Source organism: Streptomyces sp. NPDC033216 (genome assembly GCF_055577115.1).
In genome coordinates, this window is sequence record NZ_JBVIQK010000001.1 from 498,210 (window position 1) to 555,880 (window position 57,671).

Annotated in this window: 46 protein-coding genes, 2 tRNA genes and 1 pseudogene (1 of these 49 only partly in view); 18 read left to right on the top strand and 31 right to left on the bottom strand. The window is 71.0% G+C overall.

The window, feature by feature from the left end; all coding sequences use genetic code 11:
* The 14 genes and pseudogenes from ACZ5Y0_RS02120 to ACZ5Y0_RS02185 all read right to left on the bottom strand — a co-directional run.
* Positions 1–576, bottom strand: a pseudogene (locus ACZ5Y0_RS02120) (Rne/Rng family ribonuclease); the annotation flags it as partial.
* A gap of 276 nt (positions 577–852) precedes the next feature.
* A complete protein-coding gene (locus tag ACZ5Y0_RS02125) occupies positions 853–1,617 on the bottom strand; it encodes a TIGR03936 family radical SAM-associated protein (protein ID WP_469126719.1) in 765 nt (254 codons plus the stop codon).
* 48 nt (positions 1,618–1,665) lie between these two features.
* Positions 1,666–2,700: a hypothetical protein gene (locus ACZ5Y0_RS02130; RefSeq protein ID WP_469126720.1), complete on the bottom strand. Its 1,035-nt coding sequence runs from the start codon at positions 2,698–2,700 to the stop codon at positions 1,666–1,668.
* 320 nt (positions 2,701–3,020) lie between these two features.
* The gene (locus ACZ5Y0_RS02135) at positions 3,021–4,946 is read right to left on the bottom strand and encodes a TIGR03960 family B12-binding radical SAM protein (protein WP_469126721.1); all 1,926 of its coding nucleotides are present in this window, start codon (positions 4,944–4,946) and stop codon (positions 3,021–3,023) included.
* Positions 4,947–5,261: 315 nt separating this feature from the next.
* A complete protein-coding gene (locus tag ACZ5Y0_RS02140; RefSeq protein WP_469126722.1) occupies positions 5,262–5,516 on the bottom strand; it encodes a hypothetical protein in 255 nt (84 codons plus the stop codon).
* Between the two features lie 102 nt (positions 5,517–5,618).
* Positions 5,619–6,818: a rod shape-determining protein RodA gene (gene rodA / locus ACZ5Y0_RS02145; protein WP_469126723.1), complete on the bottom strand. Its 1,200-nt coding sequence runs from the start codon at positions 6,816–6,818 to the stop codon at positions 5,619–5,621.
* Positions 6,815–9,073, bottom strand: coding sequence for a penicillin-binding protein 2 (gene mrdA / locus ACZ5Y0_RS02150; RefSeq protein ID WP_469126724.1), 2,259 nt, complete (start codon positions 9,071–9,073; stop codon positions 6,815–6,817). Before mrdA ends, rodA begins: the two co-directional genes overlap by 4 nt.
* Positions 9,074–9,306: 233 nt before the next feature.
* Complete coding sequence (gene mreD, locus ACZ5Y0_RS02155; RefSeq protein WP_469126725.1) at positions 9,307–9,978, bottom strand: rod shape-determining protein MreD; 672 nt, start codon at positions 9,976–9,978, stop codon at positions 9,307–9,309.
* A 14-nt stretch (positions 9,979–9,992) separates the two neighbouring features.
* A complete protein-coding gene (gene mreC, locus ACZ5Y0_RS02160; RefSeq protein ID WP_469126726.1) occupies positions 9,993–10,934 on the bottom strand; it encodes a rod shape-determining protein MreC in 942 nt (313 codons plus the stop codon).
* A 173-nt stretch (positions 10,935–11,107) separates the two neighbouring features.
* The gene (locus ACZ5Y0_RS02165; protein ID WP_030779466.1) at positions 11,108–12,127 is read right to left on the bottom strand and encodes a rod shape-determining protein; all 1,020 of its coding nucleotides are present in this window, start codon (positions 12,125–12,127) and stop codon (positions 11,108–11,110) included.
* A gap of 390 nt (positions 12,128–12,517) precedes the next feature.
* The gene (gene ndk, locus ACZ5Y0_RS02170; RefSeq protein WP_469126727.1) at positions 12,518–12,931 is read right to left on the bottom strand and encodes a nucleoside-diphosphate kinase; all 414 of its coding nucleotides are present in this window, start codon (positions 12,929–12,931) and stop codon (positions 12,518–12,520) included.
* Between the two features lie 64 nt (positions 12,932–12,995).
* The gene (locus ACZ5Y0_RS02175) at positions 12,996–13,361 is read right to left on the bottom strand and encodes a DUF4233 domain-containing protein (RefSeq protein WP_469126728.1); all 366 of its coding nucleotides are present in this window, start codon (positions 13,359–13,361) and stop codon (positions 12,996–12,998) included.
* 9 nt (positions 13,362–13,370) lie between these two features.
* Complete coding sequence (gene folC / locus ACZ5Y0_RS02180) at positions 13,371–14,894, bottom strand: bifunctional tetrahydrofolate synthase/dihydrofolate synthase (protein ID WP_469126729.1); 1,524 nt, start codon at positions 14,892–14,894, stop codon at positions 13,371–13,373.
* Between the two features lie 101 nt (positions 14,895–14,995).
* Positions 14,996–17,647: a valine--tRNA ligase gene (locus tag ACZ5Y0_RS02185; protein WP_469126730.1), complete on the bottom strand. Its 2,652-nt coding sequence runs from the start codon at positions 17,645–17,647 to the stop codon at positions 14,996–14,998.
* Between the two features lie 136 nt (positions 17,648–17,783).
* Here ACZ5Y0_RS02185 and ACZ5Y0_RS02190 point away from each other — a divergent pair, with 136 nt between their 5' ends.
* Positions 17,784–18,728, top strand: a complete 945-nt coding sequence (locus ACZ5Y0_RS02190) for a hypothetical protein (protein ID WP_469126731.1) — start codon at positions 17,784–17,786, stop codon at positions 18,726–18,728.
* Positions 18,729–18,788: 60 nt separating this feature from the next.
* Here the strand turns inward: ACZ5Y0_RS02190 and clpX are convergent, their stop codons facing one another.
* The 5 genes from clpX to ACZ5Y0_RS02215 all read right to left on the bottom strand — a co-directional run bounded on the left by clpX (position 18,789) and on the right by ACZ5Y0_RS02215 (position 23,930).
* Positions 18,789–20,078 (bottom strand): ATP-dependent Clp protease ATP-binding subunit ClpX, encoded by a 1,290-nt coding sequence (gene clpX, locus ACZ5Y0_RS02195; protein ID WP_469126732.1) that lies wholly within the window; start codon positions 20,076–20,078, stop codon positions 18,789–18,791.
* A gap of 183 nt (positions 20,079–20,261) precedes the next feature.
* On the bottom strand, positions 20,262–20,942 hold the full coding sequence (locus ACZ5Y0_RS02200; RefSeq protein WP_469126733.1) for an ATP-dependent Clp protease proteolytic subunit: 681 nt from the start codon (positions 20,940–20,942) through the stop codon (positions 20,262–20,264).
* Positions 20,943–21,056: 114 nt separating this feature from the next.
* Positions 21,057–21,665 (bottom strand): ATP-dependent Clp protease proteolytic subunit, encoded by a 609-nt coding sequence (locus ACZ5Y0_RS02205; RefSeq protein WP_073491584.1) that lies wholly within the window; start codon positions 21,663–21,665, stop codon positions 21,057–21,059.
* A 595-nt stretch (positions 21,666–22,260) separates the two neighbouring features.
* Entirely contained in the window at positions 22,261–23,649 is a 1,389-nt protein-coding gene (gene tig / locus ACZ5Y0_RS02210) for a trigger factor (RefSeq protein WP_469126734.1), read from the bottom strand.
* A gap of 204 nt (positions 23,650–23,853) precedes the next feature.
* A tRNA-Pro gene (locus ACZ5Y0_RS02215) sits at positions 23,854–23,930 on the bottom strand.
* 165 nt (positions 23,931–24,095) lie between these two features.
* Between ACZ5Y0_RS02215 and ACZ5Y0_RS02220 the strand changes: the two genes are divergently transcribed.
* Both ACZ5Y0_RS02220 and ACZ5Y0_RS02225 read left to right on the top strand, forming a co-directional pair.
* A tRNA-Gly gene (locus tag ACZ5Y0_RS02220) sits at positions 24,096–24,166 on the top strand.
* Positions 24,167–24,618: 452 nt separating this feature from the next.
* On the top strand, positions 24,619–25,053 hold the full coding sequence (locus ACZ5Y0_RS02225; protein WP_469126735.1) for an ester cyclase: 435 nt from the start codon (positions 24,619–24,621) through the stop codon (positions 25,051–25,053).
* Positions 25,054–25,437: 384 nt separating this feature from the next.
* Here the strand turns inward: ACZ5Y0_RS02225 and ACZ5Y0_RS02230 are convergent, their stop codons facing one another.
* Entirely contained in the window at positions 25,438–25,632 is a 195-nt protein-coding gene (locus tag ACZ5Y0_RS02230; RefSeq protein ID WP_073491582.1) for a hypothetical protein, read from the bottom strand.
* A gap of 408 nt (positions 25,633–26,040) precedes the next feature.
* On the opposite strand from ACZ5Y0_RS02230, the gene ACZ5Y0_RS02235 reads away from it, so the two are divergent.
* Positions 26,041–27,216, top strand: a complete 1,176-nt coding sequence (locus ACZ5Y0_RS02235; protein WP_469126736.1) for an acyltransferase family protein — start codon at positions 26,041–26,043, stop codon at positions 27,214–27,216.
* On the opposite strand, the gene ACZ5Y0_RS02240 is transcribed toward ACZ5Y0_RS02235, so the two are convergent.
* Entirely contained in the window at positions 27,213–27,656 is a 444-nt protein-coding gene (locus tag ACZ5Y0_RS02240; protein WP_469126737.1) for an HD domain-containing protein, read from the bottom strand. The genes ACZ5Y0_RS02235 and ACZ5Y0_RS02240 overlap by 4 nt on opposite strands.
* A gap of 21 nt (positions 27,657–27,677) precedes the next feature.
* Positions 27,678–28,862 (bottom strand): SpoIIE family protein phosphatase, encoded by a 1,185-nt coding sequence (locus ACZ5Y0_RS02245; protein WP_469126738.1) that lies wholly within the window; start codon positions 28,860–28,862, stop codon positions 27,678–27,680.
* A 163-nt stretch (positions 28,863–29,025) separates the two neighbouring features.
* Between ACZ5Y0_RS02245 and ACZ5Y0_RS02250 the strand changes: the two genes are divergently transcribed.
* On the top strand, positions 29,026–30,291 hold the full coding sequence (locus ACZ5Y0_RS02250) for a GNAT family N-acetyltransferase (protein ID WP_469126739.1): 1,266 nt from the start codon (positions 29,026–29,028) through the stop codon (positions 30,289–30,291).
* 28 nt (positions 30,292–30,319) lie between these two features.
* On the opposite strand, the gene ACZ5Y0_RS02255 is transcribed toward ACZ5Y0_RS02250, so the two are convergent.
* Positions 30,320–31,138: an Fpg/Nei family DNA glycosylase gene (locus ACZ5Y0_RS02255; RefSeq protein ID WP_469126740.1), complete on the bottom strand. Its 819-nt coding sequence runs from the start codon at positions 31,136–31,138 to the stop codon at positions 30,320–30,322.
* 569 nt (positions 31,139–31,707) lie between these two features.
* Positions 31,708–32,193 (bottom strand): ribose-5-phosphate isomerase, encoded by a 486-nt coding sequence (locus tag ACZ5Y0_RS02260; protein ID WP_469126741.1) that lies wholly within the window; start codon positions 32,191–32,193, stop codon positions 31,708–31,710.
* A gap of 228 nt (positions 32,194–32,421) precedes the next feature.
* Between ACZ5Y0_RS02260 and ACZ5Y0_RS02265 the strand changes: the two genes are divergently transcribed.
* A complete protein-coding gene (locus tag ACZ5Y0_RS02265; protein ID WP_469126742.1) occupies positions 32,422–33,864 on the top strand; it encodes an amino acid permease in 1,443 nt (480 codons plus the stop codon).
* Between the two features lie 803 nt (positions 33,865–34,667).
* Here ACZ5Y0_RS02265 and ACZ5Y0_RS02270 read toward each other — a convergent pair.
* Positions 34,668–35,249, bottom strand: a complete 582-nt coding sequence (locus tag ACZ5Y0_RS02270) for a biotin transporter BioY (RefSeq protein ID WP_469126743.1) — start codon at positions 35,247–35,249, stop codon at positions 34,668–34,670.
* Between the two features lie 550 nt (positions 35,250–35,799).
* On the opposite strand from ACZ5Y0_RS02270, the gene ACZ5Y0_RS02275 reads away from it, so the two are divergent.
* The 8 genes from ACZ5Y0_RS02275 (at position 35,800) to ACZ5Y0_RS02310 (ending at position 44,407) form a co-directional block, all read left to right on the top strand.
* Positions 35,800–37,014, top strand: a complete 1,215-nt coding sequence (locus tag ACZ5Y0_RS02275) for an ROK family protein (protein ID WP_469126744.1) — start codon at positions 35,800–35,802, stop codon at positions 37,012–37,014.
* A gap of 246 nt (positions 37,015–37,260) precedes the next feature.
* Positions 37,261–38,325, top strand: a complete 1,065-nt coding sequence (locus tag ACZ5Y0_RS02280; RefSeq protein ID WP_469126745.1) for an ABC transporter substrate-binding protein — start codon at positions 37,261–37,263, stop codon at positions 38,323–38,325.
* Positions 38,326–38,330: 5 nt separating this feature from the next.
* A complete protein-coding gene (locus tag ACZ5Y0_RS02285; RefSeq protein WP_469126746.1) occupies positions 38,331–39,188 on the top strand; it encodes an ABC transporter permease in 858 nt (285 codons plus the stop codon).
* The gene (locus ACZ5Y0_RS02290) at positions 39,164–39,898 is read left to right on the top strand and encodes an ABC transporter ATP-binding protein (protein WP_469126747.1); all 735 of its coding nucleotides are present in this window, start codon (positions 39,164–39,166) and stop codon (positions 39,896–39,898) included. Before ACZ5Y0_RS02285 ends, ACZ5Y0_RS02290 begins: the two co-directional genes overlap by 25 nt.
* On the top strand, positions 39,895–41,241 hold the full coding sequence (locus ACZ5Y0_RS02295; protein ID WP_469126748.1) for an LLM class flavin-dependent oxidoreductase: 1,347 nt from the start codon (positions 39,895–39,897) through the stop codon (positions 41,239–41,241). Before ACZ5Y0_RS02290 ends, ACZ5Y0_RS02295 begins: the two co-directional genes overlap by 4 nt.
* Positions 41,242–41,258: 17 nt before the next feature.
* The gene (locus ACZ5Y0_RS02300; protein ID WP_469126749.1) at positions 41,259–42,149 is read left to right on the top strand and encodes a TauD/TfdA dioxygenase family protein; all 891 of its coding nucleotides are present in this window, start codon (positions 41,259–41,261) and stop codon (positions 42,147–42,149) included.
* A gap of 112 nt (positions 42,150–42,261) precedes the next feature.
* A complete protein-coding gene (locus ACZ5Y0_RS02305) occupies positions 42,262–43,641 on the top strand; it encodes an amino acid permease (protein WP_469126750.1) in 1,380 nt (459 codons plus the stop codon).
* Positions 43,642–43,765: 124 nt separating this feature from the next.
* Positions 43,766–44,407, top strand: coding sequence for a superoxide dismutase (locus ACZ5Y0_RS02310; RefSeq protein WP_469126751.1), 642 nt, complete (start codon positions 43,766–43,768; stop codon positions 44,405–44,407).
* A 453-nt stretch (positions 44,408–44,860) separates the two neighbouring features.
* Here the strand turns inward: ACZ5Y0_RS02310 and ACZ5Y0_RS02315 are convergent, their stop codons facing one another.
* Both ACZ5Y0_RS02315 and ACZ5Y0_RS02320 read right to left on the bottom strand, forming a co-directional pair.
* Positions 44,861–45,178 carry a hypothetical protein gene (locus ACZ5Y0_RS02315; protein WP_469126752.1) on the bottom strand — a complete coding sequence of 106 codons (318 nt, stop codon included), beginning with the start codon at positions 45,176–45,178 and terminating at the stop codon, positions 44,861–44,863.
* Positions 45,179–45,194: 16 nt separating this feature from the next.
* Positions 45,195–45,839 carry a mycothiol-dependent nitroreductase Rv2466c family protein gene (locus ACZ5Y0_RS02320; RefSeq protein WP_401471158.1) on the bottom strand — a complete coding sequence of 215 codons (645 nt, stop codon included), beginning with the start codon at positions 45,837–45,839 and terminating at the stop codon, positions 45,195–45,197.
* Positions 45,840–45,979: 140 nt separating this feature from the next.
* On the opposite strand from ACZ5Y0_RS02320, the gene pepN reads away from it, so the two are divergent.
* On the top strand, positions 45,980–48,598 hold the full coding sequence (gene pepN / locus ACZ5Y0_RS02325) for an aminopeptidase N (RefSeq protein WP_469126753.1): 2,619 nt from the start codon (positions 45,980–45,982) through the stop codon (positions 48,596–48,598).
* Between the two features lie 217 nt (positions 48,599–48,815).
* Positions 48,816–49,865 carry a hypothetical protein gene (locus tag ACZ5Y0_RS02330; RefSeq protein ID WP_469126754.1) on the top strand — a complete coding sequence of 350 codons (1,050 nt, stop codon included), beginning with the start codon at positions 48,816–48,818 and terminating at the stop codon, positions 49,863–49,865.
* Between the two features lie 103 nt (positions 49,866–49,968).
* On the opposite strand, the gene ACZ5Y0_RS02335 is transcribed toward ACZ5Y0_RS02330, so the two are convergent.
* The gene (locus ACZ5Y0_RS02335; RefSeq protein WP_469126755.1) at positions 49,969–50,433 is read right to left on the bottom strand and encodes an NUDIX hydrolase; all 465 of its coding nucleotides are present in this window, start codon (positions 50,431–50,433) and stop codon (positions 49,969–49,971) included.
* Between the two features lie 656 nt (positions 50,434–51,089).
* Here ACZ5Y0_RS02335 and ACZ5Y0_RS02340 point away from each other — a divergent pair.
* Positions 51,090–54,398: a S8 family serine peptidase gene (locus ACZ5Y0_RS02340; RefSeq protein WP_469126756.1), complete on the top strand. Its 3,309-nt coding sequence runs from the start codon at positions 51,090–51,092 to the stop codon at positions 54,396–54,398.
* Positions 54,399–54,466: 68 nt separating this feature from the next.
* Here ACZ5Y0_RS02340 and ACZ5Y0_RS02345 read toward each other — a convergent pair whose 3' ends face one another.
* Together ACZ5Y0_RS02345 and ACZ5Y0_RS02350 are read right to left on the bottom strand one after the other, a co-directional pair.
* A complete protein-coding gene (locus tag ACZ5Y0_RS02345) occupies positions 54,467–55,450 on the bottom strand; it encodes a hypothetical protein (protein ID WP_469126757.1) in 984 nt (327 codons plus the stop codon).
* Position 55,451: 1 nt separating this feature from the next.
* On the bottom strand, positions 55,452–55,985 hold the full coding sequence (locus tag ACZ5Y0_RS02350; RefSeq protein WP_469126758.1) for a sigma-70 family RNA polymerase sigma factor: 534 nt from the start codon (positions 55,983–55,985) through the stop codon (positions 55,452–55,454).
* Positions 55,986–56,309: 324 nt separating this feature from the next.
* On the opposite strand from ACZ5Y0_RS02350, the gene ACZ5Y0_RS02355 reads away from it, so the two are divergent.
* The gene (locus ACZ5Y0_RS02355; RefSeq protein ID WP_469126759.1) at positions 56,310–57,326 is read left to right on the top strand and encodes an aspartate-semialdehyde dehydrogenase; all 1,017 of its coding nucleotides are present in this window, start codon (positions 56,310–56,312) and stop codon (positions 57,324–57,326) included.
* A 66-nt stretch (positions 57,327–57,392) separates the two neighbouring features.
* Here the strand turns inward: ACZ5Y0_RS02355 and ACZ5Y0_RS02360 are convergent, their stop codons facing one another.
* Positions 57,393–57,671 carry the 3' portion of a DUF1203 domain-containing protein gene (locus tag ACZ5Y0_RS02360; RefSeq protein WP_469126760.1) on the bottom strand. The gene runs 225 nt beyond the window's last position, so 279 of the gene's 504 nt are visible here — the last part of the coding sequence; its start codon lies beyond the right edge, outside the window; the stop codon is at positions 57,393–57,395.

Below are 57,671 nucleotides of genomic sequence, written 5' to 3' on the forward strand. Positions count from 1 at the left end.
CGGGGCGGCGCCGGTGGGCTCCGCCGTCGCGGCGACCTCGCCTGCCGCGGGGGCCGCGCTCTCGGCGGTCACCGTGGTCTCGGCCCGCTCCGGTGCGGCGGGTGCCGTCACGGTGCGGGTGGCGCGGCGGCGGGTGCGGCGCGGCGCGGGTTCCTCGGCGGCGACGGCCGCGACGGGCTCCGCCGGCTCGGCGGCGGCGGGCAGCACGGTCTCGGCCGCCTCGTCCGAGGCGGGGGCACCGGCCGGAGCACCGGCGGGCGCGGACGCCCGGCGGGTGGCACGGCGGCGCGGACGCGCGGCGGGCGCGGCCTCGTCGGGCTCCGCGGGGACCCCGGCGGCCTCGACGGCGATGTTCTCCGCCGTCTCTTCCTCGATGTCCTCCGCGGCCAGGTCGGCGACGGACTCGGCGGCCGGTGTGGCCGGCGCGACGGTCTCGGCCGACACCTCGGCGGCGCCGACCGGCGGACCCGCCGGTCGGGAAGCGGCACGGCGCCGACGACGCGGCGGCAGGTTGTCGCTCGGGGTGTTCGATGCGGAGTCCGGCACGGACTCGGTCGATTCGGTCGGTTCGAGCATGCGGGCGTATCTCCCGTCAGGCTCCCGGGCGCCGCGCTGGTCCGGTGCCGATCACGTGGATCGGTCGCCGTTGACGTCCGCGGCTCGCGCTGTGCGCGGTGCCGCCGTCCGGGGCGCGGGCGCCGCACGGGAGCTCTCTAGTGTCCTGTCTCGCCGGTTCCGTACGCCGAATGCGCACGGCCTGGCGAAAGTCTTGTGGTCGGTGCGCTGCCCGACCCAGGTGGCTCCCGAGTGCGAGGGCTGCGCTACGACGTGCGTCCCTGTGCGGAACCTTCCTTACGCCGACGCCTTCGCGGTGGCAGTCACATCGGCCGTTGTCACGGCCTCGGCTGCCTCGCGGTCGGGCGCGAGCGGGTCGGTCACCACACCGGTCTCTTCATCGAGCAGCCCCTGCGCCAGCCTGGTCACCCCTGCGGGGACCGGCGGCGCCAGGTCGGCCACGGCGCGAAGACCGGACAGGACGTCGTCGGGTCGAACGGCAGGCGTCACGTGCCGAACAACCAGCCGCAGTATCGCACAGGGCTGGTCCATCGGCCTATCAGCCTGTGGATTCAGTGTTTCGAGGTGTACGACGGCGGAGCGGGCGTCGAAGGTACGGACGCCGTTCTTCATCAGGCGCTGGACCTCGACGGTGTCGGCCGCGTTGAAGGCGGCCACCGCGCGGTCGGCTTCCGCGGGGTCCACGCCGGTCAGGCGCATCTCCCACACGGAGGCCGTGAGCCGGTCGGCGAGCCCGGACGTACGGGCCTCGACCGCGTCGACGATGTCGAGCCCGGCGGGCAGCGACTCGTCGAGCAGCTCACGCAGCTGCTGCGGGTCCCGCGCCTCGGTGAGCGCGATCTCCAGGTACTCCGCCTCGCTGCCCGTGCCGGTGGGTGCGGCATTGGCGTACGACACCTTCGGGTGCGGCGTGAACCCCGCCGAGTACGCCATCGGCACCTCGGCACGGCGCAACGCGCGCTCGAAGGCACGCTGGAAGTCACGGTGGCTGGTGAACCGGAGGCGGCCGCGCTTGGTGTAACGCAGTCGGATGCGCTGCACCGCGGGTGCGGGCGGCGGGCCTTCGGGCTGTCGCTTGCCCAGTGTCGTTCAGTCCTTCGTGAGAGCGGTCGTACTGCTATCAAGAGTACGTGTCCCGCGCGCGGAAGGTTCCCTCCGGGCCACGGACTCCGGCTGCCGGGGCTCACCGAACAGCAGCCGTCGCACGTCGGCACGCGCCCGCCGCACGGACGTCCGGGCTGCGGCCAGGGCCTGCCGGCCGGTGCGGCCCACGGCGCGCGCGGCCTCGGCGGCGGGCCGCAGCACGACGTCGCGGAGGAGGTGCCCGACGGGTGTCAGCACGCCGCGGTAGAGCATGCGCGCCGGTTCCACGACGCTCCACCGCAGGAGGGTCCAGAGGAGACGTCCGACGACGAGCGAGAGATGCCCGGCGATCCGCCAGGCGTGCCGCAGGGCGTCCCACACCTCCCGTGCGACGACCGCGAGGACCCGGCCGACCGGTGCGAGGACCCGGCGCCACAGCGTCTGGGCGGGCAGCACCACGAGGACGCGGGTGACCCAGTACAGAGCCCGGCCGATCCCGGTGACGAGCAGGGCGAGCAGCCGCCCCACGCCCAGCACGCACCAGGCGATCACCCGCCCGAGGGGGGCGAGGAACCAGTCGTACAGCCAGCGGGCGGGGACGACGACCAGGTACCGCGCCAGCCCGGCGAGGGCGACGCCCAGCCCGCGTACGACAGGCGTCAGCACGCGCGCGTACACCCAGGCAAGGGCATGGCCGACGGGCGTCAGGAGGTGGCGGTGGCACCACACCAGCGGGACGACGACCAGCACCTTCCCGAGCCAGGCCAGGGCCTTGCCTACGGGGACGACGACGTACCGCCACAGGCCCACCAGGGGCAGGACGACGAGGACCCGGCCCAGCCACAGCAGGGCTCTGCCGAGCGGGCGCAGCAGGACGTCGTTCAGGAAGCGGCAGGTGACGACGAGGGCGTCCCACGCCATCCGTACCGGCAGGACCAGCACGAGCGCCACGATCCGCACGGGCAGGCGGATCGCGGCGACGAGACACCCTTCGGGCTGCTGGTGCGGGGGCTGCCGGACGGGCGGCTTGTCGAGGTCCATACCGGCGAAGACGCCGCAGCGGCCCGTCCGGATCCCGCCACCCCCGCGGTTCTCCGGTCCGCCGTCCCGGCTTCGCCCCGGCCCGCGTCGGGGGCCGGGGGCGGACGGCGTGGGCCTGGCTCCCCCGGGACTCCGCACCGGTGGCGCCTCGCCACGGACGCCCGACGCCCCTGATCCGCCCGGCCCCTGTGGGTCCGGTCGGCCTCACCGGCGCAGCGAGACGACACCCGCCGGCCGCCGGGGGCGCGCGACGCGGGAGGGCCCGGCCGTCGGCCGGGCCCTCCCGCGCGAGCTCCGCTGCTCCACGGCTACTGCACGAGCTACTTCACGACGGTCAGCGGCAGCAACTTCTTGCCGGTGGGGCCGATCTGGATGTGGGTGTCCATCGCCGGGCACACACCACAGTCGAAGCACGGCGTCCAGCGGCAGTCCTCGACCTCCGTCTCGTCGAGGGCGTCCTGCCAGTCCTCCCAGAGCCAGTCCTTGTCGAGGCCGGAGTCCAGGTGGTCCCAGGGCAGGACCTCCTCGTAGCCGCGCTCGCGGGTGGTGTACCAGTCGACATCCACGCCGAAGGGTGCCAGCGCCTTGTCGGCGCAGCTCATCCAGCGGTCGTAGGAGAAGTGCTCACGCCAGCCGTCGAAGCGGCCGCCGTCCTCGTAGACCGCTCGGATGACGGCGCCGATGCGGCGGTCGCCCCGGGACAGCAGGCCTTCGACGATGCCGGGCTTGCCGTCGTGGTAGCGGAAGCCGATCGAGCGGCCGTACTTCTTGTCGCCACGGATCTTGTCGCGGAGCTTCTCCAGGCGGGCGTCCGTCTCCTCGGCGGAGAGCTGCGGCGCCCACTGGAACGGGGTGTGGGGCTTCGGCACGAAGCCGCCGATGGAGACGGTGCAACGGATGTCGTTGGCGCCGGAGACCTCACGGCCCTTCTGGATCACGCGGGTCGCCATGTCGGCGATCTGGAGGACGTCCTCGTCGGTCTCCGTCGGCAGACCGCACATGAAGTACAGCTTCACCTGGCGCCAGCCGTTGCCGTACGCGGTGGCGACGGTCCTGATCAGGTCCTCTTCGGAGACCATCTTGTTGATGACCTTGCGCATGCGCTCGGAGCCGCCCTCGGGGGCGAAGGTGAGGCCGGACCGGCGGCCGTTGCGCGTCAGTTCGTTGGCCAGGTCGACGTTGAAGGCGTCCACGCGGGTCGAGGGCAGGGAGAGGCCGATCTTGTCTTCCTCGTAGCGGTCCGCGAGACCCTTGGCCACCTCGCCGATCTCGCTGTGGTCCGCGGAGGACAGCGACAGCAGGCCGACCTCCTCGAAACCGGTCGCCTTCAGGCCCTTCTCCACCATGTCACCGATGCCGGTGATGGAGCGCTCGCGCACCGGGCGGGTGATCATGCCGGCCTGGCAGAAGCGGCAGCCGCGGGTGCAGCCGCGGAAGATCTCCACCGACATCCGCTCGTGCACCGTCTCGGCCAGCGGGACGAGGGGCTGCTTCGGGTAGGGCCACTCGTCGAGGTCCATGACCGTGTGCTTCGACACGCGCCACGGGACGCCCGACCTGTTCGGCACCACGCGGGCGATCCGGCCGTCCGGCAGGTACTCGACGTCGTAGAAGCGCGGGATGTACACGCCGCCGGTCTTCGCCAGGCGGAGGAGGACCTCCTCGCGGCCGCCCGGCCGTCCCTCGGCCTTCCACTCCCGGATGATCTTCGTCATGTCGAGGACGGCCTGCTCGCCGTCGCCGATGACCGCCGCGTCGATGAAGTCGGCGATCGGCTCGGGGTTGAAGGCCGCGTGACCGCCCGCCAGCACGATCGGGTCGTCCAGTCCGCGGTCCCTGGACTCCAGCGGGATGCCCGCCAGGTCCAGCGCGGTCAGCATGTTCGTGTAGCCCAGCTCGGTGGAGAAGGACAGGCCGAACACGTCGAAGGCCTTCACCGGGCGGTGGCTGTCCACGGTGAACTGCGGGACGCGGTGCTCACGCATCAGGGCCTCCAGGTCCGGCCACACGCTGTACGTGCGCTCGGCGAGGACGCCCTCCTGCTCGTTGAGGACCTCGTAGAGAATCATGACGCCCTGGTTGGGCAGCCCGACCTCGTACGCGTCCGGGTACATCAGCGCCCAGCGGACGTCGCAGGACTCCCAGGGCTTGACCGTGGAGTTGAGCTCGCCGCCGACGTACTGGATCGGCTTCTGCACGTGCGGGAGCAGAGCTTCGAGCTGCGGGAAGACCGACTCGACAGACATCGCGGGGTTACCTTCGTGAGCTGACTGGGGCACCCCCGGCCGAAGGCTGGGGGAGGGTGACCATCTAGCCTAACCCGCTCCTGAGGCGTCCCCGAACGCCGAACGAGCCCGGCGGCTCGGGTCCGGACCGCCGTGGCCGCGTCGGTTCTCCCCCACTCCCCGGGCAGCGACGCCGTGGCGGCGTACTTCCGCGTCCACTACGGCGGCGCCCCCTCGGGCAGCTCCGAGCGCCGCTGCTCCCTGCCGTACCGCAGGCCTCAGGTGAAGGCGCTCATCCCCGCGGTGTGCGCCTGGGCGGTGAGGACGGGCAGGTCCTCACGGGCACCACCCTGTCCTGGCGGTCGCCGAACAGAGCCTGAGGGACCTCATGAGCGGGACCAGGTCCGCGGCGGGCTCGCCGAGCGCGAACGCGGCCGTCTCGGCGGAGCGGCGGCTCCGCTCGGCCTTCCTGCGGGCATCGTGCGGGGCCGGGTCCTGATCGGCCCCTCGCGACTGCCCGAGCGTCTCCCCCACCAGCGGGGCGACCTGTCCGAAGTCCTTTCGCTCGATACCGCGCTTCGTCTCCGCCACGAGAGCAATGTGCGGGCAGTCGGCCCGGACGGCAGGGCAGTCCGGTGACCGGCCCCGCCCGCCGCGCACGCGGAACACCCGGTGTCGTGGCGCTCGGGCCGGTCAGGCCGACATGGGCCGCTGCACCCGGATCGACTGCAACAGCCCGACCGCCACCCATACCGCGAACATCGACGTACCTCCGTAGGACACGAACGGCAGGGGCAGGCCGGTGACCGGCATGATGCCGAGGGTCATGCCGATGTTCTCGAAGGACTGGAAGGCGAACCAGGCGACGATGCCGGCGGCGACGATCGTGCCGTACAGCTCGGTCGTCTCGCGGGCGATGCGGCAGGCCCGCCACAGGACGATGCCGAGCAGCACGATTATGAGGCCGCCGCCGACGAAGCCCAGCTCCTCGCCGGCCACCGTGAACACGAAGTCCGTCTGCTGCTCGGGAACGAACTGGCCGGTCGTCTGCGAGCCCTCGAACAGCCCGGACCCGGTCAGCCCGCCCGAACCGATCGCGATGCGCGCCTGGTTGGTGTTGTAGCCGACGCCCGCCGGATCGAGGCTGGGGTTGGCGAAGGCGGCGAAGCGGGCGATCTGGTAGTCGTCCAGGATGTGCAGCTGCCAGACGGCGAGCGCCCCGGCCGCGCCCGCGCCGAGCAGCCCGAAGACCCACCGGTTGGAGGCGCCGGAGGCCAGCAGCACCCCCAGCACGATGATGACCATGACCATGACCGACCCTAGGTCGGGCATCAGCATGACGATCAGCATCGGTACGGCGGCCAGGCCGAGTGCCTGGAGCACCGTGCGCTGGTCGGGGTAGAGCTTGTCACCCGCGTCGACCCGGGCCGCCAGCAGCATCGCCATGCCCAGGATGATCGTGATCTTGACGAACTCCGAGGGCTGGAGCGAGAATCCGCCGCCGAGCTGGATCCAGGAGTGCGCGCCGTTGACCGTGGAGCCCAACGGGGTGAGCACCAGCAGGATCAGCAGCACCGACAGGCCGTACAGGATCGGGACGGCGTTGCGCAGGGTGCGGTGGCCGAGCCAGACCGTGCCGATCATCAGGGCGAGCCCGATGCCGGTGTTCAGGAGGTGGCGCAACAGGAAGAAGTACGGGTCGCCCTGGTTGATCTCGGTGCGGTTGCGGGTCGCCGAGTACACCAGCAGGGAGCCGATCAGCGACAGCGCGATCGCCGCCAGCAGTATCGGCCAGTCCAGGCGCCGGGTCAGCGAGTCGCGGGCGAGGAGCCGCGTCCAGCCGGCCCGCTCGGGCCCGTACCCGGAGACGGAGAAGCCGTTCGCGCCGGTCATGTGCACTTCCTCCGGCTTCCTCGCCGGCGCCCTCGCCGCCGCGTGTCACGGTTGTTGGCCTCCGGTGAGGCGGTGGTCGCCGCCTGCTGCGTCCCCTCGGGGGCGGGGGAGCCCGTCTCGGTGGCCTTCTGGTAGGTCTGCTGCTCCTTCGCCGGGTCCTTGGAGATCTTCGGGGACGCGATCGTGCCGTCCGTCTTGATCTTCGGCAGGGTCTTCTGCGGGGTGGGCAGCAGCGCGTTCTTCTTGTTGATCACGCCGTCGTCGGAGACGCCGTACAGAGCGTCGTATATGTTCCGCACGGCCGGTCCGGAGGCACCGGAACCCGTACCGCCCTGGGAGATCGTCATCACGATCGAGTAGTCCTTGGTGTACGTGGCGAACCAGGACGTCGTCTGCTTGCCGTAGACCTCGGCGGTGCCGGTCTTGGCGTGCATCTCGATCTTGTCCTGCGGCCAGCCGCCGAAGCGCCAGGCCGCAGTGCCGCGGGTGGCCACACCGGCGAGGGCGTCGTCCATCTGGGCCAGCGTCTGCTTGGTGACGGGCAGCTTGCCGTGGGCCTTCGGCGCGATCTCCTCGACCCTCTTGCCGTCGGGGCTGATGATGGCCTTGCCGACCGTCGGGTCGTACAGCGTGCCGCCGTTGGCGATGGCGGCGTAGATGGTGGCCATCTGGATGGGCGTCACGAGGGTGTCGCCCTGGCCGATGGAGTAGTTGATCTCGTCACCGGCGCGCATCTTGTTGCCCTCGAGGCAGTTCTCGTACGCGATCTTCTCGACGTAACTGCCGTCCTTCTTGCCGGTCTTGCACCAGCCCGCCTTGTTGGCGTCCCAGTAGGACTGCTTCCACTCGCGGTCGGGGACGCGGCCGCTGACCTCGTTGGGCAGGTCGATGCCGGTCTCCTTGCCGAGGCCGAACTGGTGGGCGGTCTTGTAGAAGTAGTCCTTCGGCTTGCCCTTGGGGTCGATGCCGCCGTCCTTCTGCCACTCGCGGTGGGCGAGGGCGTAGAAGACGGTGTCGCAGGAGACCTCCAGGGCGCGGCCGAGGTCGATCGGGCCGTGGTTCTGGGATTCGAAGTTCTTGAAGACCTGGCCGCCGACCGAGTACGAGCTGGAGCAGTTGTAGCGTCCGTCGAAGTCGTAGCCCGCCTGGACCGCGGCGGCCGTGGAGACCACCTTGAAGATCGAGCCGGGTGCCGCCTGACCCTGTATGGCCCTGTTGAGCAGCGGGTAGTTGGAGGACTTCCCGGTGAGCTTCCTGTAGTCCTTGGCGGAGATCCCGCCGACCCAGGCGTTCGGGTCGTAGTTCGGGTTGGACGCCATGGCGACCACGCGGCCGGTCCTGGCCTCCATCACCACGACCGCACCGGCGTCAGCCTTGTAGTTCTCGCCGGTGTTCTTGTCGAACTGCTTGCGGGCTTCCTTCATCGCCTCGTTCAGCTCGTACTCGGCGACTCGCTGGACGCGGGCGTCGATGCTGGTGACGAGGTTGGATCCGGGTTGTGCCGGGTCGGCCTCGGCCTCGCCGATGACCCGGCCGAGGTTGTCGACCTCGTAGCGGGTGACGCCGGCCTTGCCTCGCAGTTCCTTGTCGTACTCACGCTCCAGGCCGGACCGGCCGACCTGGTCGGAGCGCAGGAAGGGCGAGTCGGTGTCCTGGGCCTTGGTGATCTCCTCGTCGGTGACCGGGGAGAGGTAGCCGAGGACCTGGGCGGTGTTGGCCGCGCCGGGGCTCGGGTAGCGGCGCACTGCCTCGGGTTCGGCGGTGACGCCGGGGAAGTCCTCGGCGCGCTCGCGGATCTGGAGCGCCTGCCTGGGCGTGGCCTCGTCGGTGATGGGGATGGGCTGGTAGGGCGAGCCGTTCCAGCAGGGCTGGGGGGTCTTCGCGTCGCACAGCCGGACCTTCTGCGTGACCTCCTCGGCGGTCATGCCGAGTACGGCGGCGAGCTTGGCCAGGACGGCCTTGCCGTCGTCCTTCTGCTTCAGCAGGTCGGTGCGGGAGGCGGAGACGACGAGCCGTGTCTCGTTGTCCGCGAGGGGAACACCCCGCGCGTCCAGGATGGCGCCCCGGACGGCGGGCTCGACGACCTGCTGGACGTGGTTGCCGGAGGCCTCCTTGGCGTACTCCGCGCCCTCACGGATCTGGAGGTACCACAGCCGGCCGCCGAGGGTGCCTAGGAGGGAGAGGACGAGGATCTGGATCACGACGAGCCGGATCTGGACCCGTGGGGTCCGCCCGGTCTCGGGAATGTTGGTCACTGCGGCTGTCTCCCCCTCTCAGTGTGCGGACGTGTGTGCCCGGATGCGGGTGCGTGTGACTGCGGGTCTGCCTGTGTCTGTGGCCGTGGCCGCGCGTACGAATATCGAACGACCGGCCCGTGAGGCCACGTTCCGCCACAGCGGCCCCGTTCGAGTGAATCCACGAGCGCCGCCCTCGTCCGGGGTGCGTCCCGCACCGCCTCCGGCGTCACCCCGCGCCGACTCCCCCGTGCTCACAGTCGCTTGACCCCCTTGATGCGCCCCGCACGGGCCATCCGGGAGCGGGCCGTCTTCATCTTCAGACCGCCGCGCTGGCCGCCGATCCGCAGGCCGGTGCCCGAGGAGAGCCACCCGGAGGAGATGTCGGCCGCCTTGCCGGCGGAGTTGGTCTCGGCGAGCGGGTCGTTGTCCGCGCGCCGGGCCAGGAACATCACGCCCGGCACGACGAAGGGGGCGAGCAGCAGGTCGTACAGGGCCGCCGAGAACAGCAGGCCGGTGAGGCCGACATGACGGGCGGCGGTGTCGCCGACGAGGGCGCCGACACCGGCGTACAACAGGGTGGAGCCGATCGCGGCGGCGAACACCACGACCATTGGGCCGGTGGCCGACTTGATGCGGCCGGTCTCCGGCTTGACGAGACCGGCGAGGTAGCCGATGACGCACAGCACGAGGGCGTAGCGGCCGGCGGCGTGGTCGGCGGGCGGGGCCAGGTCGGCCAGGAGTCCGGCGCCGAAGCCGATGAGGGCGCCGCCGACATGGCCGTAGACCAGGGCGAGGCCCAGGACGGTGAGGAGGAGCAGGTCGGGGACGGCGCCGGGGAGGTGGAGGCGGGCGAGGACGCTCACCTGGATCACCAGGGCGACGACGATCAGCGGGACGGAGAGCAGGATCCGGTTGACGCGCATGGGGTAGTCAGCTCCTACTGCTCTTCCTGGCCTTCGACGGGTGCGTTCGCGTTCGGGGTGACCGTGACGGTCACGGTCGGCGTGGGGACCGGCTTGGGCTTGGTGGGCAGCACGGTGTCGCGCGGGTCCTTCTTGGGGGCTTCGACGACGACGCCGACGATGTCGAGCTTGGTGAAGCTGACGTACGGCGTGACGTAGAGGGTGCGGGTGAGGTCGCCGCCGGACGGGTCGACGCGGGAGACCACGCCGACCGGCACGCCGGGTACGAACGGCTTGTCGGCCTGCGAGCCGAAGGTGACCAGCCGGTCGCCCTTCTTCACCTCGGCCTTGCCGTTGAGGAGTTCGACGCGCAGCGGGCGGTCCCCCTGCCCGGAGGCGAAGCCCAGTTCGTCGGACGCCTCCATGCGGGTGCCGACGGTGAAGTCGGGGTCGCTGGCGAGGAGGACGGTCGCGGTGTTCGGCCCGACGGTGGTGACCCGCCCGACCAGGCCGTCACCGTTCAGGACGGTCATGTCCCGTTTGATGCCGTCGTCGGCGCCGACGTCGATGGTGACGGTCCAGGAGAAGCCCTGGGCCGCTCCGATCGCGATGACCTCGGCGCCTTTGATGCCGTACTGGCCGGCGCCGGCGGTCTTCAGCATCTTGTCGAGCTGGGCCAGTCGGCTGCGGTTGCGGTCGTCGCTGCCGAGCTTCGCCTTGAGGGCCGCGTTCTCCTTCTCCAGCGCGGCGAGCCGGTCGTGGCGCTCACCTGAGTCGCGTACGGCGGAGACGGCGTCGCCGACGGGGTCCACCGCCGACGCCACCCCGTCCTCGATCGGGCCGAAGGCCGCGGCCGCGGCCTGCCGGGCACCGTCGACCGGGGAGTCCTCTCCGCCGCGGATGTCCACCGTGATCAGCGCGAACGCGACGGCGATCAGCAGCACCAGGAGCAGCCGGCTCTCTCGTGTGTCCCTCACGTGCGGCGGCCGTGCCCTTCCTCATAGGAATTGCGGGAATTCGGGTAGCCCCCGGGAAATCCCGAGGGCGTGGTATGGGGTGCTTGGGGGGCTCTTGACGATCTTATGCCTGGATATCAACGATCCGCCGCACGAGAGGCGGTCATCTCGTACGGCGGAATCGAAGCGTTACGTCATCTGCGGGGCGCGGCGTCCAGAACCTGCTGGAGCGCCTCGAACTCCTCGACGCACTTGCCGGATCCGAGCGCCACGCTGTCCAGCGGGTCCTCGGCGATGTGGATGGGCATGCCGGTCTCCCGGCGCAGCCGTTCGTCCAGACCGCGCAGCAGGGCTCCGCCGCCGGTCAGCACGATTCCGCGGTCCATGATGTCGCCCGACAGTTCCGGGGGGCACTTGTCGAGGGTGGTCTTCACGGCGTCGACGATCGCGTTGACGGGTTCCTCGATCGCCTTGCGTACTTCGGCGGCCGAGATGACCACGGTCTTGGGCAGTCCGGAGACGAGGTCCCGGCCACGGATTTCGGTGTGCTCGTCGGAGTCGAGGTCGTACGCCGAGCCGATCGTGATCTTGATCTGCTCTGCCGTCCGCTCACCGAGAAGGAGGCTGTACTCCTTCTTGATGTGCTGGATGATCGCGTTGTCCAGCTCGTCGCCCGCGACGCGGATGGACTGGGCGGTCACGATGCCGCCGAGCGAGATGACCGCGACCTCCGTGGTGCCGCCGCCGATGTCCACCACCATGTTGCCCGTGGCCTCGTGGACCGGCAGGCCGGATCCGATGGCCGCGGCCATGGGCTCCTCGATGATGTGCACCTGCCGGGCGCCGGCCTGCGTCGACGCCTCGATGACGGCGCGGCGCTCGACCCCGGTGATCCCCGAGGGCACGCAGACGACGACCCGCGGCCTGGCCAGATACCGCCGCTTGTGAATCTTCAGGATGAAGTAGCGGAGCATCCGCTCGGTGATCTCGAAGTCGGCGATGACGCCGTCCTTCAGCGGCCGCACGGCGACGATGTTGCCGGGGGTCCGCCCGATCATCTTCTTCGCTTCGGCGCCGACCGCGAGGATGCCACCGGTGTTGGTGTTGATCGCGACGACGGACGGCTCGTTGAGTACGATCCCGCGACCCCTGACGTACACCAGCGTGTTGGCGGTCCCGAGGTCGACAGCCATGTCACGGCCGATGAACGACATTGAGTTCCCCATCAGGATTCGACTGGCCTTCCCAATGAGCTTGTGACGGCTTCTCAGGTCGGCGAGGTGGGTGCTGTGACGTGAAGGCTTACATCGTAAACGCGCCTGCACGAACACTGCGCGAGGGTCTTCGCCATTGTCAGCAGATGCCGTAGCGCCTCGCTTGTGGAGACGGGCCATCGGGGGCATGCGTTCCCCCGATCGGCACGCATATACCGAAGGACGGCCGAAATCGTACGGCCGTCCCTGGTGAGACGAGGAGACGGGGTGACGGTCCCTCAGAAAAAATTACCGGAAGATCCGCGACCGGGAAGGCCGGGAAGCACCGTTCGGGGGCTCAGACCCACCCGGATCGCTCAGACCCACCCGGATCGCTCGGGCACTCCGGGCTCAGGCCCGCCCGGGGAAGAAGATCTTCACCTCGCGCTCGGCGGACTCCTCGGAGTCGGAGGCGTGGATCAGGTTCTCGCGGACGATCACACCGAAGTCACCGCGGATGGAGCCGGGGGCGGCGGCGATCGGGTCGGTCGGACCGGCCAGGGCACGCACACCCTCGATGACCCGCTCGCCCTCGACGATCAGGGCGACGACCGGGCCGGAGGCCATGAACTCCACCAGCGGCTCGTAGAAGGGCTTGCCCTTGTGCTCGCCGTAGTGCTGCTCCAGGGTCTCCTGGTCCAGCGTGCGCAGTTCGAGCGCGGTGATCCGCCAGCCGGCCTTGCGCTCGATACGGCTGATGATCTCGCCGGTCAGGCCACGACGGACGGCGTCGGGCTTGAGGAGGACGAGGGTGCGCTGGCTCACGGGGTGACTCCTTCTACTGCCGGTGTGCGGTGGGACGAGATTACAGGGCGTGTCCGGGCCCCCGTCACACAGTGTCAGCAGTATCCGCGGGGGAGGCGGCGGCCTGCGCGGCGAAGCGCGCCTTGGCCTCGTCGATCTTCCTGCCGTAGTGCACGGACGCCCACCACAGGGCTCCGAAGATCACCCCGAGGACGAACATCATCGGCACCACGAAACCGCTGAGGACGAGGGCGATCTGGAGCGCCCAGCCGAGGGCGACTCCCCCGGGCCGGGTGACCACACCGCACAGCAGCACGCACAGGAACATGGCGATGCCGCACACGGTCCACACCGTGGACGTGGTGAGGTCGGCGTCCTTCATGGCGACCAGACCGGCGAAGCCGATGATGAAGAACTCGCCGATGAGGGTCGAGGAACAGAGCGTACGCATGGTGAGGACTCAGCCCTTCCCCAGGAGCAGCCGGGCTTCCCCGACGGTGATGACGGAACCGGTGACCAGGACGCCGCCGCCGGCGAACTCGCCCTCCTCCTCGGCCAGCGTGATCGCCGCCTCCAGGGCGTCGGGCAGCCGCGGCTCGACCTGGACGCGGTCCTCCCCGAACACCTCGACGGCGATCGCGGCCAGCTCGTCCGTGTCCATGGCGCGGTGGCTCGTGTTCTGGGTGACGACGACCTCGGCGAAGATCGGCTCGAAGGCCTCGAGCAGCCCGCGTACGTTCTTGTCACCGCTGGCCCCGACCACGCCGATCAGCCGGCTGAAGTCGAAGGCCTCGCCGACCGCCTCGGCGGTGGCGCGGGCGCCGGCCGGGTTGTGGGCGGCGTCGAGCACCACGGTCGGGGACCGCCGGACGACCTCCAGGCGGCCCGGCGCGGACACGGCCGCGAAGGCCTTGCGCACGGTGTCGATGTCCAGCGGCTCGGGCCGCTGGGCGCCCACGCCGAAGAACGCCTCGACGGCGGCGAGGGCGACGGCCGCGTTGTGCGCCTGGTAGGGGCCGTGCAGCGGGAGGTACACGTCGGGATACTCACCGCCGACGCCGCGCAGGGTGAGCAGTTGTCCGCCGACGGCGACCTGCCGGGCGACGACCCCGAACTCCAGGCCCTCGCGCGCCACCGTGGCGTCCACCTCGACGGCCTTCTTCAGCAGGACCTGAGCGGCGTCGACCGGCTGCTGGGCGAGGATCACGGTCGCGCCCTGCTTGATGATCCCGCCCTTCTCCACGGCGATCGCGGCGGGTGTCTCGCCGAGCCGGTCGGTGTGGTCGAGGTCGATGGGAGTGACGACGGCGACGTCCCCGTCGATCACGTTGGTGGCGTCCCAGGAGCCACCCATGCCGACCTCCACGACGGCCACGTCCACGGGAGCGTCGGCGAAGGCGGCGTACGCCATGCCGGTGAGCACCTCGAAGAAGGACAGCCGGTACTCCTGGGCCGCGTCGACCATCTCCACGTACGGCTTGATGTCGTGGTACGTCTCGATGAAACGCTCGGCGGAGACGGGCGCGCCGTCGAGGCTGACGCGCTCGGTGATCGACTGCACGTGCGGGGAGGTGTACCGCCCGGTGCGCAGGTCGAAGGCGCCGAGGAGGGCCTCGATCATGCGGGCCGTGGAGGTCTTGCCGTTGGTCCCCGTGATGTGGATGGAGGGGTACGCCCGCTGCGGCTCGCCCAGGAGGTCCATCAGCGCGGCGATCCTGCTGACGGACGGCTCCAGCTTGGTCTCGCCCCAGCGGGTGGCCAGCTCCGCCTCGACCTCGCGCAGGGCCTTGTCGACCTCGGGGTCCGCCGGCCGGGTGGGCACGTCGGCCTCCGGCGGACCGCCCAGGGTGCGCAGGGTGCGGCTGCCGGCCTCGATCACCGCGAGGTCAGGGTCGCGGTCGGTCTCGGCCGCGATGATCTCCTCGAACGGATCGAGGGCATCGGGCTGGTCGTCGTCGTTGCCGTTGGGGGGGAGCTCGCTCACGAGGCCAGTCTACGGACGACCACCGACGGACGTGGGCGAAGGCCCCCGGAGCTGTACGTTCCGGAGGCCTGCACCGACATACGGCGTCGGGACGCGGGCGCCTACGCCTGCGGCAGCCGGTCCAGCTGGGTCTTGATGCGGGCGATGTCCTCGTCCGCCTTGGCCAGCCGGGCACGGATGCCGTCGACCACCTTGTCCGGCGCCTTGGCCAGGAAGGCCTCGTTGCCGAGCTTGCCCTCGGCCTGGGCCTTCTCCTTCTCCGCGGCGGCCAGGTCCTTCGCCAGCCGCTTGCGCTCCGCGGCCACGTCGATCGTGCCGGACAGGTCGAGCGCGACCGTGGCGCCCGAGACCGGCAGGGTCGCCGTCGCCGAGAAGTCCTCGCCCTCCGGCTGGAGCCGCAGCAGCTGGCGGATGGCCGCCTCGTGCGGGGCGAGCGCGGTGCCGCCCAGCTCCAGGCGGGCCGGGACCCGCTGGCCGGGCTGGAGGCCCTGGTCGGCGCGGAAGCGGCGCACCTCGGTGATGACGGACTGGAGCGTCCGGATCTCGCGCTCGGCGTCGGCGTCGCGGAAGCCGCCCGGCGCGTCGGCACCGGGAACGGACACGGCGGTCGGCCACTCGGCGATGACGACCGACTCACCGCCGGTCAGCGTCGTCCACAGGGTCTCCGTGACGAACGGGACGACCGGGTGCAGCAGCCTCAGCGTGACGTCGAGGACCTCGCCGAGGACGCGCTTGCTGACCTCGGCCGGTTCGCCTCCCGCCAGGAACGTCGTCTTGGACAGCTCGACGTACCAGTCGAAGACCTCGTCCCACGCGAAGTGGAACAGGGCGTCGGAGAGCTTGGCGAACTGGAAGTCGTCGTAATAGGCGTCGACTTCGGCGACCACCGAGTTGAGGCGGGACAGGATCCAGCGGTCGGTCGCCGACATCTTCGAGGCGTCCGGCAGCGGGCCGTCGACCGTGGCGCCGTTCATCAGCGCGAACCGGGTGGCGTTCCAGATCTTGTTGGCGAAGTTGCGGGAGCCCTGGACCCAGTCCTCGCCGATCGGGACGTCGACGCCCGGGTTGGCGCCGCGGGCGAGGGTGAAGCGGAGGGCGTCGGAGCCGTACTTGTCCATCCAGTCCAGCGGGTTGACCGCGTTGCCGAAGGACTTGGACATCTTCTTGCCGAACTGGTCGCGGACCATGCCGTGCAGGGCGATGGTGTGGAAGGGCGGGGTGCCGTCCATCGCGTACAGGCCGAACATCATCATCCGGGCGACCCAGAAGAAGAGGATGTCGTAGCCGGTGACCAGGACGGAGTTCGGGTAGAACTTCGCGAGCGACTCGGTTCGTTCGGGCCAGCCGAGCGTGGAGAACGGCCACAGGCCGGACGAGAACCAGGTGTCGAGGACGTCGGTGTCCTGGTGCCAGCCCGCGCCGGTCGGAGCCTCGTCGTCGGGGCCGACGCAGACGACCTCGCCGTTCGGGCCGTACCAGACGGGAATGCGGTGGCCCCACCACAACTGCCGCGAGATGCACCAGTCGTGGAGGTTGTCGACCCAGTCGAAGTACCGCTTCTCCATCTCCTGCGGGTGGATCTTGACTCGGCCGTCGCGGACGGCGTCACCGGCGGCCTTCGCCAGCGGGCCGACCTTGACCCACCACTGCATGGACAGGCGGGGCTCGATGGTCGTCTTGCAGCGCGAGCAGTGGCCGACGCTGTGGACGTACGGCCGCTTCTCGGCGACGATCCGGCCCTCGGCGCGCAGCGCGGCGACGATGGCGGAGCGAGCCTCCAGGCGGTCCAGGCCCTGGAAGGGGCCGTGGGCCGTGATCACGGCGTGCTCGTCCATGATCGTGAGGGACGGCAGGCCGTGGCGCTGGCCGATCTCGAAGTCGTTCGGGTCGTGGGCCGGGGTGACCTTGACGGCGCCCGTGCCGAACTCGGGGTCGACGTGCTCGTCGGCGACGACGGGGATGGAGCGGTCGGTCAGCGGCAGCCTGATCAGCTTGCCGACCAGGTGCTTGTACCGCTCGTCCTCGGGGTGGACGGCGACGGCCGTGTCGCCGAGCATCGTCTCGGCGCGGGTGGTGGCGACGACGATGGTGTCGTCCCCGTCGCCGTACGTCATGGAGACGAGTTCGCCGTCGTCGTCCTGGTACTCGACCTCGATGTCGGAGATGGCGGTGAGGCAGCGGGGGCACCAGTTGATGATGCGCTCGGCCCGGTAGATCAGTTCGTCGTCGTAGAGCCGCTTGAAGATGGTCTGGACGGCCTGGGAGAGGCCCTCGTCCATGGTGAACCGCTCACGCGACCACGCGACGCCGTCACCGAGGCGCCGCATCTGGCCGCTGATCTGCCCGCCGGACTCGCCCTTCCACTGCCAGACGCGCTCGACGAAGGCCTCGCGGCCGAGGTCGTGCCGCGACTTGCCCTCCTTGCCCAGCTCGCGCTCGACGACGTTCTGGGTGGCGATGCCGGCGTGGTCCATGCCGGGCTGCCACAGCGTCTCGAAGCCCTGCATGCGCTTGCGGCGGGTGAGGGCGTCGATGAGGGTGTGCTCGAAGGCGTGGCCGAGGTGCAGGCTGCCCGTGACGTTCGGCGGCGGGATGACGACGGTGTACGGCGGCTTGTCGCTCTTGGCGTCGGCCTCGAAGTAGCCCCGCTCGACCCAGCGCTCGTACAGCGGCGCCTCTACGTCGGCCGGCGCGTACTGGGTCGGCAGTTCGGTCGTGGGCGCTGGGGGCTGCTGCTGAGCGTTCTCGGTCACGGGGCCAGTTTAGGGGTGTCACCGCGCCGTCCCGAAACGCGTTTGTTCTGTAACGGTGGGGGCCCCGCCACCGTTCCCGCCGGGGGATTGAGCCAGGATGTGAAAATCGCATAAGCATGTGGAGGGGAACCCAGTCATGAGCTACAACCAGCCGGGCCCGTACGGCGGGCAGCAGCCGCAGCAGCCCGGACCGTACGGCCAGCAGGGCCCGTACGGCCAACCGCCGCAGGCCCCCCAGCCCGGCTACGGCTACCCCCAGCAGCCGCCCGCCCCGCAACCCGGTTACGGGTATCCGGCGCAGCCCGCGCAGGGCGTCCCCCCGCAGACCCCGCCCTACGGCCAGGCCCCGTACGGCGTGCCCCACCCGCCGGCCGGCGGCGGCAAGAAGAAGGCCGGCCTCATCATCGGCGCCGTCGCGGTGGTCGCGGCGATCGGTGTGGGCGCGGCCCTCGTCCTCGGCGGCAGTGGAGACGCGGGCGGCCTGGAGGACGACGGCGCGCACAAGCTGTCGACGCCGGAGACGGTGGTCAGTGAGTACAAGCGGGTCGGCGCCGGCAATCAGGTCAGCGACCCCGACACCGCTGAGGACATGGAGAAGAGCGGCGTCAAGGGCGGCACGGCCGTCCTCGGACAGTGGTCGACCGCCGACTTCAGCGGCTACGACCCGCAGGACCCCTCCTCGCTGCCCGACCGGTCCGAGCTGCTGACCGCCAAGGGCATGACGATGGTGGGCGGTTACGGCGAGATCGCCGATCCGCAGGCGACCCTGGACAAGTTCTTCGCCTCGATCCAGAAGAAGGTCAAGGCAAGCTCCACGAGTGACACCGGGGGCATGCAGAACGCGGAGCTGGTCGGTGAGCCGGAGGAGGTCGAGATCGACGGCGCGGTCGCCAAGTGCCAGTCGACGAAGAGCACCAACGCGCTCACCAAGAAGGAGTCGACCGACTGGTTCTGCGCCTGGGCCGACTACAGCACGGTCGCCATGGTCTCGCCGGGCGACAACACCGGCACGGGGGTCGGCAGGGACACCGCGGTCGACCTCACCACGAAGCTGCGGGAGCAGGTCCGCGTCAAGGCCTGACGCGCCCCGCGTACGACGAAGGGCCCCGGTCGCTCGACCGGGGCCCTTCGTGTTCCGTCGCTACGCCGTCTTCTGCTCGCCCGGTCCCCGGCCGTTGCGGGCGTCGCGGGGGATCAGGGTCGGGTTGACGTTGGAGTGGACGACGTCCGCGGTGATGACCACGCGGGCCACGTCCTTGCGGGACGGGACCTCGTACATCACCGACATGAGGACCTCCTCCATGATGGCGCGCAGGCCGCGCGCGCCGGTCTGGCGGAGGATGGCCTGGTCGGCGATGGCCTCCAGGGCCTCGCGCTCGAAGTCCAGCTCCACGCCGTCGAGTTCGAAGAGGCGCTGGTACTGCTTCACCAGCGCGTTGCGCGGCTCGATGAGGATCTGGAGCAGGGCCTCGCGGTCCAGGTTGTGGACCGAGGTGATCACGGGGAGACGCCCGATGAACTCGGGGATCATGCCGAACTTGACCAGGTCCTCGGGCATGACGTCCTCGAACTGGTCCTTGGCCTCCAGCTCGCGCTTGGAGCGGATCGTCGCGCCGAAGCCGATGCCCTTCGCGCCGGCCCGGGACTCGATGATCTTCTCCAGGCCCGAGAAGGCACCGCCCACGATGAACAGGACGTTCGTCGTGTCGATCTGGATGAACTCCTGGTGCGGGTGCTTGCGGCCGCCCTGCGGCGGCACCGAGGCCGTGGTGCCCTCGAGGATCTTCAGCAGGGCCTGCTGGACGCCCTCCCCCGAGACGTCGCGGGTGATCGAGGGGTTCTCGCTCTTCCTCGCGACCTTGTCGATCTCATCGATGTAGATGATCCCGGTCTCGGCCTTCTTGACGTCGTAGTCCGCGGCCTGGATCAGCTTCAGCAGGATGTTCTCGACGTCCTCGCCCACATACCCGGCCTCGGTGAGCGCCGTGGCGTCGGCGATCGCGAACGGGACGTTCAGCATGCGCGCCAGGGTCTGCGCGAGGAGGGTCTTGCCGGAGCCCGTGGGGCCCAGCAGGAGGATGTTGGACTTCGCCAACTCGATGGCGTCCTCGCGGCCCTGACCGCCGCCGTGCTCACCGGCCTGGACCCGCTTGTAGTGGTTGTACACCGCGACCGACAGTGCCTTCTTGGCCGGCTCCTGGCCCACCACGTAGCCCTCGAGGAACTCGTAGATCTCGCGCGGCTTCGGGAGTTCCTCCCAGCGGACCTCGCTCGTCTCCGCGAGTTCTTCCTCGATGATCTCGTTGCAGAGGTCGATGCACTCGTCGCAGATGTACACACCGGGCCCTGCGATGAGCTTCTTGACCTGCTTCTGGCTCTTGCCGCAGAACGAGCACTTGAGCAGATCGCCGCCGTCACCGATGCGTGCCACGGTGTGCTTCCCCTTCGCCTGGGAAACGACTGGACGTCTTTCGAGTCCAGCGTCTCCTGGTGCTGCCTTATGTCGACGGTACCTTGCCGGGCCCCTCGTTCGGGCCCCCCTTGGCACGGTTCACTTCCACGTGACCGTGTCACACCATGCCAAGGGGCGGCAGACGATACTCCCCCACCCGCGTCAGCGCAGGTCGGCGTTGTTCATCTTGCGGGTCGAGATGATCTGGTCGATCAGGCCGTACGCCAGCGCGTCCTCGGCCGTCAGGATCTTGTCGCGCTCGATGTCCTCGCGGATCTTCTCGATCGGCGTGGTGGAGTGCTTGGCCAGCATGTCCTCCAGCTGGGCACGCATCCGGAGGATCTCGTTCGCGGCGATCTCCAGGTCGGAGACCTGGCCCCGGCCGGTCTCACTGTACGGCTGGTGGATCAGCACGCGGGCGTTCGGCAGCGCCATGCGCTTGCCGGGCGTACCGGCGGCCAGCAGGATCGCGGCGGCGGAGGCCGCCTGGCCCATGCAGACCGTCTGGACGTCGGGCTTCACGAACTGCATCGTGTCGTAGATCGCGGTCAGCGCCGTGAAGGAGCCGCCAGGGCTGTTGATGTAGACCGAGATGTCCCGGTCGGGGTCCATCGACTCCAGGCACAGCAGCTGCGCCATGACGTCGTTGGCGGAGGCGTCGTCGATCTGCACGCCGAGGAAGATCACCCGCTCCTCGAAGAGCTTCGCGTACGGGTCGTACTCGCGGACGCCCTGGGAGGTGCGCTCGACGAAGCGCGGGATGACGTAGCGGGACTCGGCGCGGGGGCCGGTGTACTCGGCCTCGGTGCGGGCGTAGAGGCCGCTGCCGGGGAAGTCGTTCACGGTGTCTCCTGGAGAGAAGGCTGGGGCGGTGGGTGAAGGGGGCTGAGAGGGGCGCTGACGGCCTCGGGGGCGCCGGGTGTCCGGGCGGTTCCCCTGTGCCGTGACGAGCCCGTACTAGGCCGCCCCGGTACCGCCGCCGCCCGGCATGCCGGCGGCCGTGGGGATGACGTCGTCGATGAGGCCGTACTCCTTGGCCTCGAAGGCGTCGAACCAGCGGTCGCGGTCCGAGTCCCGGGTGATCTGCTCGATGGTCTGACCCGTGTGCTGGGCGGTCAGCTCGGCCATGCGCTTCTTGGTGTGCAGCAGGCGCTCGGCGTGGATCTTGATGTCCGAGGCCGAGCCCGCCAGACCGGCGGACGGCTGGTGGATCAGGATCTCGGCGTTCGGCAGCGCGAAGCGCTTGCCGGGCGTACCGGCGCTGAGCAGGAACTGGCCCATCGAGGCCGCGAGGCCCATCGCGATGGTCACCACGTCGTTCTTGATGAACTGCATGGTGTCGTAGATCGCCATGCCGGCCGTGATCGAGCCGCCGGGGCTGTTGATGTAGAGGAAGATGTCCTTGTCCGGGTCGGCCGCAAGGAGCAGCAGCTGCGCGGTGATCTTGTTGGCGATGTCGTCGTCGACCGCCTGGCCGAGGAAGATGATCCGCTCGCCGAGCAGCCGGTTGTAGACCTGGTCGCCGAGGCCACCACCGATGGAAGGGTCGCCGGCGGCGGAGGGCATCAGATTCGTCACGTATCCACCTGCTCGTCTTGTCGACGGCGTCCGGGCCGTCTCACGTGTACTGCCGGGGGCAACGGGGACTCCCCTGCCCTCGTATTCATGGACCCTAACGCGCGGGTCCCGTCGGAGAATCCCGGAGAGGTGGGTGTTCGCCGGGGGCGTAGCCCAGGGACAACCCCGGAGGGGAGGATCCGGGGGCTGATCGGGGGCGGGGCGGGTGGCGGCGGCTGTCGCGCCGACGCGGTGGAACGGCGCATCGGCACGGCGCCGCCGCGTGTTCGCCGGGGCGGACTGTCCGCGGAGCTGAGGCGAGTGCCCGCGGCCCTGAGGCGACCGTTCGCACCCCTGAGGCAGGTGCCCGCGGCCCTGAGGCGACCGTTCGCACCCCTCACCCGACCGCCCGCACCCCCCTGAGCAGTGCCGCGCCCCTCACCCGACCGCCCGCACTCCTGAGCGAGCCGCGCCCCTCACTCGACCGTCCGCACCTCTGACGCGACTGCCCGCACCCCTGGGGCCGTCTGCCCGCCAGATGCCGAGAGGGCCCCGGAGCACGTGCTCCGGGGCCCTCTCGGTCGCTTCGGGAAGGGCGCGAGGCTCAGGCCTCGGGCTTGTCCTCGGCGGACTCGGTGGCGTCCTCCGTGGTGGCCTCGGCGGCCTCCTCGGTCTCCTCCTCGTCGTCCAGGTCGATGATCTCGCCGTTGGTGTCCTTCACCGTGGCCGACTCGACGACCACGGCCAGGGCCTTGCCGCGCGCGACCTCGCCGACGAGGAGCGGGACCTGACCGCCCTCGACGACCGCCTGCGCGAACTGGTCGGGGGACATGCCCGAGGAGGCGGCGCGGCGCATGAGGTGCTCGGTCAGCTCCTCCTGGTTCACGTTCAGCTTCTCGCGCTTGACCAGCTCGTCGAGGACGAACTGGGTCTTGATGCCCTTGACCGCGGCCTCGCGGGTCTCGGTCTCGAACTCCTCGACGGTCTTGCCCTGGAGCTCCAGGTACTTGTCGAGGGTCAGACCCATCTGGCCCAGCTGGTGGTGCTCCAGGTTGTGCTTACGGGTGTTGATCTCGTCCTCGAGCAGCTTCTCGGGGACGGGCACCTCGACGAGCTCCAGGAGCTTCTCCAGGACGCGCTCCTGGGCCTGGGTGGCCTGGTCGTACTGCTTCATGTTCGCGAGACGCTTGCGGCTGTCCGCCTTCAGCTCCTCGAGGGTGTCGAACTCGGAGGCGAGCTGCGCGAACTCGTCGTCCAGCTCGGGCAGTTCGCGGGCGGCGACCTGGGTGACCTTGACGGTGACCTCGGCTGCCCGGCCGGCCGCGGAGCCGCCCTTCAGCTCGGAGGTGAAGGTGGCCTCGCCACCGGCCTCCAGGCCCTTCACGGCGTCGTCGATGCCCTCGAGCAGTTCGCCGGAGCCGATCGTGTAGGAGACGCCGTCGGCGACGCCGTCCTCCAGGACCTCGCCGTCGACCTTGGCCTCCAGGTCGACCGTGACGACGTCGCCGTCCTCGGCCGGCCGCTCGACGGGGGAGGTCGAGGCGAAGCGCTCACGGAGCTGCTCCACGGACTTCTCGACGTCCTCGTCGCTGACCTCGACGGCGTCGACCTCGACCTCGATGGAGGAGAAGTCCTCCGGGAGCTCGAGGGCCGGACGGATGTCGACCTCGGCGGTGAAGTTCAGCGTCTCGCCGTCCTTCAGCTCCGTGATGTCGACCTCCGGCTGGCCGAGGACGTCCAGCTCGGCCCCGTTGACCGCCTCCGTGTAGAACTTCGGAAGCGCGTCGTTGACGGCCTCCTCCAGCACGGCCCCGCGGCCGAACCGCTGGTCGATGATCCGGGCGGGGATCTTGCCCTTGCGGAAGCCCTTCACCGTGACCTGCTGGTTGATCTTCTTGTACGCCGCGTCGAGGCTGTCCTTGAGCTCCTCGAAGGGCACCTCGACAGTGAGCCGAACCCGAGTCGGGTTCAGGGTCTCCACGGCGCTCTTCACGGTTCGGTCTCCTTGTGGCTGACTTCTTGGGTTTCGCCGGAACCTGACAGGTCCGGCGATTCAGCGCCCGGGGGAGTTCGAGGCCGGTGGGCCGGGACACACGGGCGCAGTCTGCATAGTAGCCGCAGCGGCTGAGCCGCCCAAAAGACGATCCCCGGTGCGGCGCCCGGCATGATCGCGCGGACGGCGCGCAGATGACGCAGATGGTCGGGGTGGCGGGATTTGAACCCACGGCCTTCCGCTCCCAAAGCGGACGCGCTACCAAGCTGCGCCACACCCCGTCTGGTGCGACACGTAGGGTACATGCCCGCAGGCCGCCCGGCCGCCGCGTTCACGGGGGTGCGCCGGGGCTGCGGGGGCGGCGCGGGAACCGGGTGTGCGACGAGGGGCACCGACCCGCTAGGATGCCTGAAGCGTCGCGGGCGGCTGACCTGCGGTGCACGTGTGCGGGCGTAGCTCAATGGTAGAGCCCTAGTCTTCCAAACTAGCTACGCGGGTTCGATTCCCGTCGCCCGCTCTGTACGACGCGGGGCCAGGTCAGAGGATCATTCCTCCGCCTGGCCCTGATCGTTTCCGGGAGCCGCGTTCCGCCCGCCGCCCCGTGCCCCGCCTGGCCCTTGCGCTTCGGAGTCTGCTCTCTCCCGGTCCGGGTCACGCGCGCCTGCGCCGGCGGACGCGGCCGGGGTGCGGCCCGTGTGTCGAAGATCATGGAAGTGCACACCCCTGGCCCCCCACCGCCGGTCGCCACACCACCCATGCCGGTGTGGTGATTCCGGCGCACAGCGGCGCCCTTGGCTCCGGGGAGCGCACGGCCCTCCGACCCGGTTCCACCTGCACGCCGCATGGATGCTTCCGGGTGATGCACCCGCGGGCTCGGCGCGGCGCGGGCGTGGCCCCGCGGCCGGACGGGCCATGCTTCCGGTCCTGTAGGGCGGTTCCGGCGGTACGAGGCGTGCGTGGAGGAGTCCCGTGTCGAGCGACGAGAACAAGAGGTTGGTTCGCCGTTTCTACGCGGAGATCGACGAGGGCAACCTGGATGCCATGGACGAACTCGTGGCCGAGGACTACCAGGACCACTCGCCGCCCCCGTTCCCCGGGCTCGGGTCCGGTCGCGAAGGGCTCAAGCAGGCTTTCCGCCTCTTCTGGGAGGCCACGCCCGGGACCCATGAGATCGAGGACCAGATCGCGGAAGGCGACAAGGTGGTGACCCGGATGACGGCCCGTGGAGTGCACGAACGGGACCTGCCCGGCATTCCGGCCACCGGCAACCAGCTCACGATGACGGCGACGGTGATTCACCGCATCGAAGACGGCAGGCTCGCGGAGAAGTGGTCGGACAAGGACCTTCTCGGCTTCCTCCAGCAGCTCGGCGTCATCCAGGCGCCCGGCGGGACGGCGACGTAGCCCGCGCGGCACCGCGGCCTAGCGGGGTATGGCACCGTCCGCCCCGAGGCTTCCCGCGGTCGAGGAAGCCGGCGGTGAACCGCGAGGTCACTGATCACCCGGCAGGTCCCCCGCGTGCCCGGAGCGGCGAACACCGACGGGAGACAGCGGGGAGCCGCGGGCTGTGAGGGGCGAAACGCGAGGCCGGCGAGGCCGGCAGGGCCCGGCCGTCGATCGTCCGCATACGCGATCGTCCGCACCCGATTCCCGTCGCCCGCTCCGTACGGCCGGGGGACGGACGGAAGTGCCCCCTCCTCCGGCGTCTGTCGTTTCCCGGATCGGGACAACGGGACGCTCCGCCACCGCCCGCCGCGCCGGGACTCGCCCGGGAGCCGTTGATCTCGGCTAGAAGCTGATCGAGTTGATCGTTTCGGCGAGGGAGTTGAGGAAGCGGTTGATCGACGGGGCCATGCCCGTCGAGGCCAGGAAGAAGCCGAAGAGGATCGCGACGATGGCGGGGCCCGCCTTGATCGACCCGCCTCTGATCAGTACGACCAGGACGATCGCCAACAGCAGCACCACTGACAGTGAAATGGCCACAACTGATCACACACCCTCGGTCGGTCCGCTCTCCCGGCCCGGGGACGCGACCCGCGCACCCCGCCAGAGACCATCGTGCCACCAACGCGGCCCCCCTATGCGGCCGCTGACGCATCCTCGGCGGCGACCGTCCCTGTACGACCGGGCCGCAGCGCCCGCGAGAGCCTGCCGTACGGCAATTCTCGGCAGTATCCCGAATGGGAATTCACAACTGCCGCGCAGGTATTTCGAATTGCGGGCACAGGGTCTTCCCCACAGCCACACAACCGCCGTTATGCACCTTTTAGTCGGGATGAATCCCGATATAAAGACGTCGAAGCGGGTGCTCGCTTGGGAATTCAGAGGAATGGGATCGCGATGACGAGGAAGGTTTTACGGACCGCCACGGACAACGCTAGGGTGCCTCAGATGTTCCACGCCGCTTCGTCCCTCGTGCCGAGTCCCGGCTCGTCCCCGGACGAGAAAGATCAGCATCGGCCGTCCTCGGACACACGGTCGAAGCAGCGTGACGCGTTCTTCGACAACGCCAAGTACCTGGCGATCGTGCTGGTGGCCGTCGGCCACTCCTGGGAGCCGCTGAAGGGCGGCAGCCGGGTGCTCCAGGCCGCGTACCAGTTCGTGTACGTGTTCCACATGCCGGCCTTCATCCTCGTCTCCGGCTACTTCTCGCGGAGTTTCGACGGCAGTCCGGCCCGGCTGAAGCGCCTCGTGACCGGTGTCGTCGTGCCGTATGTCGTCTTCGAGACCGCCTACCCGCTGTTCAAGAGGATCGTCGACCACGACCCCCAGGCGTCCGTCACGCTCCTCGACCCGTACTACCTGACCTGGTTCCTGTGCGCCCTGTTCATCTGGCGGCTGACCACCCCGATCTGGAAGTCGGTCCGCCATCCGGTGCCGGTCGCGTTGGGTATCGCCGCGCTGGCGTCCGCCACCTCGGGCATCGGCGGTGACCTGGCCCTCCAGCGCGTCCTTCAGTTCCTGCCGTACTTCGTGCTGGGCCTGTGCCTGCGGCCCGAGCACTTCCGGACGGTGCGCACCTGGCCGCTGCGGATCGCGGCCGTGCCCGTGTTCGCCTTCGCGCTGGCCTTCTCCTGGTGGGCGGTGCCGCGGATGGACACCGAGTGGCTCTACCACCGCGTCTCCGCACAGGAGCTGGGCGTGCCGTGGTGGGTGGGGCCCGTCATGCAACTGGCGCTGTTCGGCTGCTCGCTGCTGCTGACCGCCTGCTTCTTCTCCTGGGTGCCGGGTCGTTCGACGTGGTTCACCACGCTCGGCGCGGGCACGCTCTACGGTTATCTGCTGCACGGATTCCTGATCAAGGGCGCCGACTACGGCGGCCTGTTCGAGCACGACTGGCTGCACCGTCCGCTCGGTGAGATCGCCGTCACCGTGGCCGTCGCCGCCGCCGTCACCCTGCTGTGCACCCAGCCCGTGCGGCGGGTGTTCCGGGGCGTGGTGGAGCCGAGGATGGACTGGGCGTTCAGGAAGCGGGACGTCACCGCTCCCGAGCCGGCCCGTGGGCAGGAACGGGAGCCGGCACGGGAGCGCGAGACGCACGACAAGCGCGCGACGGTCGACGTCTAGGCGGTCGTGAGGCCGAGGAGGGCGCGCATCCGGGCGTACTTCTCGGTCAGGCGGGTGCGGGTCGGCTCGTCCAGGACGGCCAGCCGGGCCGGGTCGGCGTTGTGCGCCAGGTCGGACTCCTTGACCAGCAGCGCGCCCGGAGTGGCGAGAATGCGTCGCGCGTACGCCTCGGGCGGCTCCCCCGCCCGCTTGGTGAGCGCCCTCACGATGTCCTTCGTACGGTCGCTCAGCGCCGCCTCGCTCAGCCAGGCCTCGGAGAGCGCGTCGTCCTCGACGGCGTCGTGCAGCCAGGCCGCGGCGATCTGGTCCGGGTCGCCGTTCCGGGACCGTACGCCCTCCGCGACCGCCTGGAGGTGCTCGGCGTAGGGGCGGCCCGCCTTGTCGGTCTGGCCCTGGTGGGCGGCGCGGGCGAGGCTCTCGACCTCGATGAGAGTCAGCATGGGTGTCCTTGTGCGACAGCGCTACAGCAGCGAGGCCGCCTGGGCCGTCGGGCCCTCGCGGCAGATCAGGAGCAGGGCGCGGTCGTCGTTGACGTCTTTGGCCACGGCCTCGATCAGATGCCAGGCCGCGCCCTGGAAGCCACCCGCGACATAGCGGTCGGCCTCGCCGGTGAGGCGGTCGATGCCCTCGACGATGTCGCGGTCGGAGGTCTCCACCAGGCCGTCGGTGAACAGCATCAGCACGTCGCCGGGGCGCAACGAGCCCTTCACCGGGTCGAACTGGGCGCCCTCGTACACGCCGAGCAGCGGGCCCTCCGCGGCCTTCTCCTCCCAGCGGCCGGTGCCCGCGCTGAGCTGGAGACCCGGCGGATGGCCCGCGGAGTACAGCTCGTAGTCGCCGGAGTCCAGGTCGAGGACGAGGTGGATGGAGGTGGCGAAGCCCTCGTCCCAGTCCTGGCGGAGGAGGTAGCCGTTGGCGGCCGGGAGGAAGGCGTGCGGGGGCAGGGAGCCGAGCAGACCGCCGAAGGCGCCGGACAGCAGCAGGGCCCGCGAGCCGGCGTCCATGCCCTTGCCGGAGACGTCCGTGAGGACGACCTCCATGGTGCGGCCGCCGTTGGTGCGGGCCGCGACGACGAAGTCACCGGAGAACGACTGGCCGCCCGCCGGCCGCAGCGCCATCTCGCGGTGCCAGCCCCGCGGCAGTGTCGGCAGCTTGCTCTGGACCCGGATGCGTTCGCGCAGGTCGAAGAGCATGGTGCCGCCGCGCCGCCAGGGCACGCCGACCCGGCTGCGGAACTGGGCGATGAGCAGACCGACGAAACCGCAGGCGGCGACGACCAGTACCACGCCCGGCGTGACCCGCGAGGGCCCCTCCGTGTACGGGCCGAGTCGTACCGACTCCACGATCAGCGCCGTGGCCGCCGCCGCGTACAGGCCGAGCAGGCTCGCCGGGCGCAGCACGAGGCCGCCGACGACGATCGGCAGGACCAGGGCGGCCGGCGAGCACCACACCGGGTTGGCGAGCGTGGTGACCGCGATCACGGGGACGGTGAGCAGCAGACCGGCCAGCGCGATCCAGTCCGACCCGTCGCCGCGGAAGTAGTCCACGGCGCTTCTGCGCAGGCCGGTGCGGACCCGGTGCACCAGATGCTTCAACCGGGCCGTCAACGTCTCGGCTTCCGCGCGCCGCTGTCGTCCTGCTGCCATTAGTTCGGGACCCTATCCATCCAACCCACCGCTTGGCACGGGAGGTCCCACTTGTCCCCCGTCCGAGGCTCGGCTTCACAGTGAACGCCACGGAAAGCGCTCGCGCCGCCAGGAGGGAGAAATCCCCTGGCTCGTCCCGCAATGCACTGATAGGCATGGGTCCATGACGACTGAGGCAACGGACCGTACGGACCGGCCGGCCACCGACCTGCGGCCCCTACGGCGGGACGACTGGGACCATTGGTACGACACCCTGCTGCGCGCCTTCGGCGGGGCCGGCGAATCGGCCGAGGAACGCGCGCTGTGGCGCGACCTCACGCCGTACGAACGGTCCTTCGGAGCCTGGGACGGGGACGAACTGGTGGGCACGGCCGGGGCGTTCGACTTCCGGCTCACGGTACCCGGCGGGGCCTCGGTGCCGGCGGCCGGGGTGACGATGGTCGGGGTGATCGCGACGCACCGCCGGCGCGGGGTGCTGACCTCGATGATGCGGCGGCAGCTGGACGACGTACGCGCGTGGGGCGAACCGCTGGCCGTCCTCACCGCCTCCGAGCCCGATATCTACGGGCGGTTCGGGTACGCCGCGGCGACCTTCGGACTGCACGCGGAGATCGACACCAGCCGGGTACGGCTGTCCGTTCCGGCCGGCACCGATGACGTACGGCTGCGGTACGCCGACGCCGGTGCCGCCCTCGACGTGTGCGAGGGGGTGTACGCGCGGACCGTGCCCCTGCGGGCCGGGATGCTGGCGCGGCGGCCCGGCTGGGAGCGGCTCGGGGTGCTCGACCCGGAGAGCGAGCGGGGCGGGGCGTCGCCGTTGCAGTGCGTGCTGGCCGAGCGGGACGGGGAGGTCACCGGATACGTCCGGTTCCGGGTGAAGCCGAAGTGGACGGACTCCGGGCACAGCGGCGAGGTGCTGCTCGCCGACCTGGCCGCGGTCGACGCCGCGTCGGAGGCGGGGCTGTGGCGGTTCCTGTTCGGGATCGACCTCACGAGCTCGCTGAAGGTGCGGGGGCGGCCGCTGGACGAGGCCTGGCGGCATCTCGTCTCCGACATCCGGCGGTGCCAGCTGCGGGTGCGGGACTCCTTGTACGTACGGCTGGTGGACGTCGGAGCCGCGCTGGAGGCGCGGACCTACCAGACGCCGGTGGACCTGGTGTTGGAGGTGGCGGACGCCTTCTGTCCCTGGAACTCGGGGCGTTGGCGGCTCTCCGGGGACGCGAAGGGGGCCAGCTGCTCGCGTACGGCGGACGCGCCGGATCTCTCCTTGTCGGTGCGGGAGTTGGGGGCGGCGTATCTCGGTGGTGTGTCCCTGGGCTCGCTGGCGAGGGCCGGGCGGGTGCGGGAGATACGGGCGGGGGCGTTGACGGAGGCCTCGGCCGGGTTCGGGGCGGCCGGTGGGGATCCCTGGTTGCCGCACGGGTTCTAGGTCCACTCGCCTGCCGGACGGCGGACGGTCAGGGTTTCTGGCAGGTGGGGCACCAGAAGAGGTTGCGGGCGGCGAGGGGCGCGGTGCGGACGGTGTCGCCGCAGAGGTGGCACGACTGGTGGGTGCGGCGGTAGACGTACACCTCGCCGCCGTGGTCGTCCACACGGGGTGGGCGGCCCATCGCCTCGGGGGTGTGCTCGGGGCGGACCGTGTCGATGCGGTTGTTGCGGACGCCCTCGCGCATCAGGGCGACCAGGTCCGACCAGATCGCCGTCCACTCGGCGGGGGTGATGTCCTTGCCCGCCCGGTACGGGTCGATGCCGTGACGGAAGAGGACCTCGGCGCGGTAGACGTTTCCGACGCCCGCGATGACCTTCTGGTCCAGCAGGAGAGCGGCGATCGTCGTACGGCTGCGGGAGACACGGCGGTAGGCCTGCTGCGGGTCGGCGTCCTCGCGGAGGGGGTCCGGGCCGAGGCGGTCGTGTATCGCCTGTTTCTCGGCGGCGGTGATCAGGGCGCAGGTCGTGGGGCCGCGGAGGTCCACGTAACCGGTGGGGTCGGCGAGGCGGAGGCGGACGGTGTCGGTGGGCGTGGGGGCGGGAGCGTCCGGGGCGACCTCGCCGAAGGTGACCTTCCCGAAGAGGCCCAGGTGGATGTGGATCCAGGCGTCTGCGGCGAAGCCCAGGAAGAGGTGCTTGCCGTGGGCCTCGGTGCGGGTGAGTTCCGTGCCGGTGAGGAGGGCGGCGGCGTCGGCGAACTTGCCCTGGGGGCTGGTCACCTGCGGTGGGCTCGCGGAGAAACGGGCGTAGTCCCTGGCGAGGCGGTGGATGGTGTGCCCTTCCGGCACGGTGGGGGTCCTCTCGGTCGTTCCGTTCTCGCCCACCCGCCCGCCGACTCGGTCGGCCGAGCGAGGGGGCCCTCGTGCCAGGGGCTCGACCCCGGCCCCCGACCGGGGCTCCACCCCGGCGCGTTCCGCCCCCACCCGTCCGAGCGGTCGGACGAGGAGTGGCCGCTGCCCGGCGCTCCGCGCCCGGACCCGGAGGGCTCCACTCGCGGCGGGTGGCCGCTGCCCGGCGCTCCGCGCCCGGACCCGGCGGGGCTCCCCCGCGGCGAACCGTGCCCGCCCAGCCGTCCTCCTCGGTCGGAGGGCAGGTGAATCCCGTCCCGCGCTCCGACCCCAGCCCCCGGCCGGGCTCCGCCGCCCCGCGCCGCGGGCCTCCCTCGCCGGCCCGTCCGAGGCGGTCACCGTCGAAGGGTCGTGAGGTGCGTTCCGGGCTCCGGCTGGTCCTGCGCCAGGTGTTGTCCTGGCCGCCCGACTCGGTCAGGCCGGGAGTGGGGGCCGTCCCGACACGGGCGGGGCCTCGTCCCGGCCTGGGCGAGGGCGCCGCCGCGGCCCGGGCGGGTCGGCGTAGCCGCTCAGGCCTGCGGGTGGTGTGCCGGGATCGGGGGGAGCTCCGAGGTCGTCTCGTAGGCCGTCAGCATGTCGATGCGGCGGATGTGACGGTCGTCGCCCGAGAAGGGGGTGGCCAGGAAGGTCTCGACGAACTTCGTCGCCTCGTCCCGGGTGTGCATGCGGGCGCCGACCGCGATGACGTTGGCGTTGTTGTGCTGACGGCCGAGGGAGGCCGTCTCCTCGCTCCACGCCAGGGCGGCTCGGACGCCCTTCACCTTGTTCGCGGCGATCTGCTCACCGTTCCCGGAGCCGCCGATGACGATACCGAGGGCCTCGGGGTCGGCGGCGGTCCGCTCGGCCGCGCGGAGGCAGAAGGGCGGGTAGTCGTCCTGGGCGTCGTAGATGTGCGGGCCGCAGTCGACCGGTTCGTGACCCGCCTCCTTCAGCCATTCGACGAGGTGGTTCTTGAGTTCGAAGCCGGCATGGTCCGAGCCGAGGTACACGCGCATGGGACGAGTGTGTCACGGCCGTCGCCGGGTAGCAGCGCCGGGTGTCATGCCGGAAAAGTGTGAGCAAGGCAATGGAAGCTCAGGGAAACCTCAAGTAACGATCCGGAATCAAAGGTTCCCGAATTCGTTCACCTCGGATTCACTGGACCGGCTCGTACGCCCCTTGTACGGCCCGTACATCCGCTCGTACGGGAGATCCCCTCACGCGGCGCAAAGGAAATCCGTCCCATGACTTCGCAGCCGACCCTGACGAAGGCCGGAAACGGCCCCGGAGACTCCGGAGAACCCCGCTCCGGTCTCCAGGCGGGCCTCAAGAACCGTCACCTCTCGATGATCGCCATCGGCGGTGTCATCGGCGCCGGGTTGTTCGTCGGATCAAGCTCCGGCATCGCGACCGCCGGGCCCGGCATCCTCCTCTCCTACGCCCTCGTCGGCACGCTCGTGGTGCTGGTGATGCGGATGCTGGGTGAGATGTCCGCCGCCAACCCGACCTCGGGTTCGTTCTCCGCGCATGCCGACCGCGCGCTCGGCCCCTGGGCCGGGTTCTCCATCGGCTGGCTGTACTGGTTCTTCTGGGTCGTCGTGCTGGCCGTCGAGGCCACCGCCGGTGCGGCCATCCTCGAGTCCTGGATCCCCGCCGTCCCGCAGTGGGGCTGGGCACTCATCGTGATGGTGGTGCTGACCGCCACCAACCTCGTCTCCGTCGGCTCCTACGGCGAGTTCGAGTTCTGGTTCGCCGGTATCAAGGTCGTCGCCATCGGTGCCTTCATCGTCATCGGCGGGCTCGCCGTGTTCGGCGTGCTGCCCGGTGTCGACAGCGACAAGGCAGGGGTCGGCAACCTCGTCGACCACGGCGGCTTCCTGCCCCACGGGCCCGGTGCCATCCTCACCGGCGTGCTGCTCGTCGTCTTCTCCTTCATGGGCAGCGAGATCGCGACGCTGGCCGCCGGTGAGTCGGAGAACCCGCGCCAGGCCGTCACGAAGTCCACCAACAGCATCATCTGGCGTATCGCCGTCTTCTACCTCGGGTCGATCTTCATCGTGGTCACCCTGCTGCCGTGGAACGACCCCTCCATCAAGGAACAGGGCTCCTACGTCGCCGCCCTGGACTCGCTCGGCATCGCGCACGCCGGTCAGATCATGAACTTCATCGTGCTGACCTCGGTGCTGTCCTGCCTCAACTCCGGGCTCTACACCGCCTCCCGCATGGCGTTCTCGCTCGGTGAGCGCGGGGACGCGCCGAAGGCGTTCGCGCGGACGACCTCGCGTGGTGTGCCGAGGACCGCGATCATCGCCTCCGTGGTGTTCGGGTTCGTCGCGGTCTTCTTCAACTACAAGTTCCCCGACTCCGTCTTCCTCTTCCTCGTCAACTCCAGTGGTGCCGTCGCCCTGTTCGTGTGGCTGGTGATCTGCTTCTCGCAGCTGCGCATGCGGAAGATCATCGAGGCCGAGGCGCCGGAGAAGCTGGTCGTACGGATGTGGCTGTACCCGTACCTGACGTGGGCCACGGCCGCCCTCATCGTGTTCGTCCTCGGTTACATGCTGACCGACACCGAGCACGACGGCCGGGAGACCGTGCTGCTGTCGCTGCTGGTCGCCGCGATCGTCATCGCCATCGCCTTCCTCAAGCAGCGGCTCAAGGGGCGCGACGAGGTGCGGGCCGAGGTGTAGTTCCGGCCGGCCGCTCGGCCGGCCCGTCGGCGACCGCCCTGCGGGGCCGGTCGGCCCGTCGGGTTCGACCGTCCCGCCGGGCCGTCGTGCGAACCGGTGGAGGGGCCCGCGCCTGCGGGCCCCTTTTCCGTGCCGCGCCGCCGGCCCCCTGGGTCACACCGTGAAGCTGTCCTTCACCTTCTCGTGCGGCCCCTGGGGCCGACGTCCCGATGTCCGGCCGGTGGCAGGTGTCGATCCGGTACGACGTCCCGTCGTCGGGACCGGGGAGGCGGACGTGCCAGGAGATGCCGGGAGGGCGGAGGTGTGCTCCCGGACGACGCCGGGCGGCCGTCGCACGTCGTCCTCCGGGCGGACCCGCGGACGGGCCTCGCCCCGGTGCGCGTTCCGCTCCGAGGTCCGCCAGGTCTCCGTCCGTTCCCCGCCGAACGGCGATTCCCTGACGCCGATCTCCTGCCTGCCCTGCGGGTGAGGTGTGCCGCACCTCGGCGGCGACAACACCCCCTGGCACCGGGTGACGCCGACTCGCGCCCCGCACCGGCGCTCCCCTCGATGGGGCCGGCCGCCAGATCCCGGTCGAGCCGGTTCAGGGCACTCTGCCCGGCGCCGTCGGGGCGGGACGCCCTGCCGCTCGGCGCCGCCCTGCTCACGACGGGCACCGCCGGGCCGGGGTCGTCCGGCGAGGGTCCGGCCCCGGCAGCGCTGAGGCCGTACACCACGGAAGCACGGAAGAGGCCCGCCACGGTCACGTCGCAGTGCGACCCGGCGAGCCTCTTCCGGTGGACGTCCCTCGGCGGGGCGTCGGTTCAGCGCTTGACGAGCTTCCAGGCGGTGGGCAGCAGACCCATCGCCAGGGCGGCCTTGAGGGCATCGCCGATCAGGAACGGGGTGAGGCCGGCCGCGATCGCGGCGGAGGCGGAGATGTCGGCGGCGTAGGCCAGGTAGGGCACGCCGACGGCGTAGATGACCGCCTCGCCCACCAGCATCGCGCCGGCCATGCGCAGGACCGAGCGGTCGGCGCCGCGGCGGGCCAGGGCGCCGACCACCGCGGAGGCGAGGATCATGCCGAGGACGTAACCGAAGGAGACCGCCCCGGCGCCGGAGCCGCCCTCCGCGAACCACGGCACGCCCGCCACGCCGACCAGGGCGTACAGGGCGAGGGAGAGGACGCCGCGCCGGGCACCGAGAGTGGTGCCGACCAGCAGGGCGGCGAACGTCTGGCCGGTCACCGGCACCGGGGAACCGGGCACGGGCACGGCGATCTGGGCCGCGAGGCCGGTGAGCGCGGCGCCGCCGAGCACGAGCGCGACGTCCCGGACACGGGAGGCCGGGATCAGGTCGGCGAGGACCCGTCCGGGGCTGACGGGGGTGGCGGCGGCGGTGCTCATGGGGTCTCCGCGGAGATAGGTGCGGCTGGGGACACCGAGACGCTATCCCAGGGGGCTCCTGCCGATCACCGTCAGCCGTCGACAAACGGGCGAGCGGCGGTTTGGTGGGCTCCGGACAAAGGCCGCCGGATACACCTGGTACGGCGTGACGCTGGTCACGGAGGTGTCGTGGTGGCCGCAACGCGGGGCGCGGGACGGACGTCTGTAGGGTCTCGCCAACCGGCCGAGGGCGGCTCCGGCCTCGGCCGCCGGTCGGTCGTGGCCGCCGCCGACTCGCCCGTCGGTCGTGGCCCGCCCGCCGCACGACTCACCCGTCGGTCGTGGCCGCCGCCGTCTCACCCGTCGGTCGCCGTCTGGGCAGCGGGCCGCGCCTTTGTTAGCTTCGGGCACATGGTTGCCCAGGCCCTCAACTTCTCGTCGCGTCGCCACGTCGATCTGCGACGCGTGGGCGCGGCCGCCTGTCGCCCTCCGGTGTGAGGCGGGCGGAGCCGATCCGTGGCGCCTCGTACGTCGACGGCGCAGTGTCGGACCGGCCCGTGAGGAACTTTCCATGCCCCGTACCGCGACAGCTCCCCTTGCCTTCTCTCCCGTCCCCCGTGTCGCCGACCCTGACCGGCGGCGCACGAGCGCCAGTGTGATCCTGCGGTCCGTGCTGGAGCACGGGCCGGTGGCGCGCAGCACCATCGCCCGGCTGACCGGGCTCTCCCCGGCCTCGGTCACCGACCACTGCGCCCGCCTTGCCGGGCTCGGGCTGGTCAGGGAGGCCGACCTGCCGCGGCGCGGTAACGGCGTCGGCCGGCCCCACGTCCCCGTGGACCTGGACGACACCCGCTTCCTGGTGGGCGGGGTGCACGTGGCCGTGCCGTACACCACGGTCGCGCTGCTCGATCTGCGGGGACGGGTGGTGGCCAGGCGGGAGCTGAAGCATCGGGGCATCGAGCCGGCCAGGGTCCTCGCGCGGGCCGCCGAAGGGCTGGCCGCACTGCTCGCCGAGGCGCCCGGCCGGTGCCCACTGGGGGTGGGGGTGGCCGTGGGCGGCTGGGTGGACCGTGATTCGGGGACCGTGGTCGAGCATCCGCTGCTGGGCTGGCGGGACGTACCGGTGCGCGAGGTGGTCGGCGTCCGCACCGGGCTGCCGGTCCATGTGGACGGGCACGCGCGGGCGCTGGTCAACGCTGAACGGCTGTTCGGGCGGGCACGCGGCAGCCGCAGTGTGCTCCACCTGTTCGTCGGGAACGTGGTCGACGCGGCGTTCGCCACCCATGACGAGGTGCACCACGGGCCGCGTTCGCAGGCGGGTGCCATCGCCCATCTGCCGCTGGCCGGCGGCACCGAGACGTGCGACTGCGGGCGCACCGGCTGCCTCCAGGCGGAGCTGAGCGAACGGACGTTGTGCCGGCGGGCCCGCGCGGCCGGGCTGATCGACGGGACGAACCCGATGCACGTGGTCGCCGCCGCCGCGGAGGGTGACGCGGTGGCCGTACGGCTGCTGCTGGAGCGGGCTCGGACGACGGGGCGGGCCGCCGGTCTGCTGCTGGACGTGCTCAACCCGGAGAGCGTGGTCGTCACCGAGGTGGGCGCCGTCTTCCGGGAGGACTGCCTGGCCGCGCTACGGGCGGAGGTTGGGGCGGAACGGGCGGCGTCGGTGTTCCCGACCAGCTTCGCGGACGCCGTGCTCGCGGTGGCGGGCGGGGCGGTGGCCCTGGACGTGCTCTACCGGGACCCGCTGAGCCTGCCGCGGGCATCCGTCGGCCGCCTCACCTGAACTCGATTAATTCAGAAAATCCGAATGTTGACAGGCACCGCCCCGGAACAGGAACATCATCCTCATGAGCTGTCGCACCCTTTGTTGCTGACGCGTTGACGCGCCCCGGGCGCTCATCCTCTCCTGCGTGAATTCCCACCGCGGTCCTTCCACATTTCCCGCACCGGTCCCATCGGGCCCGGAATCACGCACGCTCTGACGCCTCCGTACGGCCTTTTGTCCTGCCTTCCCTCAGGGAGTCCCGCCATGCCCGTTTCCCGTGCGCCCGGTGTCGACCGGCGCCTCTTCCTCACCTCGCTGCTGGGGGTCACCGCCGCTGCCGCCGGGCTGAGCGGCTGCGCCGAGAGCAGTGCGGCCGCCGGGTCCGAGGGGGCCACGGCCCCGCTCGCCGACAAGGTGCCCGCCGGCACCAGCCTGAAGATCGCCTCCTACCAGAATGTCCAGCAACTCCAGTTCCGGCTGGCGAAACTGCCCGAACCGCCGTTCAAGGTGTCGAGCTGGCTGAACATCGGGGCTGGTCCGGATGTCATCAACGCGTTCCGCGCGAAGTCCCTCGACCTCGCCAACAATGCGGGAATTCCGCCGATCCAGGCGCACTATCAGGGATTCGACGCGAAGATCGTCGCGATCAACGTGACACGCAAGCCGAATTATCTCTTCGCCACCAAACCCGGCAGCGACATCCGCGCCGTGGCGGATTTCGAGGGCCGCAGACTCGCCTTCTCGCAGGGGCAGGCGCAGGGTGTCGTGCTGCTGCGGGCGCTGAAGAAGTCGGGCCTGAAGTACGACGACGTCGACCTCGTGCCACTGACCAGCAACCAGTTCCTGACCGCCCTCCAGTCGGGCCAGGTCGACGTCGCCCCGCTCGGCAACACCCAGGCAGCGGCGTACCTGGCGCAGTACGGGTCCAAGGGTGCCCGGACGATCACCACCGACGTCGTCGACCTGCTCAACCTGCTGTGGGCACCGGCCTCCGTGCTGAACGACCGGGCCAAGGCCGCCGCGGTCGCCGCGTACATCCCGCGGTGGGCGCGGGGCCAGGTATGGCAGTACGAGCACCCGGACGTCTGGAACGACGAGTTCTACGTCAAGACCCAGAACCTCACACCCGCCCAGGCGCGGGCCATCACCGCCCTGGCCAACAAGCCCCTGTTTCCGCCGAGTTGGACGGAGGCGATCGCCTGGGAGCAGGAGACCGCCGATCTCCTCGCCGAGGGCGGCTTCGTGAAGGAGTTCGACGTCCGCACGCTCTTCGACCACCGCTTCGAGGGCATCGCCGCCGCGTCCGTACCGGCCGGATACCGGAAGTGACCGCCATGACCACGACCACCGTGACCAGCACCGCCGTGGAGAAGCCCGCCCCCGGTGCCGTCGCCGACGAGCGGCCCCGCACCCGGCGTCGCGGACTTTCCCCCGGCAGGCGTCTGCCCGCCGCCCGGCTCACCGGGCCACTGCTGCTGCTCACCCTGTGGGCCGCCGCCTCGGCGGCCGGGCGGCTCGACCCCGGCGCGGTGCCCGCGCCCTGGACGGTGCTGGAGACCGGCGTCCGACTGTGGACCGACGGGACCCTGGCCGACGATGTCCTCACCTCGTTGCGGCGGGCCGGGTCCGGTTTCGCGTTCGGCCTGACCGCCGGGGTGCTGCTCGCGCTGGCGTCCGGGCTGACCCGGACCGGGGAGGCGCTGATCGACGGGACGGTCAACCTCAACCGTGCGATCCCGACGCTCGGCCTGATCCCCCTGTTCATCCTCTGGCTGGGTATCGGCGAGACCTTCAAGATCGCCATCATCGCCATCGTCGTCTACATCCCGATCTATCTGAACACGCACTCCGCGCTGTCCGGCATCGACCACCGCTTCGTCGAACTGGCCGAGGTCCAGGGCCTGTCGAAGCTCGCCTTCATCCGGGAGATCGTCGTCCCCGGCGCGCTGCCCGGCTTCTTCGTGGGGCTGCGGCTCGGGGTCACCGGCTCGTGGCTGGGGCTGGTGGTCCTGGAGCAGATCAACGCCACCAGCGGCCTCGGCTATCTGATGTTCCAGGCCCAGAACTACGGCCAGTCGGACGTCATCCTCGTCGGTCTGGTCGTCTACGGCGTCTTCGGCCTGATCTCCGACAGCGTGGTCCGTCTCATCGAACGGAGGGTGCTGTCATGGCGCCGCACACTGAGCAACTGACCCGTCCCGCCGTACGGCTGGAGGGCCTCACCCGTTCCTTCGACGGACGAACGGTCCTCGACGGCGTCGACCTGGACATCCCCGCCGGTCAGTTCGTGGCCCTGCTCGGGCACAGCGGGTCCGGCAAGTCCACCCTGCTCCGAGCGGTCGCGGGACTCGACCACCACGTCACCGGGAGCGGGAAGCTGACCGCCCCGGAGCGGGTGTCCGTCGTCTTCCAGGACTCCCGGCTGCTGCCCTGGCGGCGGGTGCTGGCCAACGTCCTGCTCGGGCTCGACGGCAGGGCGGCCGAGGAGCGGGGCCGGGAGGCGCTCGCCGAGGTGGGACTCGCGGGCCGTGAGCGGGCCTGGCCCAACGAGCTGTCCGGCGGCGAGGCGCAGCGGGCGGCACTGGCCCGCTCCCTGGTGCGCGAGCCCGAACTCCTGCTGGCGGACGAGCCGTTCGGCGCGCTCGACGCCCTCACCCGCATCAGGATGCACGCCCTGCTGCGAGAGCTGTGGGAGCGGCACCGGCCGTCCGTGCTGCTCGTCACCCACGACGTGGACGAGGCGATCGTGCTCGCCGACCGGGTCCTCGTCCTCGACCGGGGCCGTATCGGCCTCGACCTGACCATCGACCGACCGCACCCTCGCTCGTACCGGGACCCGCTGCTCGGCGAGTTCCGCGAGCGGCTGCTCGCCGCCCTGGGCGTCACGGAGGACCACCGGTGACCACGAGAAGGCTCCACCTCAACGCGTTCCTGATGAACACCGGCCACCACGAGGCGTCCTGGCGGCTCCCCGAGAGCGACCCGCACGCCCATGTGGACCTCGCCCACTACGTCCACCTGGCGCGGATCGCCGAACGCGGCACCTTCGACTCGCTGTTCCTCGCCGACGGGCCGCAGCTGTGGGGGACGGTCGCCCAGCGGCCGGCCGGGGCACTGGAGCCGCTCACGCTACTGACCGCGCTGGCCACGGCGACCGAGCACATCGGTCTGATCGCCACCGCGTCCACGTCCTACAACTCGCCCTACAACCTGGCCCGCAAGTTCGCCTCGCTGGACATCATCAGCGGTGGCCGGGCCGGCTGGAACATCGTCACCACCGCCGGCGCCGAGGCCGCCCGCAATTTCGGGCTCGACGCGGAGCCCGCACACGCCGAACGGTACGCACGAGCCGCCGAGTTCCTCGACGTGGCGCTGAAGCTGTGGGACAGCTGGGAGGACGACACGATCGTCGGCGACAAGGCGGCCGGGGTCTGGGGCGACGACGCGAAGATCCACCCGCCCCGGCACAAGGGGACGTACTTCAGCGTCGAAGGTCCCCTCAACGTGCCCCGCACGCCCCAGGGCTACCCGCTGCTGGTGCAGGCGGGCTCCTCGGAGGACGGCAAGGCGTTCGCGGCCCGGTATGCGGAGGCGGTGTTCACGGCACAGCAGACCCTCACCGACGCGCAGGCCTTCTACGCCGACCTCAAGGCGCGGACCGTCCGGGCGGGCCGGGACCCCGGCCGCATCAAGGTGCTGCCCGGGATCGTGCCGGTGATCGGCTCCACCCAGGCCGAGGCGCGGGCGTCCGAGCGGGAGCTGGAGGAGCACATCGTGCACGAGCACGGCGTCCGGCGGCTGGAGCAGCTTCTCCAGCTGGAGCCGGGCGCCCTGGACCTGGACGCGGAACTGCCCGCCGACCTGCCGCCCGAGGACGCCGTCGAGGGCGCCAGGAGCCGCTACACGCTCGTGGTGGAGCTGGCCCGGCGCGAGCGGCTCACCGTGCGGCAGCTGATCGGACGGCTGGGCGGCGGTCGTGGACACCTCACCTTCGTCGGGACGCCCGAGCAGGTCGCCGACGCGATCGAGACCTGGTTCACCCGCGGGGCCGCCGACGGCTTCAACATCATGCCCGCGCTGCTGCCCTCCGGCCTGGACGCCTTCGTCGACCACGTCGTCCCACTGTTGCGCGCCCGCGGCCTGCTCCGCACCGAGTACGGCCCCCGCCGGACCCTGCGACAGAGGTACGGCCTCCCGCGCCCCGCAAACCAGTACGCCCAGCCCCCCGCCCCCGTACTCATCTGAAAGAGGAAGGCTCTGTCATGACCCTCGACCTCCGCAAGGTCACCGCGCACATAGGCGCCCACGTCTTCGGCGTCGACGTCTCCGAGCCGTTGGACGGCGAGACGGTCGTCGCGCTGCGCGAGGCGCTCAACGTCCACAAGGCCCTGGTCTTCGACGACGTCCGTCTCGACGACGAGGGCCAGCAGGCCTTCGCCCGCCATTTCGGCGACCTCACCACCGCCCATCCGACCGTGCCCGCCGTCGACGGCGCCCCCAACGTGCTGCCCGTCGACAGCGAGCAGGGCAGCGCCAACCACTGGCACACCGACGTCACCTTCGTCCTCAATCCGCCGCAGGCCAGCACCCTGCGCAGCCTCGCCCTCCCGCCGTACGGGGGCGAGACGCTGATCGCCAGTGCGGCGGCGGCCTACCGGCAGCTGCCCGAGCCGCTGCGGCGGCTGGCGGACGGGCTGTGGGCCGAGCACACCAACGACTACGACTACGCGGTGCCCGCCGAGGACATCGACGAGGCACGGGCCGCCCAGCGCGCCCGGTTCACCTCCATCACGTACCGCACCGCGCACCCGGTGGTCCGCGTCCACCCGCTGACCGGCGAACGCGGGCTGTTCATCGGCGGGTTCGCGCAGAGGATCGTCGGCCTGTCGGTGGGCGAGTCCCGCACGGTGCTGGATCTGCTCCAGTCCTATGTCACCCGGCCGGAGAACATCCTGCGCCATCGCTGGTCGCCGAACCAGCTCGTGCTGTTCGACAACCGCATCACCCAGCACTACGCCGTCGACAACTACGACAGACGGCCGCGCCGGCTGCACCGGGTCACCGTGGCCGGTGACGTCCCGGTGGGTGTCGACGGCAGGACGAGCTGGGCCGTGAAGGGCGACGCCGCGCACTACACCTCCGTAGCGGCGTAGTCACAGGGCGTGCCGAAGGTGTCCGGATGATGGGCAGCTCGACCGTCCGAACGGACGGGCCGCCCAGACTGTGGGCGTTTTTGCCCTCTCACGCATTGGACGAGCCGCGCCCATGCCCAGCACCAAGGTCGGGACTCCGCCGGAGTCGGACGACATCTCCCTCTCGCACGGTCTCAAGCAGCGCCACCTGTCGATGATCGCCCTCGGCGGCGTCATCGGCGCGGGCCTCTTCGTCGGTTCCGGGGCGGGTATCGCCGCCGCCGGTCCGTCGATCGTCCTCGCCTACGCCCTCTCCGGTCTCCTCGTGATGCTGGTGATGCGGATGCTGGGCGAGATGTCGGCCGCGTACCCCTCGTCCGGCTCCTTCTCGGCGCACGCCGAGCGGGCGATCGGCCCCTGGGCGGGCTTCACGGCGGGCTGGTCCTTCTGGGTGTTGCTGTGCACGGCCGTCGGCCTGGAGGGCATCGGCGCGGCGAAGATCGTCACCGGCTGGCTGCCGGGCACGCCGGAGTGGGCGTGGGTGGCGCTGTTCATGGTGGTGTTCTGCGGGGCGAACCTGGCCGCCGTGAAGAACTTCGGCGAGTTCGAGTTCTGGTTCGCGGCGCTGAAGGTCGGCGCCATCAGCCTGTTCCTGGTGCTGGGCGTGCTGGCGATCGCGGGCGTCCTGCCCGGCACGGACTCTCCGGGCACCTCGCACCTGACGGACTTCCTGCCCAACGGCGGCGAGGGCCTGGTCGTCGGCCTGCTCGCCTCGGTGTTCGCCTACGGCGGTCTGGAGACCGTCACCATCGCGGCGGCCGAGTCGGAGGACCCGGTCAGGGGCGTGGCGAGCGCGGTCCGTACGGCGATGTGGCGCATCGCGCTGTTCTACATCGGCTCGATGGCGGTCATCGTCACCCTCGTCCCCTGGGACTCGAAGGCGGTGGTGGAGAGCGGCCCGTACGTCGCCGCCCTCGACCGGCTGGGCATCCCGGGCGCCGGGCAGCTCATGAACGTCGTCGTGCTGGCCGCGCTGCTGAGCGCGATGAACGCCAACATCTACGGCTCCTCCCGGATCGCCTACTCGCTGGTGGAGCGGGGACAGGGTCCCAGGGCGCTGGGCCGGGTGTCGGGCGGGGTCCCGCGCACGGCCGTGCTGGTGTCGTGCGTGGTCGGCTTCGGCTGCGTGCTGCTCAGCTACTGGCGGCCCGACGACGTCTTCTCCTGGCTGCTGAACATGATCGGCGCGGTCATCCTCGTCGTGTGGATCTTCATCGCGGTGTCGCAGCTGCGGCTGCGCCGTCGGCTGGAGCGCGAGGCGTCGCGACAGCTGGTGGTGCGGATGTGGGCGTTCCCGGTGCTGACCTGGGTGGCCCTGGCCGGCATGGCGGCGATCTTCGTGCTGATGGCCCGGGAGCCCGGCACACGGGTGCAGCTGTATTCGACGGGCGTCATGACGGCGGGTCTGGCGCTGGCCGGATACGCCTGGCAGCGGACGCGCGCAAAGGTCTGAGAAGGTCGGACGAGGCCCCCACGTGAGCGACACGTGGGGGCCTTCCTGTTGCCCCCGACCGCCTTCTTGTTGCTAGCCTGCACTTGCAACCTCTTTGCAATAAGGTTCGGAGGGGAACCCCGTCATGCCCGTCTACACGCTGCCCGACCTGCCCTACGACTACTCCGCGCTCGCCCCCGTGATCAGCCCCGAGATCATCGAGCTGCACCACGACAAGCACCACGCGGCCTACGTGAAGGGCGCCAACGACACGCTGGAGCAGCTCGCCGAGGCGCGGGACAAGGAACTGTGGGGCTCGGTCAACGGGCTGGAGAAGAACCTGGCGTTCCACCTCTCCGGGCACATCCTGCACTCGATCTACTGGCAGAACATGACCGGCGAGGGCGGCGGCGAGCCCCTCGCGGCGGACGGCGTGGGCGAGCTGGCGGACGCCATCACCGAGTCCTTCGGCACCTTCGCCGGCTTCAAGGCCCAGCTCTCCAAGGCGTCCGCGACCACCCAGGGCTCCGGCTGGGGCGTCCTGGCCTACGAGCCGCTCAGCGGCCGACTGATCGTCGAGCAGGTCTACGACCACCAGGGCAACGTCGGCCAGGGTTCCGTGCCGATCCTCGTCTTCGACGCCTGGGAGCACGCCTTCTACCTCCAGTACCGCAACCAGAAGGTCGACTTCATCGAGGCCATGTGGCAGGTCGTCAACTGGCAGGACGTACAGCGCCGGTACCTGGCCGCGAAGTCCCGTGCCGACGTGCTGCTGCTCGCGCCGTAGGGCGCCGCGCATCGTCCCGCCTCGTGATCGTCTTCTCACCCTTCACGGCGGCGGGCGGAAGGAGGGGAACCCCCGCGAGGACGTGACTCGCGGGGGTTTTCCCCCTGCCACGGGTCAACCCATCGGTGGACGACAGGTTCCACCGGTCACCTCTGTCGGCCGAACGGCCCCGCCCACCAGGCTTTCGGGCATGAACTCACTCACCGTGCGCGTGGCACGGAGCAGTGCCCGGCACCCCTGGCGAGCCCCTCCGCCGACACCTTCCGGACCACGTCCCTGCGCCGCTGGAACACGGTGACCTGGGTGCTGTTCGCCGCCATGGTCCTGGGGATCGCCGCGAGGGGGCCGGCCCGGTGGGGAGATGTACGGGGCGCTCGGCCTGCTGGGCTGCGTGGTGCTCAGCTACCCGCTCCTCGACCGCGTCCCCGGCAACCGGCTCGTCCGCCCGCACGTCTACCTGACCGTGCTGGCGCTCGCGCTGGGCGGTCTGGCCTGTCTGCGCACCAGCCACGCGGCGCTGTTCATGGTGGCGCTGCCGCACCACCGGATGTCCGGGCGGACCCCGAGGATCTCCATGGCGTCCCCCGGGCTCACCACCGCCGCGACGCTGCTGGGCAGTTGGCTCCAGCAGGGCTGGTCCGTGGCCGCCTCGATCCGGGCCCCGGCGCGCGGGGAGACGGTGCCGGCGCCGAGGGTGGCGGAGCAGGTCGGCGACGTGGCCGATGGCCAGACCGAGGTGCCCCCGCGAGCACGGCTCGCAGGGGCATGCACGCAGGGAGCCCAGGGCTCACAGGTTGCTGAAGTCGGGGCCCTTCGTGCGGGTCCGCTTGATCTCGTAGAAGCCGGGCACGGAGGCGACCGCCAGGGTGCCGTCCCACAGCCGTGCGGCCTCCTCGCCCTTCGGGGCGGGCGTGACGACGGGGCCGAAGAAGGCGATCTGCTCGCCGTCGGCGCCGGGCACGGCGATGACCGGGGTGCCGACGTCCTGGCCGACCTTGTCGATGCCCTCCTTGTGGGAGGCGCGCAGCTCGGCGTCGAACTCGAAGTTCTCCTGCTCGGCGTACTCGATGAGGTCGGCGGGCAGTCCGGCGTCCTCGAGAGCGCCGGCGATGGCCTCCAGGGTCGGGCCCTCGCCGTTGTTGTGGAAGCGGGTGCCGAGCGCGGTGTAGAGCGGGCCGAGCACCTCGGCGCCGTGCTTCTGCCAGGCGGCGGTCACCACCCGGACGGGCTTCCAGGCCTTGGTGGCGAGCATGTCCCGGTACTCCTCGGGCAGCTCGTCGAGCTTGTCCTCGTTCAGCACCGCCAGGCTCATCACATGCCAGCGGACCTCGATGTCACGGACCTTCTCCACTTCCAGCACCCAGCGGGAGGTCATCCAGGCCCAGGGGCACAGTGGGTCGAACCAGAAGTCGACGGGGGTCTTCTGCGACATGTCTCTCCTCCAGAGGAAGCGTTTCCCTGGTGAACGCCACGGCCCACGCCGGTCATTCCCCGCTGACGGTCGTCAGGGGCGCATGGCAGGATCGGTGCTGTCCACAGCGATCGCGCAGACACATCGAGGGAGTACCGCCCGTGCCCGGTGAGAACCTGTCCCGTGACGAGGCCCGGGAGCGGGCCGCCCTGCTGTCCGTCGACGGGTACGACGTGTCCCTCGACGTGCGCTCCGCGGTCGGCGAGGCGACCGGGGGCCCGGGCGGCGAGACGGCCGGCGACGGCAGCGGTGAGCCGCGCACCTTCCGCTCGGTCACCACGATCCGCTTCCGGTGCAACGAGCCCGGCGCGTCCAGCTTCGCGGACCTGGTCGCGCCGAGCGTGACGGCCGTCTCCCTCAACGGCCGCGACCTCGACCCCGGCGAGGTCTTCGACGGCTCCCGGATCCAGCTGGACGACCTCGCCGCCGAGAACGAGCTGGTCGTCGACGCCCGGTGCGCCTACTCGCGCACCGGCGAGGGCCTGCACCGCTTCGTCGACCCCGAGGACGGCGAGGTCTACCTCTACACGCAGTACGAGCCCGCCGACTCGCGCCGCGTGTTCGCCAACTTCGAGCAGCCCGACCTCAAGGCCCCGTTCCGCTTCGAGGTGCGGGCGCCCGAGGAGTGGGTGGTGTGGAGCAACGGCACCGGCGAGCGCACCGACGGCGTGTGGCGGTTCGCGGAGACCAGGCCGATCTCGACGTACATCACCTGTGTGGTGGCGGGCCCGTACCACTACGTGACGGACTCCTACACGCGCGAGCTGGGCGACGGTACGACGTTGGAGATCCCGCTCGGCGCGCTGTGCCGCAAGGGGCTCGCGCCCTACTTCGACGCCGACGACGTGTTCCTGGTGACCAAGCAGGGCCTGGACTTCTTCCACGACCACTTCGACTACCCGTACCCCTTCGGCAAGTACGACCAGGCGTTCGTCCCCGAGTACAACCTGGGGGCGATGGAGAACCCGGGACTGGTGACCTTCCGGGAGGAGTACATCTTCCGGGGCAAGGTGACACAGGCGTCGTACGAGGCGCGGGCCAACGTCGTCCTGCACGAGATGGCGCACATGTGGTTCGGTGACCTGGTCACCATGGAGTGGTGGGACGACCTGTGGCTGAAGGAGTCCTTCGCCGACTTCATGGGCTCCTTCTCGCTGGTCGGCGCGACCCGCTTCACCGACGGCTGGATCACCTTCGCCAACCGCCGCAAGGCGTGGGCCTACCGGGCCGACCAGCTGCCCTCCACCCACCCGGTCACCGCCGACATCCGTGACCTCCAGGACGCGAAGCTCAACTTCGACGGCATCACCTACGCCAAGGGCGCGTCGGTCCTGAAACAGCTGGTGGCGTACGTCGGGCAGGACGCGTTCCTGGAGGGCGCCCGCCGCTACTTCAAGCGGCACGCGTACGGCAACACGCGCCTCGGCGACCTGCTGTCGGTGCTCGGCGAGACCAGCGGCCGGGACATGGCCGTATGGGCGCGGTCCTGGCTCCAGACGGCCGGGGTGAACTCGCTGACCCCGCAGGTGCTGCTGGACGCCGAGGGCCGGGTCGACGAGTTGGCGGTGCTCCAGGAGGCGGCGGAGTCGCACCCCGAGCTGCGGCCGCACCGGGTGGCGATCGGCCTGTACCGGCGGGTCGACGGGCGCCTCGTGCGTTACGCGCGCGCGGAGGCGGACGTCCAGGGGCCGCGGACGGTCGTGACGGAGCTGGTGGGCGCGGAGGCGCCGGAACTGGTCCTGGTCAACGACGACGACCTGACGTACTGCAAGATCCGGTTCGACGAGACCTCGCTGGCGGCGCTCCGGGAGTCCCTGGGGGACATCACCGACCCGCTGGCCCGCGCGCTGTGCTGGTCGGCGCTGTGGAACATGACGCGGGACGCGCTGCTGCCCGCGCGGGACTTCGTGGACCTGGTGCTGCGGTTCGCAGGGCGCGAGACCGACATCGGGGTGCTCCAGATGCTGCACGCGTGGGCGGACTCGGCCCTGGTGCACTACGCGGCGCCCGACTGGCGGCCGGCCGGCGAGCGGCTGCTCGCGGAGGGCGCGCTGGCGGAGCTGCGGGCGGCGGAGCCGGGCAGCGAGCATCAGCTGGCGTGGGCGCGGTTCTTCGCGTCGGCGGCGTCCGCCCCCGCCGACCTCGACCTGCTCCAGGGGCTGCTGGAAGGCTCCGCCGGGATCGACGGTCTCGAGGTGGACCAGGAGCTGCGCTGGGCGTTCCTGGAGCCGCTGGCCTCGCGGGGCCGCGCCGACGAGGGCGTCCTGGCGGCGGAGCTGGCCCGCGACGACACCGCGTCGGGCAAGCGGCACCAGGTGCGCTGCCTAGCCGCCCGCCCGTCGGCGGAGGTCAAGGCGCAGGCCTGGGTGCAGCTCGTCGAGTCGGACTCGCTGTCCAACGCACTGGTCGAGGCGACCATCGCGGGGTTCCAGCAGCCTTCGCAGCGGGAGCTGCTCGCCCCGTACGCGGAGAAGTACTTCGCGATGATCGGGCGGATCTGGGAGCAGCGCTCCATCCAGATCGCGATGAACGTGGTCAAGGGCCTGTTCCCGGCCCTGCTGGACTCCCCCGGGACGCTGGCGGCGACGGACGCGTGGCTCGCCGCGCACGAGTCCGCGCCGCCTGCCCTGCGCCGACTGGTGATGGAGGCGCGGGACGACCTGGCACGAGGGCTGCGCGGGCAGGCGTGCGACGCGGCGGACGGGGCCGGCACGGACTGACGGCCGGCTGGCCTTTGGCCTGGACTCCGCCGGACGGTGACCGTTACGGAATTCCGTCAATCGGAACCGTGACCCCTGGCCCCCATCGAAGGGACCAGGGGTTTTCGGCCCCTACTCGGCATCCGAACATCCGTCCTTTAGTGCGAGATTGTCCGAGTTTGTCGACAGGCGTGTAACAGCGGTTACAGGAGCGGTCCGAGGCGGGAATCTCCGGGTCATGAACCACAACACCCCCCTCCCCCAGGCCTCCGCCCGCCCCCTGCGTCACCTCTCGGAGGTGCAGCGGCGCGTGCTGACCGCCGCCCAGCTCCGCTCGCACGGCGTGTCCCCGACCGAGGTGAACGAGCGGTGCCGGCCGGACGGGCCCTGGCAACAGCTCTTGCCGGGCGTGTACCTGATCCACCCGGGGCCGCCGACCAGCGAGGAGCGGCTGCACGCGGTGCTGCTGTACGCGGCCCGCGAGGTGACGGCGCCTGGGGTGCCGGTCCAGCCGGGGTCGGGAGAACCGCACCGGCCCGTGTACCGCGAGGCGATGATCACGGGGCTGGCCGCGCTGACCCTGCACGGCTTCACCTCCGGGCCCCCGCTGCTCTCCCTGGACCGCATCGACGTCCTGGTGCCGCGGCTGCGCCGACTGCGCTCGACAGGCTGCGCGCACGTCCTGCGCACCGCGTCCCTGCCGGCCCCGGAGGAGGCGACCGGCGTACCGGTGGCGCCGGTGCCGCGCGCCCTGGCGGACGCGGTGTCCCAACTGGCGGACGCGGGGACGGTACGACGGCTGCTGTCGGAGGCGGTGCGCGGCGGCCACTGCGAACCGGCCGCGATCGTAGGGGAACTGAGTCAGGCCAAGCTGCTGAGCCGGCCGCATGTGGTGGACGCCGTGGACTCGCTGGTGGCCGAGGGGCGGGCGATCGCCGAGGGCCGCCTCTACGCGATGGTGCGGGAGTTCGGACTGCCGGATCCGGTGTGGAACGTGGACCTGAGGCTGCCGGGCGGCCCGCACCTGGGGGGCCTGGACGCGTACTGGCCGGAGCAGGCCGTGGCGGTGGAGCTGGACACGCGGGCTCCGCGTCAGGACGAGGACGCGCTGTGGTCGGAGTACGCCCGCAAGCGGGAGCATCTGGAGCGGCTGGGCATCACGGTCGTATACATGACACCGAAGAAGCTCCGGGACGGGATGGAGCAGCAGGCGGCGGTGGTACGGACGGCCCTGATGGCGTCGGGCGACCGCGATCCGGCGGCGCGTGTCGTGGTGCTGCCCCGGTAGTGACGGACCGGAGCGGTGTCAGGAGGGGAGAGGAGGGGCCACCGGACACGATCCGGTGGCCCCTCCTCCTGTCGTTCCCGACAGCCCGTCCCGCCCTCGCCCGTCAGCTCTCACCCGGCACCGACACCCGTCCGTGCACGGGCCGTTCCCGCCACAGTTCCAGCGCCACGTCGACCAGTCGTATCCGGGTCAGTTGCGGTACGGCCGTCAGATCGTGCCAGGCGGCCAGGTCGGTCGAGCCGCCGATCTCGTTGCGGAGTTCGCCGCCGGCCACCCGGCCCTCGTAGACGATCCGCACCGCGTGGTGGTCGACGGGGCCGCGCAGTCGCTCGCGGCGGATGACGTGGTGGGAGGAGTCCACGCCGAGGAGACCGGTCACCTCGATGCGGTACCCGGTCTCCTCCTCCAGTTCCCGTACGACGGTGTCGTGGGGGTCCTCGCCGTGCTCCATGCCGCCGCCGGGCAGCACCCACTCCGGGGTGCCGTCGGGGGCGGGCGAGCGGGCCAGCAGCACCTGTCCGTCCCGGACGCACACGGCGTAGGCCGCCACCCTCAACTTCTTGCGCACACCGAGACGTTAGCGGTCACGGACCGGGTTGGCAGGTGAGTATTCGGGCGCGGACCAGCGCGGGGTAGCGCGGTGGGCGTGTCGACGGAGTGCGTCACGGTGAAGCACACCGTGCGCCGCCGTCGCGGTCGGACGCGGTGCGGCCTGCCCGGCGAGCTGGAGGGGTGCGGCCCGTCGTCCCGTCGGGGAACAGCAGTCCGGCGCGCGGGTCGGACGCGAGGTCTGCGAGCTGAGGAACACCGCAACGGCACCCACCGCCGGTGTGCGACGACGGCCTGCGGCAACCGCGCGAAGACGTCCCGCCACCACGCCCGCACGAAGGAAGCCTGACCGACGCCCCGCGGGACGACCGCGCCCTGCCGGCACCACGCGAAACGACGGCGCCCGACGGGCATCGTACGGAACGGCCGCGCCCGAGCGGCATCGCGCGGGAGGATGGCACGCGACCGGCATCACACAGGTGACCGAAAGCCCTTGCACAGGTGCCTCGTAGAGGGTTTTCCCCATACATGCATATCGATTCGGTCAACTGTCCCCAAACAACCGCCCCTTGGATAAAGCTGTGCGATCGTCCGGGATCGCATTCCGGACGATCGCGATCAGGCAGGAACGGCCCGGTCGCGTGACGCTCGTTCCTTTACCTACAAGGGATGCCGATGACCCACACCTCCCAGCGCGAACCGATACCCGGCGCGAGACGCGTGGCCCAGATAGCCGTGGCCGCCGGTCTGGTGGCCGCGCTGTCCGCGGCCGGGCCGATACCTCTGGCCTTCTCCGCCGACCAGCCCCCGGCCGCCGCCGACCCGGGCGTGAAGTCCGCCGCCGACAAGCTGGGCTCGGACGACGCCGGCGTTCTGGCCGAGGCCAAGGCCGCCGGCGACAAGAACGTGACGCTGATGGTCGCCACGGCGCCCGGTCGGACCGAGCAGGTCGCCGGCGAACTGGACGCGGTCAAGGGCGGTTCCGTGGGCCTGTCCTACGACAAGCTCGGCTACGTCCGCGCCACCGTCCCGACCGGCAAGGCGGACTCGGCCATCGCCGCCGCCACCAAGCTGTCCTCGGTGCGCGCGATCGACCTGCGCCAGGAGATCGTCCTCGACGACCCCACGCCGACCGCGGACTCCGCCAGGGGCGCCGACAGGACCGCGAGCGCGAAGACCTACCCAGCGCCGGGCAGGAAGACGCCCGCCGAGAACCCGTACAACCCGTCCTTCGAGACGGGCGCCGTCGACTTCGTGGACGACCACCCGAAGGCGGACGGCCGCGGCATCACCATCGGTGTGCTGGACTCCGGCGTGGACCTCGCCCACCCCGCGCTCCAGAAGACCACCACCGGCGAGCGCAAGATCGTCGACTGGGTCACCGCCACCGACCCGATCCTGGACAGCGACGCGAGCTGGCGGCCGATGGTGAACTCGGTCTCCGGACCCACCTTCACCTACGGCGGCCGCACCTGGACCGCGCCGGCGGGCACCCACTCCGTCAACCTGTTCCGCGAGTCGGCCACCGCGGGCGGCGACGCCAAGGGCGACGTCAACCGCGACGGCGACACCACGGACTCCTGGGGCGTGCTGTACGACGCCGCGGCGGGCACGGTCACCGTCGATGTGAACGCCAACGGCGACTTCACCGACGACACCGCCATGAAGCCGTACAAGGACGGCTACCAGATCGGGTACTTCGGCACCGACGACCCGGCGACCGACGTCGCCGAGCGGCAGCCGTTCGTCGTCGAGGTCCGCAAGGACGTCCCGATGGACCCGTTCGGCGGCGACTGGGTCGGCAAGAAGGCCGACTTCGCCAACATCGGTCTCATCGCCAGCGAGCACGGCACCCACGTCGCCGGCATCACCGCCGCGAACGGCCTGTTCGGCGGCAAGATGAACGGCGCGGCCCCCGGCGCGAAGATCGTCTCCTCGCGCGCCTGCGTCTTCGGCCCCGGCTGCACCAACGTCGCGCTCACCGAGGGCATGATCGACCTCGTCGTGAACCGCGGCGTCGACATCGTCAACATGTCGATCGGCGGCCTCCCGGCGCTGAACGACGGCAACAACGCGCGTGCCGAGCTGTACACGCGTCTCATCGACACCTACGGCGTCCAGCTGGTGATCTCCGCGGGCAACGAGGGCCCCGGCGCCAACACCATCGGCGACCCCGGCCTGGCCGACAAGGTCATCTCGGTCGGCGCGGCCATCTCCAAGGAGACCTGGGCCGCCAACTACGGCTCGCAGGTGACGAAGAAGTACGCGCTGCTGCCCTTCTCCTCGCGTGGTCCGCGTGAGGACGGCGGCTTCACGCCGACCCTGGTCGCCCCCGGTGCCGCCATCAACACCACCCAGACCTGGCTGCCGGGCGCCCCGGTCGCCGACGCGGGCTACACCCTGCCGGCCGGCTACTCGATGCTCCAGGGCACGTCGATGGCCTCCCCGCAGGCCGCGGGCGCCTCGGCGCTGCTGCTGAGCGCCGCCAAGCAGAAGCACATCGAGCTGTCGCCCGCCGACCTGCGGACGGCGCTCACCTCGACCGCCGACCACATCAAGGGCCTCCAGGCCTACGAGGAGGGCGCGGGCGCCATCAACATCGTGGACGCCTGGGACGCCATCAAGGACGGCGCCACCGCCCACGAGTACACGGTCAAGGCCCCGGTCGACACCGCGCTCGACGCCGCGCTGAAGACGCCGGGCTTCGGCACCGGCATCTACGACCGCGAGGGCGGCCTCAAGGCCGGCCAGAAGAAGACGTACGACGTCACCATCACGCGGACGACCGGCGCCGACAAGGCGATCCGTCACGAGCTGCACCTCGAGAACAACGCGTCCGGTGCCTTCCGGATCGTCGGCTCGGACGAGGTGAAGCTGCCGCTGAACAAGCCGGTGACCGTCAAGATCCAGGCCGCTCCCAGGTCCGCGGGCATCAAGAGCGCGATCCTCGAGGTCGACGACCCGAAGACCGAGGGCACCGACAAGCTGGTCCTGAACACGGTCGTCGTCTCGACGCCGGTGGCGCACACGTTCTCCGCCCGGAGCACCGTGCAGCGCAACAGCTCGCAGCACTACTTCCTGACCGTGCCCGAGGGCGCGTCGTCGCTGGAGGTCGCGATCGGCGGGCTGAAGGACAAGAGCCAGACCCGGTTCATCTCGATCCACCCGTACGGTGTCGCCGTCGAGGACAGCGCCACCGTCTACTGCTACAACAACTACCTCGACGGCAACGGCTGCCGGCCCGACGCGCGGTCGTACGCCGACCCGCAGCCCGGCGTCTGGGAGATCGAGGTCGAGTCGCGCCGCACGTCGCCGCTGCTCGACAACCCGTACAAGCTGGACGTCACCGTGTACGGCGCGGCCTTCGACCCGGCGACCGTGACCGTCCCCGAGGCGAAGGTCGGCACCCCGGCCGCCGTCTCCTGGAAGGTGACGAACAACTTCGCCGCCGTCGACGGCAAGCTGGTGGGCGGCCCGCTCGGCTCGTCCAAGAAGGCCCGTCCGACCATCGCGGACCACGAGAACCAGACGACCACGGTCGAGGTGCCCGCGGGCGCCAAGTCCCTGGACGTCTCCATCGGCGGTGTCTCCGACGCCTCCGCCGACCTCGACCTGACCGTGTACGACGCGGCCGGCAACCAGGTCGCGCAGCAGGCCGACGGTGACTCCAACGAGGCGGTGTCCATCCCGTCGCCCGCCGCCGGGACGTACACCATCGAGGTCGCGGGTTACTCGGTGCCGGCCGGCACGACCGCGTACGACTACCTGGACGTGTTCTTCGCGTCCTCGCTCGGCACGGTCGGCGTCGACGAGTCGACGCCGGTCAAGCTGGCCACGGGCGCCTCGGCGACGGTCTCCGCGACCGTCACCGCCGCGGCCCCCGCCCCGGAGGGCCGGTCCTTCTTCGGCCAGGTCCAGCTGGTGAACGCGCGCGGCACCGTCGCGGGCCTCGGCAACGTGGTCATCGAGAAGGTCACGCAGTGACACCCCGATGAGCGGGTGAGCAGGTGAGTGAGCAGGGGCGGGCGTCCGGTCGGGCGCCCGCCCCTCGCTCATTCGCAGGCCGTGCCGCTCGCCTCGGGCAGGGCGCGGGCCAGCGCCGAGCGTTCGGCGGCGATGTCGTCCTCGCCGACGGCCCAGACGTCGGGAGAGGCCGACCCCCGCGTGAAACCGACCAGGACGTGGTCGCCCTCCGCGACCAGCGGGTCCATGTCCTGCTCCATCACGAACTCGACCTCGTCCTCCGTCGCGGCGTCCGGCTTGTAGGAGCGGGTCACGTGCACGGTGACCCGCTCGCGGGAGGTGCCGCGCACCGGCGCGACGTCCGTGACCTCGCCCTCGACGACCAGCCGGGCGCAGGCGAGATAGCCGGGGTCGCCGAGTGGGCTGTCGTGGGCGTCGGACCCGGCGGCCTTCTCGTCGGCGGCCGATCTGTCGGCGCCGCTGGACGAGGCGATGTCGTCCGCTCCCCCGTTCACCTGGACGAGCAGCCACCCGCTCCCCACCACCAGCGCACCGGCTGCGGCCACCCCGAACGTCCTCAGGGCCAGGGGGAACAGGCGCCGCCGCGGCGGCCGGAGCGGGACGGGTGCGGGTCGCCGCGCGGGCTCCGCCACCGGCGGCCGGGTCAGGGCATCGGCAAGAACACCCAACTGCTCCCGCAGGAGGGCCACGTCGGCCACCGCGGCACGGTGCCCGGCCACCAGGCCGGGATCCTCCCGGAGGTCCCCGGCCGGCGGCACGCCCAGGATGGCGGCCATCAGGGGATCCGTGGCGTCGGGACCGCCCTGGCCCCCGTGGCCGCCGCGGCGGTCATCGCCGTCCCGGCCCTCGCCGGCGTCGCGAGCCGCACGGGCGCCGTGGCCGGCCCGGCCACCGTGACCGTCACCGCCGTCACCGCCGTCCCGGCCCTCGCCGGCGTCGCGAGCCGCACGGGCGCCGTGGCCGGCCCGGCCGTCGTCGCCCTCCCGGCCGGCCCGGCGCTCATGGTCGTCGTGGTCGTCGTGGTGGGTCTCGGGTTCGTGTCCGGCGGGCATGTCACACCACCTCGTCCTCGTGCAGGCGGACGCGCAGGGCGCGGACCGCCGTGTGCAGGCGGCTCTTGACGGTGCCCTCCGGGACGCCCAGCTCCTCGGCTATCGAGCGCACCGGCAGATCGGCGTAGAAACGCAGGACGACCACCTGGCGCTGGGCGTCGGGCAGGTCGTCCAGGCCCTGGGCGACGGCGAGGGAGAGCACGCTGGTGTCCTCGCCGGAGGGGTGCTCGTGCTGGCGCAGGGACGCCAGCCGCTCCCCGAGGCGCTCCTGGCGGCGCTTGGCCCGGTGCCAGTCCATGGCGAGATTGGAGGCGACGACGGCCGCCCACGCCGAGACGTCACGTGGCGCGTCGTCCCCCTTGGCGGCACGCTCCAGCAGCCGCAGGCGGACCTGCTGCACCCCGTCCGGCAGGTCCGCCTGCGGTACCCCGCCGAGCGCGAGCACCGCCCGCACCCGGCGTTCCTGGGCCGCGTCCAGGGGATCACCGTCCGCGGTGTCCTCCCCCGGTCCGCGGCGGGCCGTTCTGCGCAGCACGGAAATCCCCTCCCCCTCCCCGCGTCACCTCTACGACGCCGCCGCACCCGGAAACGTTCGGCACGGCGCCGGGAAATCGTTCGGAGGCGTACGTCACACCGCCGCACGCGGCGCCACAGCTTGCGGCCGGGACCCCTCGCGGAGCGAATTCCTCCAGCTCAGGGGGGTGTGGACGCAAGTTCCGGAACCGTGCGGGGGTCCTGGGTGTCCCAGTTCTCGGGCATGCCGGTCAAAGGATTGGACAGGCAGACCCATGTCGGCCGCATCATGGAAAGGTCTCGGCCAGGCAGTACGCACGCAGCAGCACAGACAGAGGGAGTCGCCGTGAGGGTCGGAATCGTCGGAGCCACCGGTCAGGTCGGCACGGTCATGCGCAGGATCCTCAAGGAACGGAACTTTCCCGTCAGCGAGCTGCGCCTGTTCGCCTCGGCCCGTTCCGCGGGGACGGAGCTGGACGGCGTGACGGTCGAGGACGCGGCGACCGCCGATTACTCCGGCCTCGACATCGTGCTGTTCTCCGCCGGTGGCGCGACCTCGAGGGCACTGGCCGAAAAGGTCGCCTCGCAGGGCGCCGTCGTGATCGACAACTCCTCGGCCTGGCGCCGGGACCCGGATGTGCCGCTGGTCGTCTCCGAAGTGAACCCGCACGCGATCGCGAACCGCCCCAAGGGCATCATCGCCAACCCGAACTGCACCACGATGGCCGCGATGCCGGTCCTCAAGCCGCTGCACGCCGAGGCGGGCCTGGAGGCCCTGGTGGTCGCCACCTACCAGGCGGTGTCCGGCTCAGGTCTCGCGGGCGTCGCGGAGCTGCACGGCCAGGCGCAGAAGGTCGTCGCCGACGCCGACCGGCTCACCCACGACGGCGAGGCCGTCGACTTCCCGCAGCCGCAGGTCTACAAGCGGCCCATCGCCTTCAACGTCGTCCCGCTCGCCGGCTCGATCGTGGACGACGGCCTGAACGAGACGGACGAGGAGCAGAAGCTCCGCAACGAGTCCCGCAAGATCCTGGAGATCCCCGAGCTGAAGGTCTCCGGCACCTGTGTGCGCGTCCCGGTGTTCTCCGGCCACTCCCTCCAGGTCAACGCCCGTTTCGCCCGCCCGATCAGCGCCGAGCGCGCCACCGAGCTGCTCGCGGACGCCGAGGGCGTCGTCCTCACCGACATCCCGACCCCGCTCCAGGCAGCCGGCAAGGACCCGTCGTACGTGGGCCGCATCCGCCAGGACGAGACCGTGGACAACGGTCTCGCCCTGTTCGTGTCGAGCGACAACCTGCGCAAGGGCGCCGCCCTGAACGCGGTGCAGATCGCGGAGCTGGTGGCGAAGGAGCTGAAGGGCTAGTCGGTCCTCGGTCACCTGGCGGTCTTCGCCGACCCAGCGTCTTCGCCGACCCAGCGTCTTCGGGACCTAGCGGCCTGCGGTGACCTCGTAGAGGAAGCAGCCGTACTCGACGGCCCGGACGTGGACGAACGCCACGGCCGGGTCGTCGAACGCTTCCCGGAAGGCCCGCGCGAACGCCTCCGGCGAGGGGTCCGCGACGAGCCGGCCGCCCAGGATGTGGCCCTCGGCCGAGTAGCGGCGGACCGTGCGGTGCGCGTCGGCGAAGGGCAGGACCGCGCCGTCCGGGCCCGGGCACGGGTCGGCGTGGACGAAGACGGGGCCCTGTTCGTCGTACGCCCCGGGGTC

Excerpts from the sequence above, each read along its gene's own strand:
- ACZ5Y0_RS02320 (WP_401471158.1), bottom strand. The coding sequence starts at position 45,839 with ATGTCGCAGAAGACCCCCGTCGACTTCTGGTTCGACCCACTGTGCCCC.
- ACZ5Y0_RS02330 (WP_469126754.1), top strand. The coding sequence starts at position 48,816 with ATGAACCACAACACCCCCCTCCCCCAGGCCTCCGCCCGCCCCCTGCGT.
- ACZ5Y0_RS02300 (WP_469126749.1), top strand. The coding sequence starts at position 41,259 with ATGACCCTCGACCTCCGCAAGGTCACCGCGCACATAGGCGCCCACGTC.
- ACZ5Y0_RS02340 (WP_469126756.1), top strand. The coding sequence starts at position 51,090 with ATGACCCACACCTCCCAGCGCGAACCGATACCCGGCGCGAGACGCGTG.
- ACZ5Y0_RS02240 (WP_469126737.1), bottom strand. The coding sequence starts at position 27,656 with ATGCTGACTCTCATCGAGGTCGAGAGCCTCGCCCGCGCCGCCCACCAG.
- ACZ5Y0_RS02305 (WP_469126750.1), top strand. The coding sequence starts at position 42,262 with ATGCCCAGCACCAAGGTCGGGACTCCGCCGGAGTCGGACGACATCTCC.
- mreD (WP_469126725.1), bottom strand. The coding sequence starts at position 9,978 with ATGCGCGTCAACCGGATCCTGCTCTCCGTCCCGCTGATCGTCGTCGCC.
- ACZ5Y0_RS02270 (WP_469126743.1), bottom strand. The coding sequence starts at position 35,249 with ATGAGCACCGCCGCCGCCACCCCCGTCAGCCCCGGACGGGTCCTCGCC.
- ACZ5Y0_RS02310 (WP_469126751.1), top strand. The coding sequence starts at position 43,766 with ATGCCCGTCTACACGCTGCCCGACCTGCCCTACGACTACTCCGCGCTC.
- ACZ5Y0_RS02250 (WP_469126739.1), top strand. The coding sequence starts at position 29,026 with ATGACGACTGAGGCAACGGACCGTACGGACCGGCCGGCCACCGACCTG.
- ACZ5Y0_RS02290 (WP_469126747.1), top strand. The coding sequence starts at position 39,164 with ATGGCGCCGCACACTGAGCAACTGACCCGTCCCGCCGTACGGCTGGAG.
- ACZ5Y0_RS02190 (WP_469126731.1), top strand. The coding sequence starts at position 17,784 with ATGAGCTACAACCAGCCGGGCCCGTACGGCGGGCAGCAGCCGCAGCAG.
- ACZ5Y0_RS02165 (WP_030779466.1), bottom strand. The coding sequence starts at position 12,127 with ATGTCGTTCATCGGCCGTGACATGGCTGTCGACCTCGGGACCGCCAAC.
- ACZ5Y0_RS02205 (WP_073491584.1), bottom strand. The coding sequence starts at position 21,665 with ATGCCCTCCGCCGCCGGCGACCCTTCCATCGGTGGTGGCCTCGGCGAC.
- ACZ5Y0_RS02175 (WP_469126728.1), bottom strand. The coding sequence starts at position 13,361 with ATGCGTACGCTCTGTTCCTCGACCCTCATCGGCGAGTTCTTCATCATC.
- rodA (WP_469126723.1), bottom strand. The coding sequence starts at position 6,818 with ATGACCGGCGCGAACGGCTTCTCCGTCTCCGGGTACGGGCCCGAGCGG.
- ACZ5Y0_RS02275 (WP_469126744.1), top strand. The coding sequence starts at position 35,800 with ATGCCCCGTACCGCGACAGCTCCCCTTGCCTTCTCTCCCGTCCCCCGT.
- ACZ5Y0_RS02345 (WP_469126757.1), bottom strand. The coding sequence starts at position 55,450 with ATGCCCGCCGGACACGAACCCGAGACCCACCACGACGACCACGACGAC.
- ACZ5Y0_RS02130 (WP_469126720.1), bottom strand. The coding sequence starts at position 2,700 with ATGGACCTCGACAAGCCGCCCGTCCGGCAGCCCCCGCACCAGCAGCCC.
- ACZ5Y0_RS02280 (WP_469126745.1), top strand. The coding sequence starts at position 37,261 with ATGCCCGTTTCCCGTGCGCCCGGTGTCGACCGGCGCCTCTTCCTCACC.
- ACZ5Y0_RS02260 (WP_469126741.1), bottom strand. The coding sequence starts at position 32,193 with ATGCGCGTGTACCTCGGCTCGGACCATGCCGGCTTCGAACTCAAGAAC.
- ACZ5Y0_RS02265 (WP_469126742.1), top strand. The coding sequence starts at position 32,422 with ATGACTTCGCAGCCGACCCTGACGAAGGCCGGAAACGGCCCCGGAGAC.
- ACZ5Y0_RS02235 (WP_469126736.1), top strand. The coding sequence starts at position 26,041 with ATGTTCCACGCCGCTTCGTCCCTCGTGCCGAGTCCCGGCTCGTCCCCG.
- ACZ5Y0_RS02245 (WP_469126738.1), bottom strand. The coding sequence starts at position 28,862 with ATGGCAGCAGGACGACAGCGGCGCGCGGAAGCCGAGACGTTGACGGCC.
- ACZ5Y0_RS02135 (WP_469126721.1), bottom strand. The coding sequence starts at position 4,946 with ATGTCTGTCGAGTCGGTCTTCCCGCAGCTCGAAGCTCTGCTCCCGCAC.
- ACZ5Y0_RS02285 (WP_469126746.1), top strand. The coding sequence starts at position 38,331 with ATGACCACGACCACCGTGACCAGCACCGCCGTGGAGAAGCCCGCCCCC.